This window comes from Streptomyces griseoruber, from assembly GCF_001514205.1.
In the GTDB taxonomy this organism is placed as follows: Bacteria; Actinomycetota; Actinomycetes; order Streptomycetales; family Streptomycetaceae; genus Streptomyces; species Streptomyces griseoruber.
The window spans coordinates 1-57,434 of the sequence record NZ_KQ948776.1 but is presented as its reverse complement, the minus strand read 5'-3'; the positions used below and the strand labels follow the sequence as shown (position 1 = coordinate 57,434).

Below are 57,434 nucleotides of genomic sequence, written 5' to 3'. Positions count from 1 at the left end.
GCGGACACTGCCCCGGGCACCCGCTCCGGCGTGATCGTCGTACAGGAGTCCACGGGCCGGCGGGTCACCGTCCCGCTGCTGGTGCGGGTCGGCGGTCCGAGGCTGCCCGCGCTGACCGTCGAGCACGTGGCCGTGCGTGGCGACCGGATCACGTACGAGCTGGTCAACCGGGGGACGACGGATCTCGTGCCCCGGCTCGCGGTGCGCGCGGACGGTGTCCTCGGGACCGTACTGGACCGCGCCCCGCGCACGCTGCCCGTCCGGCTGCCGCCGGGCCGCCGGCTGCGGCTCGACGAGCCGTGGCCCGACCGCCCGGCGCTGGACGCGGTGACCGTGCGCCTGACGGTCACCGCCCCCGGCGCCGCCCGCGCCACCGGCCGTACCCGGGCGCGGTTCGTGCCGTGGGGTGCGGCGGGGGCCGGGGCGGGCGCGCTGTGCGTCGGCGCGGGGGTCCTGGCGGTCGTACGACGTCGTGGGCGCGAGGCCGGTGGCGCGGCCGGAGCGAGGGGAGCGGGTACATGAACGGCAGACTGCGGACCGGCGCGCCGGTGCTTCTCGCCCTCCTCCTGTTCCTGGCGTCACCGCTCGCCCCCACGGGCACGGCGTCGGCGGCCGGGAAACCCGCCGTCACCCTCTCCAGCGCCCAGGCCGGGACCGGCGCCTCGGTCACCGTCAGCGGCAGCGGCTGGCGGCCGCGCACCCTGCTGATGCTGCTGATCTGCGGTCGGGCCAGCCCGGCCCGGGGCCTGACCGGTGGCACCAACTCCTGCGCCAACGCCGACGGCAGGGCCGTCACCACCGACGCCGAGGGACGGTTCACCCGCGCGCTCCCGGTGGCCGAGCCACCCGATCCCTGCCCCTGTGTGGTGCACGTGGCCACCGCGACCGGTGCGAAGGCACAGGCCGACGTGGTCTTCCGGGTGGCCGGGCACCCCGTCGAACCGCTGCCCGCCGCGTCCTCGTCCGGCGGACGGCTCGCCGTGCTCACCGACACCCGGCTGGACGGCTCCGGCGGGTTGCTCACCTGGTTCGGCGCGCCGCCCGCCCGCACCCTCGTCCTCACCGTCGGCAACCTCGGCACCACGACCGTGAAGGACCCGGTGTTCCAGGTCGGCACCGCGCACGGGGTGTTCGCCCCGCAGTGGGACGAGCGGCAGTGGCGCGGCACGATCCCGCCCGGCGGGAAGGCACGGGTGAGGCTGCCCGTCGAACTCTCCGCCGGCGCCCACGGCGACTACACCGTCTCCCTGAAGTACGGCGGCAAGGTCCTCGCGGAGCAGCCCTGGGGCGTGGGCCGCCCCTGGGGCGTGACCCTGTTCTGGATCCTGCTCTGCCTGGTGGTGCCGGCCGCGGTGTTCCGGATCGGCATGGCGGTGGTGGACCGGGTACGGCCGCGGACCCGCCGGGGCCGCCGGACGCGTCGTGGGCACGGACCCGATCGGTACGGACCCGACGGGCACGACGGCCGGGACCCCTCACCGGTCCCCGCCAGTACCTCCGCGATCCTGCCGTGGTTCACCCCGGACACCGCTCCGGCCACGGCGGACCGGCTCTCCGCACCGCACGACGACCGTCCGACGAGTCCTCGACTCCCGGCAGGAAGGGAACCAAGTGAGTGAGAGAGCCGTACCACCCCCGCGCGGGGCCGGGCGCAGGAGCGCGGCCGCGGCGGGCGCCGCCGTCCTGCTGGCCGGGGCCGCCGCGCTGCTGGGCGTGACCGCCGGGCAGGCCCAGGCCGCCGAGGTCTCCTACGCCACCCACTGCGTGCCGCCCTCGGGCGTGGGGCTGCCCGAGATCGACGGCACCACCAAGGCCGACATCAGCGCACCGGCCACGGCGAAGGTCGGCGACACCGTCGACATCGTCTGGAAGTTCACCCAGGCCGCGTCGAAGAACCCCGACCTCATCGATCTGCCGGCGAACTCGGTCCAGCCGTCCGGCACGTTGAAGGCGGCCGGCGCGCAGAGCGCGGACATCGCGATGACGGGCCCGCGCGAGAACCCGGCGATCCCCAAGGGCGGCGCCATGGTGCTGTCCGACATGAAGGGGACGCTGAAACTGACGGCGGCCGGCCAGGTGACGCTGACACCGAACGCGTACGTCGTCAACGCGCTCGGGACGAACACCACCTGCACGCCGTCCGAGACCGTCCAGCCGGCCGCGACGATCACGGTGACGGCGGGGGAGGGCAGTTCGAGCGCGTCGCCCGATCCGTCGGGGAGCGCGAGCGCGAGCCCGTCCTCGTCCTCGTCGGCCAGCGCGTCCGCCAGTACGTCCGCGTCCCCGAGCGCGTCCGCGAGCGCCACCGGTGACGACGGCCGGACCGACTTCACCGGCAAGGTCGTGGACATCCCCTACACCTGCGACTCCCCGCTCGGGGTGAAGAAGGCCACCTCGCCGATCCAGATCAACGCCAAGAAGGACGGCGGGAGTTACGACCTCACCGTGCAGTTCAAGAAGTCGGTGATGGACAGCCCGATCGACATCCCGGCCGGCAAGGTGAAACCGACCATGCGGGTCGTGCTGGGCGGCTCGGACTCCGGCTCGGTGACGGTGGAGGGCCCGCTGAACGCCGAGGCGATCCCCCAGGGCGACCCGATCGCGATCCCGGACCTCACCGGCACCTACAAGCCGGGCGCGACCGGCGAGTCCACGCTCTCCCCGGGCGTCCTCACCATCGAGGCCATGGGCACGACCACCACCTGCACCCCCGACAGCACCGCCGTCTCCCTCACCCTGACCACGGAGGAGCAGGCGAGCGGAGCGTCCGGCGGCTCGTCCTCGTCGAGTACGTCGACCAGCGGCGGCCTGGCGGAAACGGGCGCCGACGACCACGCCTCCCTCAAGGCCCTGGGCCTGGTGGCCGGCACCGCGGTCCTCCTGGGCGCAGCGGTCTTCACCTTCATGCCGGGACGCAGACACCTGAGGTGACCGGGCGGGCGGCCGCACACGCAGGAGGGCCACCGCGCCGCACAGCACGGTGGCCCTCTTCCGGGCGACGATCAGTGAACGTCCCCCATGAGTTCCCTGACCCTCTTCCGGTACATCCACACGGCTCCACCGGCGATCACGGCGAGCACCGCCTGCAACGCGACGATCCCCGTCCTGTTCAGGTCGACCCCGGCGATGGACAGCAGCCCGGTGGTCGCGTCACCCGCGGTGACCGCGAGGAACCAGACACCCATCATCTGCGAGGCGTACTTCGCGGGCGCCATCTTCGTGGTGACCGACAGACCCACCGGGGACAGCGTCAGCTCACCGACGGTCTGGACGAAGTAGATGCCGACCAGCCACATCGCGGCCGCCTTGTGACCGCCGTCGGCGATCGCCAGCGGGGCGAGGAACAGGAAGAAGGACGCGCCGATCAGCACGAGACCCATCGCGAACTTCACCGCGGTGCTCGGCTCCTTGCCGCGCCGCGCCAGCGCCAGCCAGGCCCAGGCGAAGACCGGCGCCAGCGCCATGATCATGACCGGGTTGACCGACTGGTACCAGGAGACCGGGAACTCCCAGCCGAAGATCGTGTTGTCGGCGGAGGAGTCCGCGAACAGGGACACGGTCGAACCGCCCTGGTCGTAGATCATCCAGAACACGGCCGCGGCCACGAAGAACCAGATGTACGCCGACATCTTCGACTGCTCGGCGCGGTCGAGGTCCTTGTCCCGCTTGATGCGGCCGATGACCACGACGGGGATGACCAGACCGGCGATGGTGATCGGGACCAGCAGCCAGTTCAGGGTGTAGTGGCCGGAGACGACCACGACCGTGTAGAAGACGGCGGCGACGGCGGCCCACAGACCGGCCTTGCGCAGGGTGGCGGACTTCTCGGCGGCGCTCATCGGGGTGGGCACGACGTCCGAGCGGGAGTTCAGGTGACGGCTGCCGAGCAGGAACTGGGCGAGGCCGAGGGCCATGCCGAGCGCGGCGAGGGCGAAGCCCAGGTGCCAGTTGACGTTCTCGCCGACGGTGCCGATGACCAGCGGGGCGGCGAAGGCGCCGAGGTTGATGCCGATGTAGAAGACGGTGAAGCCGCCGTCGCGGCGCGGGTCGTCCGGGCCGTCGTAGAGGTGGCCGACCATGGTGGAGATGTTGGCCTTCAGCAGACCGGAGCCGATGGCGACCAGACCGAGGCCGGCGTAGAAGGTGCCGGAGTTCGGCAGGGCCAGGGTGAGGTGGCCGAGCATGATGATCGCGCCGGCGACGGCGACGGTCCTGCGGGGGCCGAGGACACGGTCCGCGAACCAGCCGCCGGGAAGGGCGAGCAGGTACACGAGCGACAGGTACACCGAGTAGATCGCGGTCGCGGTGGCCGCGCTCAGGTGCAGGCCGCCCGGGGCCACCAGGTACAGCGGGAGCAGGGCCTTCATGCCGTAGTAGGAGAAACGCTCCCACATCTCGGTCATGAAGAGGGTGGCCAGTCCGCGGGGGTGGCCGAAGAAGGTCTTCCCGGAGCCGGGGGTGTCCGGACGGACCGAGTCCTTCGTCAGGCTGGACGCCATGGTCGTTCCTTGCTGGTCGGGACGCGCTGCTTCAGCGGGCTTGCCTGAGCGGTCACGCGCCCGGTGGGGGGCGGCCGGCACCGGTGGGTCGGTCCGTCCGCCCCACGCCCTCGGGGGAGTCCGCCCCGGGTCGCGGAGCGGTGGACGGCGACCACCGGGATCCACGCCTCTACGCGCGTTGCGCGAGCAGGGGCCCGGCCGGAGGTCATTCCTTTCAAGGCCGGCGGGGGCGTGCCCCGCACCGGCCCGCACACAAAAGAGACCTTCGGCGTCAAGTACGCGAAAGGTCCCTGCGGTGCTACAGGCGTTGATTCACCATACGTCAGGAGAGTGTCGGAAATGAATAGGTTTGAGACACGGATCACAGGTGATCAAGGAACCGCAGCGGGCTTTCGAAGGTCTGTACTATCCTGCCACCCGTCGACCGTAGGTACGTACCAAGATCGCCCCCGGCGTGGCGAGCCGATTGTCCGGCATGTCCCTGGGTAAGAAACAGCCGCGCCGATCACACTTCGACCCGTGCCCCCCGCGGTCTACCATCAGCTCATGACCCGTGTACTGCTCGCCGAGGACGACGCGTCCATCTCGGAGCCGCTGGCCCGCGCACTGCGCCGGGAAGGGTACGAGGTCGAGGTGCGTGAGGACGGACCGACCGCGCTCGACGCCGGGATGCAGGGCGGCGTCGACCTGGTCGTGCTGGACCTCGGCCTGCCCGGTATGGACGGCCTCGAGGTCGCCCGCCGGCTGCGCTCCGAGGGCCACGCCGTACCGATCCTCATCCTGACCGCGCGCGCCGACGAGGTGGACACCGTCGTCGGCCTCGACGCGGGCGCGGACGACTACGTCACCAAGCCCTTCCGTCTCGCCGAACTCCTCGCCCGTGTACGGGCCCTGCTGCGGCGCGGCGCCGCGGAGCCCGCGCAGCCGCCCGCCACCCACGGGGTGCGCATCGACGTCGAGTCGCACCGCGCCTGGATGGGCGAGGAGGAACTCCAGCTCACGGCCAAGGAGTTCGACCTGCTGCGGGTCCTCGTGCGGGACGCGGGCCGGGTCGTCACCCGCGACCAGCTGATGCGCGAGGTCTGGGACACCACCTGGTGGTCCTCCACCAAGACCCTCGACATGCACATCTCCTGGCTGCGCAAGAAGCTCGGCGACGACGCTGCGAACCCCCGCTACATCGCCACCGTGCGCGGTGTGGGCTTCCGCTTCGAGAAGAGCTGAGCACTGACCGGCCCGGGCTCCCGTTGGATATGAGGACATGCGCCGCCGACTGATCCAGTCCACCCTCGCCGTCGTGCTCGTGGTGATCGCCGTCTTCGGCGTGTCCCTCGTCATCGTCGAGAGCCGCACGATCAGCAACAGCGCCCAGGAGCGGGTGGATTCCGAGGCGGTGCGGCTGGTCGGCATCGTGGACAGCCGGCTGCTCGGCTCCGAGGACGTCACCGCGGAGATCCTGCGCGACCAGGTCACCCAGGACCGCTACGCCGTGATCCGCATCCCGGGGCGGGAGCCGATCGCGGTCGGCAGCAAGCCCGGCGGTGACGTCATCCACGCCGAGGAGCGCGGCGAGGGCGGCGAGACCGTCCGGGTCGAGGAGCCCCGCTCCACGATCACCCGCGAGGTCGGCCGCACCCTGCTGATCATCGGCCTGGTCGCGCTGCTCGCGGTCGTCGCGGCGGTGCTGCTGGCCATCCGCCAGGCGAACAAACTGGCCTCCCCCCTCACCGACCTCGCGGAGACCGCCGAACGCCTCGGCTCGGGCGACCCCCGCCCCCGCCACAAGCGCTACGGCGTCCCGGAACTCGACCGGGTGGCCGACGTCCTGGACTCCTCCGCGGAACGCATCGCCCGGATGCTCACCGCCGAGCGCCGCCTGGCCGCCGACGCCTCCCACCAGCTGCGCACCCCCCTCACGGCGCTGTCGATGCGCCTGGAGGAGATCACCCTCACCGACGACCCCGACACGGTGAAGGAGGAGGCGACGATCGCCCTGACCCAGGTCGAACGCCTGACGGACGTCGTACAGCGCCTCCTGACCAACGCCCGCGACCCCCGCACCGGTTCCGCCGTCTCCTTCGACCTCGACGAGGTCATCCAGCAGCAGCTCGCCGAGTGGCGCCCCGCCTACCGCAGCGTCGGCCGCGCCATCGTCAGCTCCGGCAAGCGCCACCTGCGGCCGGTGGGCACCCCGGGCGCGGTCGCCCAGGTCCTCGCCGCCCTGATCGAGAACTCCCTGATGCACGGGGGCGGCACGGTCGCCCTGCGCACCCGCGTCACCGGCAACCAGGCGGTCATCGAGGTCACCGACGAGGGCCCCGGCGTCCCCGCCGACCTCGGCGCCCGCATCTTCGAACGCACCATCAGCGGCCGCAACTCCACGGGCATCGGCCTGGCGGTGGCCCGGGACCTCGCCGAGGCCGACGGCGGCCGCCTGGAGATGCTCCAGGCCCAGCCCCCGGTCTTCGGCCTCTTCCTCTCCCGCACGGCGCCCCAGAAGCGGACGTCGCACGACGAGGAACCGATGGTCAGGTAGGCCCCGGTACGGCGGGCCTCAGCCGACCCGCTGGCGGGCCTTCGCCTTGCGGGTCTGCTCCCCGATCAGGGACTCCTCCGTCAGGAAGGACTCGGCGCCGGCCACGGCCTCCTTCGCCGGCAGGGCGCGGAACACCCACGTCCGGTACGACCAGAACCGGAACAGCGTCGCGACCCCGATGCCGAGGAACTTGAAGACGTTGCTCTGCAGCGGGCTGTCCCAGCCGAACCCGTAGGTCGCCGCGAACAACAGGCCGTTCTCGATCACCAGCCCGACCGCGCTGAACAGCAGGAACAGCGTCAGTTCCTTCGTACGGCCGCTCTTGTCGCGGTCACGGTAGGTGAAGTACCGGAACCCGATGTAGTTGAAGACGATCGACACGACGGTCGCGATGACGCTCGCGCGCACCACCGGCAGGTCCGTGAGCTGGCGGACGAGATTGAACACGCCGAGGTTGACCAGCAGCCCCGCACCGCCCACAGCCCCGAACTTGACCAGCTCACGGCCTACGCGCCGGAGCCGTCCTTGCCCCGAGGAACCATGCGCCATGGTCGTACAGGCCCCCGTCCGGGTCTCGGTTGTGTCAACCCAGCCATGCTAACCACCACTCTTGTCGGTTTCCTGTGCTCCGCCCCACGGGTCGGAAACAGGTCGGGAAGAACGCGGTAAACAGCCGGTATGAGCCGGGGAGAAGACCGGGGGGAGCCCCGCCCGCCCGCCTCCGGCGGGCGCGGGCTCCGCCCCAGGTGACGCGGCCGATACCCTGGGGGCGTGACGTTCCCGGTAGTCGGCATGGTCGGCGGAGGCCAGCTCGCTCGTATGACACACGAGGCGGGCATTCCGTTGGGCATCAGGTTCAAGCTCCTCAGTGACACCCCCCAGGATTCCGCGGCGCAGGTCGTGAGCGATGTCGTCATCGGCGACTACCGCGATCTCGACACGCTGCGTGACTTCGCGCGCGGGTGCGATGTGATCACCTTCGATCACGAACACGTCCCCACCGAGCACCTCAGGGCGCTGGAGGCGGACGGCATCCCCGTCCGCCCCGGCCCCGACGCGCTGGTGCACGCCCAGGACAAGGGCGTGATGCGCGCGAAGCTCGACGCGATCGGCGTGCCCTGCCCGCGGCACCGCATCGTGACCGACCCACAGGACGTGGTCAGGTTCGCGGCCGAGGGCGACGGCTTCCCCGTCGTGCTCAAGACGGTCCGCGGCGGCTACGACGGCAAGGGCGTGTGGGTCGTCGAGACCGCCGAGGAGGCGGCCGACCCGTTCCGCGCCGGCGTCCCCGTCCTCGCCGAGGAGAAGGTCGACTACGTCCGCGAACTCGCGGCCAACGTCGTGCGCTCCCCGCACGGCCAGGCCGTCGCGTACCCGGTCGTGGAGTCCCAGCAGGTCGGCGGCGTCTGCGACACCGTGATCGCGCCCGCCCCCGACCTGAACCCCGCCCTCGCCCTCCAGGCGGAGGAGATGGCCCTGCGCATCGCGGGGGAACTGGGCGTGGTCGGCCACCTCGCGGTCGAGCTGTTCCAGACCCGCGACGGACGCATCCTCGTCAACGAACTCGCGATGCGCCCGCACAACTCCGGCCACTGGACCCAGGACGGCGCGATCACCTCGCAGTTCGCCAACCACGTCCGCGCCGTCCTCGACCTCCCCCTCGGCGACCCGCGCCCGCGCGCGCCCTGGACGGTCATGGTCAACGTCCTCGGCGGCGACTTCCCCGACATGTACTCCGCGTACCTGCACTGCATGGCCCGCGACCCCCAGCTCAAGATCCACATGTACGGCAAGGACGTGAAGCCGGGCCGCAAGGTCGGCCACGTCAACACCTACGGCGACGACCTCGACGACGTGCTCGAGCGCGCCCGTCACGCAGCCGGCTACCTGAGAGGCACGATCACCGAATGAGCCCCGTTGTTGGCATCGTGATGGGTTCGGACAGCGACTGGCCCGTCATGGAGGCCGCCGCCCAGGCCCTGGACGAGTTCGAGATCGACTACGAGGTCGACGTCGTCTCCGCGCACCGCATGCCCCGCGAGATGATCGCGTACGGCGAGCAGGCCGCCGACCGCGGACTGAAGGTGATCATCGCCGGGGCCGGCGGCGCTGCCCACCTGCCCGGCATGCTCGCCTCCGTGACCCCGCTCCCGGTGATCGGCGTGCCCGTCCCGCTGAAGTACCTGGACGGCATGGACAGCCTGATGTCCATCGTGCAGATGCCGGCCGGCGTCCCCGTCGCCACGGTCTCCGTCGGCGGCGCCCGCAACGCCGGACTGCTCGCCGCCCGGATCCTCGCCACCCACGACGAGGACCTCCTCGCCCGGATGCGCGACTTCCAGCAGGAACTCAACGACCAGGCCACCGAGAAGGGCAAGCGGCTGCGCGCCAAGGTCGAGGGCGCGGGCGCCGGCTTCGGCTTCGGGAAGTGACGGCCTTGAGCTCACTCGAGGCAGCCCGGGAACTCCTCGCCGCCTTCCCGGTCGTCGACGGCCACAACGACCTGCCCTGGGCCCTGCGCGAGCAGGTCCGCTACGACCTCGACGCCCGCGACCTCGCCGTCTCCCAGGCCGCCCATCTGCACACCGACCTCCCGCGGCTGCGCGAGGGCGGGGTCGGCGCGCAGTTCTGGTCGGTGTACGTCCGCGCGGACCTGCCCGACCCCGTCCCGGCGACCCTGGAGCAGATCGACTGCGTACGGCAGCTCATCGACCGGTACCCGGCCGATCTGCGCGCCGCGCTCACCGCCGCCGACATGGAGGCGGCGCGCGCCGAGGGCCGTATCGCCTCCCTGATGGGCGCCGAGGGCGGCCACTCCATCGCCAACTCGCTGGGCACCCTGCGCGGCCTGTACGCGCTCGGCGTGCGCTATCTGACCCTCACCCACAACGACAACGTGGACTGGGCCGACTCCGCGACCGACGAGCCGAGGGCGGGCGGCCTCACGGCGTTCGGCCGCGAGGTGGTGCGCGAGATGAACCGGCTCGGCATGCTCGTCGACCTCTCGCACGTGGCCGCCACCACCATGCGCGACGCGCTCGACGCCAGCTCCGCGCCGGTGGTCTTCTCGCACTCCTCGGCGCGCGCGGTCTGCGACCACCCCCGCAACATCCCCGACGACGTCCTCGAACGCCTGCCCGCCAACGGCGGCGTCGCCATGGTGACGTTCGTACCGAAGTTCGTGCTCCAGGCGGCCGTCGAATGGACCGCTGCGGCGAGCGAGAACCTGCGCGCCCACGGCTTCCACGACCTGGCCACCACCCCCGAGGCGATGAAGGTCCACCAGGCCTTCCAGGAGGCGCACCCCCGCCCGGTCCCCACGGCAGCGACCGTGGCCGACCACCTCGACCACATGCGCGCGGTGGCCGGCATCGACCATCTGGGCATCGGCGGCGACTACGACGGCACGGCCTTCACCCCCGACGGCCTGAACGACGTCTCCGGCTACCCCAACCTCATCGCGGAACTCCTCGACCGCGGCTGGTCGAAGGCCGACCTCGCCAAGCTGACCTGGCAGAACGCCGTACGGGTGCTGGGCGCGGCGGAGGACGTCTCCCGCGAGCTGCGCGCCACCCGGGCCCCGTCCCACGCGACGATCGAGTCCCTCGACGGCTGAGCCGAACCCCGGTGGGCGGGCCGTACCCCCGAACGCCCCGCCCACCAGGAAGCCTCCCCGCCCCCGTGCGACGGTGGCCGTACCGCCGAGCGACGTACGGAGACCGTCATGGCCGACCTCCAGGACGAACTGCACGACCCGCCCGAGGTCCATGAACCACCGGTTCCCCGCACGGGCCCGTACGTCCCCCGCGGCGGGCCCGACCCGCAGCCGCAGCCGTCCGCGCACGCGGAGCCGGACCCGGGCGCCGGTCGCGCCGACCCCCTGGAGCGGGCGTACGCCCTGCTCGGCCGGTGCCCCGTCGCCGACGGTTACAGCGGACTGCCCCGGGCGCTGCGGGAGCTGCCCTGGTACGACCTCCAGCTCGGCGAGAGCGCCGTCGACACCGATGTGCCCCGGCTGCGGCGCGGCCGGGTCGGCGCCCTGTTCTGCGCCCTGCACCTGCCCGAGGGCCTCGCGTCCGACCGGGCCCTCGGCGCCACCCTGGAGCAGCTCGACCTCGCCCGCGCGGTGGTCGCCGCCCACCCCGAGGGGCTCCGGCTCGCCCGGACCGCCGGAGAGGTCCTCGACGCCCGCAACTGCGGCCGGGTGGCCGTCGTCCTCGGCCCGGCGACCGCGGCGGCCCTCGACGGCTCCCTCGCCGTCCTGCGCGTCCTGCACTCCCTCGGACTGCGCGTCCTCACCCTCGCCGGCACCTCGTGGGCGAGCGAGGCGGGGCTGACCCGGTTCGGCGAGGAGGCCGTACGGGAGATGAACCGGCTCGGTGTCCTCGCCGACCTCTCCGGCGCCTCCGACGCCACCATCGGCCGCGCCCTCGCCCTCTCCCGCACCCCGGTGCTGGCCACCCGCTCCGCCGCCCGCGCCCTGCGCCCGCACCCCGACAACCTCCCCGACGGCCTGCTCGCCGAACTGGGCGCGGCGGGGGGCGTGTGCATGGTGCCGCTGGCCGCCGAGCAGACCGGGCCGGCCCTGCGGGACGTCGCGGACCACCTCGACCACGTGCGCGCCGTCGCGGGCCCCGGGAGCGTGGCCCTGTCGGGCACGTACGACTCAGGCGCCGCCCACCCGCAGGGGCTCGCCGACGCCTCCGGCTACCCCCACCTCATCGCGGAACTCCTCGACCGCGGCTGGCCGGAGCCCGACCTGGCCCTACTGACCTGGGGAAACGTCCAGCGCGCCCTGCGCACCGCCGACTTCACCGCCCGCGCGGCCCAGGAACGCAAGGGTCCCTAGGAATGCTCGATCCGGCAGAGGCAGAAGGGATGGCCCGCCGGATCGGCGTACACCTGGAACTCCTTCTCCTCCCGGTCCTCCAGGTCCAGCGGACGCGCCCCCAGCGCCAGCACCCGTTCGTGCGCCGCGTCGACCTCCGCCCAGGTGGCGCCGGCGTCGAGGTCGAGGTGGAACTGCTGGGGGTTGCGGTCGGGGCGCGGCCACTCGGGCGGGGTGTACCCCTCCACCTCCTGGAACGCGAGCCGGGGACCGCCGGGGACCTGGAGGACGTACCAGTCCTCCTCGCCCTCCTCGGCCCAGGGCGTGCCGCCCAGGAGCCCCGCGTAGAACTCGGCGAGGGCGCGCGGGTCGGGACAGTCCAGCACGACGGAACGCAGACGCACGACGGATGCCATGGGGGACAGGTGCCCGCACGGCCGCCCCGCCTAACTCACAGGAGATCGACAGGTGGACGTACGGGGAGTTCGCACAGCGGACGGCACCCGGGTACGGCAGAATGCACGCAGACGCCGGTTCGGCCGACTGAGCCTCGGCCGAACCGGCGTCACCCTGCGTTCAGGCCGGCCCGCTCACGCCGTGGGGCGGCCCATCGCCCGGTAGGTCCAGCCCGCCGTGCGCCACGCCACCGGGTCGAGCGCGTTGCGCCCGTCGAGGATCAGCCGGGCCGCCGCGACCTCCCCGAGCGCCGCCGGGTCCAGCTCCCGGAACTCACGCCATTCCGTCAGGTGGAGGACGACGTCGGCGCCCCGTACGGCCTCCAGCGCCGAGTCGGCGTACCCCAGCGTCGGGAAGACCCTCCGGGCGTTCTCCATGCCCTTGGGGTCGTAGACGGTCACCTGGGCGCCCTGGAGGTGGATCTGCCCGGCCACGTTGAGCGCGGGCGAGTCCCGGACGTCGTCCGAGTCGGGCTTGAAGGTGGCGCCGAGCACGGCGACCCGCCGGCCCAGGAAGGGTCCGCCGCCCAGGGCCTCCCGGGTCAGCTCCACCATCTGCCCGCGCTGGCGCATGTTGATGGAGTCGATCTCCCGCAGGAAGGTCAGCGCCTGGTCGGCGCCCAGCTCACCGGCGCGGGCCATGAAGGCCCGGATGTCCTTGGGCAGACAGCCGCCGCCGAAGCCGATCCCGGCCCGCAGGAACTTCTTGCCGATACGGTCGTCGTGCCCGATGGCCTCCGCCAGCTTGGCGACATCGCCGCCCGCGGCCTCGCACACCTCCGCCATCGCGTTGATGAAGGAGATCTTCGTCGCGAGGAACGAGTTCGCGGAGGTCTTCACCAGCTCGGCGGTCGGGAAGTCGGTGACGACGAACGGCGAGCCCTCCTTCACCGGGGTGGCGTACACCTTCCGCAGCAGCTTCTCGGCCCGCTCGCTGCGCACGCCGACGACGATCCGGTCGGGGTGCAGGGTGTCCTCGACGGCGAGGCCCTCCCGCAGGAACTCCGGGTTCCAGGCCAGCTCGGCGTCCGCGCCGGCGGGCGCCAGCTCGGCGATGGTGCGGGCGAGACGCTCGGCGGAGCCGACCGGCACCGTCGACTTGCCGACGACCAGGGCGGGCCGGGACAGGTGCGGGGCCAGGGAGCCGATCGCGGATTCGACGTACGACATGTCGCAGGCGTACTCGCCGTGCTTCTGCGGGGTGTTCACGCAGACGAAGTGCACATCGCCGAAGGCGCCGACCTCGGCCCAGTCCATGGTGAAGCGCAGCCGGCCGGTGGAGCCCTCGATACCGGCGACGTGGCGGCGCAGCAGCTCCTCGAGCCCCGGCTCGTACATCGGGCTCTCGCCGCGCTCCAGCTTCTCGATCTTCTCCTTGACCACGTCCAGGGCGAGCACCTCGAAGCCCAGCTCGGCCATGGCGGCGGCATGAGTGGCCCCGAGATAGCCGGTGCCGATCACGGTGATCTTGAGGCTCATGGATGCTCCAGGAAAGTAAGCCGGGGGTGCGCGCCCGAGCATATCCGGGCGGGTCGGAGCCCCTCACCGGGCGCTTTCCCCCCAAGGCTTCCCCCTGTTGTCCAGCTCACGTGTCAGACGCGCGGCCGGGCCTCTAAAATTTGAGTTACTTAACGGTAATTAGCGTCGGTAACGCTAGCGTCTTTGGAGCGTGAGCAACCTTGGCCGGATCGGCTGACTTCGACCTGTACCGCCTGTCCGAGGAGCACGACATGCTCCGGGACACCATCCGCGCGCTGGCCGAGGCGAAGATCGCGCCGTACGCCGCGGCGGTGGACGAGGAGGCCCGGTTCCCGCAGGAGGCGCTGGACGCGCTCGTCGCGAGCGACCTGCACGCGGTGCACGTCCCCGAGTCCTACGGCGGCGCGGGCGCCGACGCCCTGGCGACCGTGATCGTCATCGAGGAGGTGGCCCGCGCCTGCGTGTCCTCCTCGCTCATCCCGGCCGTCAACAAGCTGGGCTCGCTGCCGGTGATCCTCTCCGGCTCCGAGGACCTGAAGAAGAAGTACCTGACGCCGCTCGCCAAGGGCGACGCGATGTTCTCGTACTGCCTCTCCGAGCCGGACGCGGGCTCGGACGCGGCCGGCATGAAGACCAGGGCGGTCCGTGACGGCGACCACTGGATCCTCAACGGCGTGAAGCGCTGGATCACCAACGCGGGCGTCAGCGAGTACTACACGGTGATGGCGGTCACCGACCCCACCAAGCGCTCCAAGGGCATCTCGGCCTTCGTCGTCGAGAAGTCGGACCCGGGCGTCTCCTTCGGCGCCCCGGAGAAGAAGCTGGGCATCAAGGGCTCCCCGACCCGCGAGGTCTACTTCGACAACGTCCGCATCCCCGCCGACCGCATGATCGGCGAGGAGGGCACCGGCTTCGCGACGGCGATGGCGACCCTCGACCACACCCGCATCACCATCGCCGCCCAGGCCCTCGGGGTCGCCCAGGGCGCCTTCGACTACGCCAAGGGCTATGTCCAGGAGCGCAAGCAGTTCGGCAAGCCGATCGCCGACTTCCAGGGCATCCAGTTCATGCTCGCCGACATGGCCATGAAGATCGAGGCCGCCCGCCAGCTGACCTACGCGGCCGCCGCCAAGTCCGAGCGCGGCGACCGCGACCTCACCTTCCAGGGCGCCGCCGCCAAGTGCTTCGCCTCGGACGTCGCCATGGAGGTCACCACGGACGCGGTCCAGCTGCTGGGCGGGTACGGCTACACCCGCGACTACCCGGTCGAGCGCATGATGCGCGACGCCAAGATCACGCAGATTTATGAAGGCACGAACCAAGTGCAGCGGATCGTGATGGCGAGGAACCTGCCTTAGCAGGGTTTTTGCAGGTCAGAAGCTGTTTCGAAGGTCCGGAGGGACGCCCTCGGCTTTCTGCCCGTTGCGGCCCGATCAGGACCGTTCCTGGGCGTCATGCTGGGGGAATCCTGGGTGGATGCCGGGCTGAAAACGGCCACTGACCTGCACAAACAACACAGCCCCCGGCGTACTGCCGGGGGCTGTTGTCGTACGTGGATCAGGCGACCTCTGTCGCCTCCGTGGGGTCGTCCGCGCCGGGCGTCAGCATGGTTGCGATGGCTGCACGGCCGCGCTGCTCGGCCCCTTCGAAGATGTAGTGGTAGTGCTCCCTGAGCACGTCAGTACTGCTGTGGCCCATCCAGTCGGCCACGTCGTTCTCGGGGACTCCGGCGTACAGCAGCCGCGATCCGTAGTAGTGCCGGAGTGAGTGGGCCTTGCAGTACTTCACCTGTCCCTTGCCCAGAGCCTCCATCCAGATCTTCGGGTAGAAGTACGACGCGTAGAGGTAGCCAGTCCGCGTCACGTTGGGGAAGAGGAGCCGCTCCGGCCCCCATACGCCGTGGTTCTTGATGTGCCGCCGTAGCTCGAAGGCGACGTTCGGCGGGAGGGGGACGGTACGCCCTGGCTCGCCTTCGTCACGAGCCTTGATGTGCCGACGCTGGATCGCGCTGTTCTTCCCCGACTCGGTGTCTCCGTCCTCCGCAATCTGGAAGTCGACGCGAAGCGTCTCGGCCTTGAAGTCGATCTGATCGCGGGACACCGCCATGGCCTCACCCAGCCGCAGGCCGCACCCGGCCATGAGCCACAGCATCGCGCGGTATCGCGGAGGAGCGGCATCGAGCATCGCCAGGACTTCCCGCGTCGTGAGTCGCCGCGCGGTGCTCTTGTGCTCCCGGATCTCCTTGGCGCGGCTGCCCGCGCCCTTGACCTTCTTGCACGGGTTCCGGCCGATGATCTCGTTGACGACAGCCCAGTCCATCATCCCGGAGAAGAACGAGAACCGCTGACGCCGTGTGCGAGCGGAGAGCTTCCGGTCCTGTTCCATCCACAAGAGCCACTGCTCAACGTCAGCGACCTTCAGGGAGACGATGGAACGCGCCTTGAAGAACGGCTCAAGAGTCGTCTTCTGGATGGACCGGTACTGCTTCTTGGTGCTGTTCTCCAGCTTCCTTTGATTCGTCCACTGCTCCCACACGGCCGTCACAGGCTGCTTGCCCAACCGGTCGTCCAGGTAGGTCCCGGCGTCGAGTTCCTGTTCCTTGCGCTTGCGCTGGTCGTCGGCTCGCCTCTTGGTCTCGAAGGTCTTCTGCCGCTGCTTGCCGTCTGGGTCGTACCAGTACGTCGTCCACTTCTTCGGGTCGTCCTTCGAACGTGCAACCCAAGCTCTAGCCACGGAAGTGCTGGCCTTTCCGTCCAAGGGGAGTGCTCGCCGATGCGCCGGGAGCACCTAACTTCAGACTGAGCTTGTCCACCCTGTGTTGTCAACTCTAGGTGGAACACCCGGGGTGGTGTACTCTGAGGGTGTGCGAGCAGATGAGAGCGGCTTCGAGATCGAGCAGCAGCAAGGGGGGTGGACGATTCGGATGTGGTGGCCCACAGGGCCCGTGACTGGCGGGCCTCAACGCATCACCATCGAGTCGGCCGCCGACGCACCCGCGCGCGACGTGGCGCGGGGCATCTCCACGACTGTGCTGCGCAGGCTGGATCTCGCGGCGGCCCTGAACCTGGCCAAGATGGCACCGGAGGCTCAGAGCACCCTGGAGACCGCAGCCAAGAAGCTCACCGAGTCGGGTGAGGCGGCTGGGCTGCTGTTGGCCAGTGAAGGCGTCTCGGAGAGGTACTTGGCCATGCTCGCGTCTACATACAAGGCGATGGCGGACACAGGGGCGGTGGCCCCAGTGCGAAAATTGGCAGTCATGATCGGCCGTCAGCCGGAGACCATTAAGGACCACTTGAAGAAAGCTCGGCGCGAAGGCTACCTCAGCACTGTGGCAGGGAAGGCTGGAGGAGACCTGACCGAGAAGACATTGAGGGTCTTGGAATCCATGGGGAGCGGAGAGGACTAAAGGCTGTCCCGCAATGATCAAGAAGCCCCTGCTCGCGGACACACGAGCTGTGAGAGGAGATCATGCGCCACACCGAGCCGGCACGAGGTTCGTTCGCTGAGCCCGGGAAAACCGTTGGACCCGCTGACGGGGGCGCGTCATAGGGTTCGGGGCGCGGAGAAGCAGTCGGTCGGCGAGGGAATGGTGGATGGCGGGACTGTACGAGATCTGGCAGCGGGCGGAGGTGTCGCGCAGGCTCGACGTGTTGTCGGGTTTCATCGCAATGTGCGTGGCGAGGGACGACGACGCGCGACGTCGTCTCACCCAGCTGGTTGCCGGGGCGGACGCGGCCCTCTCCTCCTCGCCCCCGGATTTGGGGGTCGCCTCGGAGTACCTGGAGGAACTCGTCTGGTGGGCTGACACGGAGTGGGCCGATCACCCCTATCGTCCCGTGGAAGCCCGGCCTGACGAGGCCGACCGGCAGACGCGTGACTACGCCAAGGATCTCCGGCACGCCGCACTCTCGGCCGGCGTCCGGGACGAGATGGGCGGCATCGAACTCAGTCTCGAAGTGCGGTTCCTGGCCTTGTGCCGCCAGCCGGGGTTGGGCTGTCGGATCCGACAGGACATCTTCTACGTCGCCGGGCGTGCCGCGATGGCCCTCGACCTCGGGCACTTGGAAGCGGCAGAGCGGGAGATCCGGCGCATGGAACAGGTGGGTTCCGTGGAGCCACGGGAGAGCCGCTGCGGCTGAAGCGCGGCCTTCCGAGGTCCACAGGTGTGGAACGATCTCTTCACGTGGCTGGTGTGATCACGGCGTCGGAACCGCATTGGATAGCCCTGTTCAGCGGGCTGCAACCGCGCGACTTCCGCAGGCTGATCGCTACGTTGCGCCGAGAAGGTGCTGAGCTGACTCGCCGAGGGCGTCCCTGGTCACTGTCGCTGGAAGACCGGGTGCTGCTGGTCACCGCGTACTGGCGGACCAACCTGACACTGCGCCAGCTTGCCCCGCTGTTCGGCATGTCCAAGTCAGCTGCCGACCGCATCGTCGACCACGTGGGGCCGTTGCTGGCGTTCAAGCAGAGGCAGCGCTTCCGTGCCGGCACCGTGCTCATCGTCGACGGCACGCTCGTGCCCACCCGCGACCACAGCGTCGCTGAGCAGTCCAAGAACTACAGGTACTCCACCAGCCACCAAGTGGTCATCGACGCAGACACACGGATGGTCGTTGTGGTCGGACGGCCGGTGCCTGGGAACCGCAACGACCGCAAGGCGTGGGCGGAATCCGGTGCTAAGGCAGCCGTGGGGAAGACCACCACGATCGCCGACGGCGGCTACGGGGGCACCGGGCTGGTCATCCCGCATCGCCGTCCCGCGGGCGGCGAACTGTTCGGCTGGAAGCAGGAGCACAACCGCTCTCACAAGCAGGTCAGAGCACGCGTCGAGCACGTCTTCGCTCGGTTGAAGACCTGGAAAATCCTTCGCGACTGCCGCCTGAAGGGCGACGGCGTCCACCACGCCATGCTCGGCATAGCCAGGCTGCACAATCTCGCCCTCATTGGAGGAGCTGGCTTCGTCTCACGGTGAAAGTGTTCTGCCCGTCCAGCGTCGCGACGCTGTCCGGCGAGGTGGAGACCGTCACGATCTCGTCGCCGACTGCACCCACGCCGACACCCTGGACCACACACGCCACCGTGACCTCGACTGGGTAGGTCGAGGCAGGGGTCAGCTCACCAAGCTGGGCAAAGATCGCACACTTGTCGATCAAGGACCAGCAGTGTCCCGTTGCATCGATGAACCGGACCTCCACGATGCCGGGGAACGGTTCATCGTCCACCCAGCGAACCGCTTCGCAGCGCAACTCAGGCACTCGGCCCCCATTCCAGAGCCGGGCCACCGCGGCAACGCCCGTCAGTATGCCCGAGAGGCCGACATCACTTACGGGACAGCCTTTAGGTCAGTTGGGGACCGTGCGCGGAGAGGTCAATGGGGAGCTGTCGCGTGTCGTTGGGATGCCCGTAACGCTTGTGCAGCCGCATCGCCTCGACGGTCTCCAGCGCCTTGGCCGGATTTCCGGATCGATTGGCCGCGCGAACCCGCTTGCGGAGCGTTGCGCATTGGACGCACGACGCCGGGTCCACCTGACCTGTCCGGGGTGCAAGCAGGTTCAGCAGGTCCTGAACGGACACGGAGTTCTCCCAAGCGATCAGCGGACTTCAGACACGCCTTACTTGCCTTCTGAATCAGTTCCATGCGGATCTCGACCAGGGTTTCGTGAGCGGGAATTTCCAGCCCGTGATCGGTGGGCGTCTCGCCTTGAACCAGGAGGGCGCCTCGGTCTGTCGCGTAGATGGTCGGACAGTCCTTGATGTCGCACGTGCTGACCAGCTTGGTGACCTTCATGGTCTGGGTTCCCCTCTCCCATGCCGCTGCCAGTGCCCCGCATCTGGGCTGGCTCCCGAGGGTGAGGCGCACCGGTCAAGCGATCACGGTTGACGGAACAGGAAACCGCGTAACCTGCCCGGAGCCTGCCACTCCTCGGACCGGTCGGAGGAGATGCCATCAGTGCCGCCCCTACCTGGGCAGACTCTTGACGATCATGGGGAAATGCTGGGCAGGTCCCTCTGAGAGGGTTGTTCGTGCAGGTCAGAGCCGTATGACCTGTAAAGTACCCCGATCTACGAGGGCACGAACCAGGTCCAGCGCATGGTGATGGCCCGCAACCTGCCGTAACCCCCCACACGAACGGCCCCGGCCCCCGGCAGCACGCCGGGGGCCGCACCCGTTCCGGGGAACTCCGGCGAGGAGACGGACGCGTCCGGGGAGGTGCGGGGCGCCGCCCCCGCGGGCGCGCGCACGCGGACTCCCGGCCGCGCGGAGGCCCTGTGATGTCAGTGCTGTCGGTCGCGCGGAGGCCGTGTGCCCGGCCGCTCCGGGGTCCCTCGGCCCGCATGCGCGGCGCGCGGGCCGGTTCCGCCTTGTGGAGCGGCGTGCGTCCCGGGCTGTGGCGGACCGGTCGGTCGTGACGCGCGTGTGTGACGTGGCCTGGCGTCCGTCATGACACCCGTGTGCGTGACCCCGCGGACGTCGGGCGGGGGCTCAGTCCTCGTAGCCCTCGGCCAGTCGTCGCTCCCGCAGTTCGCGGATGGCGCGGCGGCGGGCCAGGCGGTGGGTGCGGCGGATCTGGGCCTCCTGGAGGCGGCGGCGGTCGCGGTCGGTCTCCGGGAGGACCGGCGGGACCACCCGCGGCTTGCCGTCGGCGTCCACCGCGGCGAACACCAGATACGCCGAGCCGACCTGGGTGGGCGGCGCCGACTCGTTCCAGCGTTCGGCCAGCACCCGGACGCCGACCTCCATCGAGGTCCGGCCGGTCCAGTTCACCTGCGCCTTGACATGGACCAGGTCGCCGACCCGGACCGGCTCCAGGAACGCCATCTCGTCCATGGACGCGGTCACGGCGGGTCCGCCGGAGTGCCGGCCGGCCACGGCGCCCGCCGCGTCGTCGACGAGCTTCATGATCACACCGCCGTGCACCGTCCCCAGGAGGTTGGTGTCGTTGTGGGTCATGATGTGGCTGAGCGTGGTGCGCGACGCGGACGTGGGCTTGCCCGGGATGTCCGGGAGGTCCGAGTCCACTGCGGTGACCTGGTCTGTCATGGCCTCCACCTTATGCCGAGGGGGACAAGCCGGGACTTTGTGTCAGCTTGGCAACAGCGCAGCGCTGATTTTCCGACGACCCTTGTAAGGGACACAGCCCCAGCCTGCACACTGTTCGGCATGAACGATTGGCCCGAGGGATGGTCCGGCAACGACCGAGGCTCCCGGTACGGAAACGGCAGCGCGGGCGCGCAGCCCGAGAGCGCGCGTGTCATGCGGCAGGTCCGGCGCGGCCCCGCGGCCCCGCCGCAGGGCGCCGGTGTCCCCCAGCAGCCGTCGTACGTCAGCGGACAGGGACACGGCGACTACACCAACGCCCAGCAGTCCGGGTACGACAGCGGCTACAGCTCGGGCCAGGTCTACGGCGCACCGGGCGGCCCCGGCCAGCCCGGCGGCCCGGGCGGCGGGTACCCGCAGGGCGCCCGCCCCGCGCCGGACTGGCGCCGCCGGATCAAGTGGACCGCGATCACCGTCGCGGTCGTCGTGGTGGTGACCTCGGTCTCCACCTACTTCTGGGCCGACTCCAAGCTGCGCCGCGAGGTCGATCTGTCGAAGGTCATCGACCGGCCCGACGCCGGCGACGGCACCAACTACCTCATCGTCGGCTCCGACAGCCGTGAGGGCCTGACCGCCGAGGACAAGAAGGAGCTGCACACCGGCTCCGCCGAGGGCAAGCGCACCGACTCGATGATGATCCTGCACGTCGGGTCCAGCGGCGACACCCTGATCTCGCTGCCCCGTGACTCGGACGTGGAGATCCCCACGTACGTGGGCTCGGAGTCCGGCAAGACCTTCAAGGGCACCGGCCGGCACACCAAGCTCAACGCCGCCTACGCCGAGGACGGCCCGACGCTGCTCGTGCGCACCGTCGAGTACAACACCGGCCTGCACATCGACCACTACGTCGAGATCGGCTTCGCGGGCTTCGCGAACATCGTGGACGCGGTCGGCGGCGTCGAGATCACCATCGACCAGGCGTTCAAGGACAAGTACTCGGGCGCCGACTTCAAGGCGGGCAAGCAGACGCTGAACGGCGAGGAGGCGCTCGCCTTCGTCCGTACCCGGCACGCCTTCGCCGCCTCCGACCTCCAGCGCACCAAGAACCAGCAGAAGTTCCTCGCCGCCCTGGCCCACCAGGTGGCCACCCCGTCGACGATCCTCAACCCCTTCAAGTTCTACCCGGTGATGGGCGCGGGCCTGGACTCCCTGATCGTCGACAAGGACATGGGGCTGTACGACCTCGGGTCCATGTTCTTCGCCATGAAGGGCGTCAACGGCGGCGACGGCGTGTCCATGAACATGCCGATCTCCGGCTCCTCCGGCGGCAACCTGGTCTGGGACAAGACCAAGGTCAAGCAGCTGGTGAACGAACTGAACAACGACGAGAAGGTCACGGTGACCAGTGACTGACCAGGGTGGGCACAGACCGGCCTCCGGCCGTCCCTTCGACGCCGTCCTGTGCGACATCGACAACGTGGTGCGCCACTTCGACTCCGCCCATCTGGAGGCCCTGGAGCGCGCCGCCGGGCTCGCGGAGGGCACCACCAAGAAGGTGGCGTTCGCCCCGGAGGTCGACGGGCCGCTGCTGCTCGGGCAGATCACCGAACAGGAGTGGGTCGCCGCCATCGCCGAGGGCCTGGCCGCCCTGGTGGAGGACGAGGAGACCGCCTGGTCGCTCGGCACCGCGCTGCTGGAGTCGCCCTTCCACGCCGACGACGAGGTGGTCGCCCTGCTGCGCCGGGCCCGCACCCGGGTGCCGCTGGTCCTGGTCAGCAACGCCACGACCGGCCTGGAGGCCGACCTCGCCGCGATGGGCCTGACCGACCTCGCCGACGACGTCGTCAGCAGCGCCCGCGTCGGTCTCGTCAAGCCCGATCCGCGGATCCTGGAACTCGGGGCCGCGCGGGCCGGCGTACGGCCCGAGCGGTGTCTGTTCGTGGACGACACCCCGGAGAACGTCCAGGCGGCCGCCGCGCTCGGCATGCGGGCCGTCCACTACCGGGAACCGGCCGACCTGGAGCGGGAGCTGGCACCGCTGTTCGGCTGAGCCCGGACCGGGACCAGGGGCACCCTTCCGGGTGCCCCTGACCGTGTTCCGACGGGGGTCGGCCGGACCTCACATCCGGGCGCCCGCCATCGTCCGACAGGACTCGGCGCAGCGGCGACACGCCTGCGCGCAGCGCATCATCTGCGGATCGTCCGGCATGGACATACACGCCTCGGCGCACATGTCACAGGCCTTGGCGCACATCGCGCACATCTCGGCCGACATGGGCGAGCGCCGCATCATCATGTCGGCGCACATCCGGGTCATCTCGGAGCAGTCCATCAGCGCGCGCATGATCTGCATCTGGGCCTGGCCGCCCATCTGCATGCAGGAGCTCATGGTCTCCTCGCAGACGGTGTGGCAGGCCATGCAGGCCTGGACGCAGTCCTGCATCTCCTTGCTCATGGCCGTCATGGACGACTGCTGCTGGGTCATGGCTCCTCCTGGAGGGCTGAGGGGCCCGGGGCGGGCCCCGTGCACTACCGTCCTACGCCCCCTCGGCCCCAGCCGCCATCCGGGCTACGCCCCTAGGTGCATCCTCAGGTGCACCCCACCTCGTTCCCCCGCACCACCTCCGGCTCCGGGGCCGCCGGTTCCGGGCCCCGTACCCGGCGCACCTCCCGGAAGTCCGTGCCCGCGACGACCTTCAGGGTCGGGCCGAGGCCGGGGGCGGCCCGTAGTTCGCTGCCGGGCAGGGCGGCGGCCAGGGAGCGGGCCGAGCGGTCCCAGCGGGGGTCGTGGACGACGACCGTGCGCCGTACGCCCCGGGTGGGGGAGTCGACCGGGCGGTGGGTGGTGCGGAAGCCGGCCGCCGCGAGGGCGTCGTCCACCCGCCGGCCCAGGCCCTCGGTCGCCGTGCCGTTCTCCACCTGGACCAGGATCCGCTGCGGCGCCACCTCCACCCGCGGGGCCTGCGGGGTCGGGCTCGGCTTCGGCCGCGGCGGCGCGGAGTCCAGCGGCTTGTCCTCGCGCAGCGCCCGGAAGACCCGCTCGGACTTCACCGGGTCCCACTTCAGGGTCGAGCCGATGCCCGGCACCACGTACCCGAGCCGGCCGATCGGCACCGTGGTGAACTCGGAGGAGGCGGGCGAGAAGGTGCGCATCGCCCGGCCGAGGTCGAGGAGTTCGTCCGTGCCGAAGCCGCGGTCCGCCCGGACCGACCCCAGCACCGCCCGGGTCACGTCCCGGAACCTCAGCGGGTTGAGCAGGATCCCCGAGGACGTCGCCCGGTCCACCAGCGAGGCCAGGAACCGCTGCTGACGCTTCATCCGGCCGAGGTCCGAGGAGGCGTCCGCGTGCCGGGCACGGACGTACTGCAACGCCGTCCCGCCCTTCAGCGTGTGCTCGCCCGGAGCGAGATCGAGACCCGTGTACGGGTCCTGCAGCGGGCGCGCGGTGCAGATCTTCACCCCGCCCAGCACGTCCACCGTCTTCATGAAGCTGGTGAAGTCGACCTCCAGATAGTGGTCGATCTTCACATGGGTCATGTTCTCCACCGTGCGCACGGTCAGCTGCGGTCCGCCCTCCGCGTACGCCGCGTTCAGCTTGATCGGGTGCCCCCGGTGCTCCCGCCCGCCGACCTGGTCGGTGTGCGGGGGCGTCTCGGCGTACGAGTCGCGCGGCAGGCTCACCACGCTGGCCCGCTCCCGGTCCTCCGAGATGTGCACGATCATGATCGTGTCGGTGCAGTGACAGGGTGCCCCGCCGAGCCGGAACCGCCGCCGCTCGGTCTCCGTGACCTTGTCCCGGCCGTCGGTGCCGACCAGCAGCACATTCATCCCGTGCCCGGCCCGCGGCCGGTTCTTCATGTCCTTGAAGGGATCGACCCGGGCGATGTCCGCGTCGAGGCCGGCGACCAGGGAGTGCCCGATCCCGGCGGAGGCCAGGACGACGACCGAGAGCGTGGTCGCCGCCCGCATGGCCCAGCGCGGACGCCTGCGCCGTACGGGGCGGACCGGGGGGCGCGGTGGACGGCGCCGGGTCCGGGGCGGTGTGGTGGGCATACGGGACACCTCCGGGCGACGGCGAGCGGCGGGGAGAGGGGCGGGGGAAGCCGTGAGTACCGTAGGCCCGTACGATCTGTCGCCCGGTGCAGCGCACCCGGCGGCGCGCACCGGTGTCCCCCGTTCGCGGTAACGTGAGCGTCCTATGAACGCCAAGCCCGACGTGCAGCTCCCCGCCGTGTCCGTCATCATGCCCGTCCTCAACGAGGAGCGGCATCTGCGCGGAGCCGTCCAAGCGATCCTCGCGCAGGAGTACGCCGGCGAGATGGAGGTCGTGATCGCCATCGGTCCGTCCACGGACCGCACGGACGAGATCGCGGCCGAGCTCGTGGCAGAAGACCCGCGCGTGCACACCGTCCCGAACCCCACGGGCCGTACGCCCGCCGCCCTCAACGCCGCGATCAAGGCCTCCCGTCATCCGATCGTGGTCCGCGTCGACGGGCACGGCATGCTCTCCCCGAACTACATCGCCACCGCCGTACGGCTCCTCGAGGAGACCGGCGCGCAGAACGTCGGCGGCATCATGCACGCCGAGGGCGAGAACGACTGGGAGCACGCCGTCGCCGCCGCCATGACCTCGAAGATCGGCGTCGGCAACGCCGCCTTCCACACCGGCGGCCAGGCCGCCCCCGCCGAGACGGTGTACCTCGGGGTGTTCCGCCGCGCGGCACTCGAACAGCAGGGCGGCTACAACGAGGAGTTCATCCGCGCCCAGGACTGGGAGCTGAACTTCCGCATCCGCGAGGCCGGCGGGCTGATCTGGTTCTCGCCGGAGCTGAGGGTGTCGTACCGCCCGCGGCCCTCGGTGAAGGCGCTCGCCAAGCAGTACAAGGACTACGGCCGGTGGCGGCACGTCGTCGCCCGCTACCACGAGGGCTCCATCAACCTGCGCTACCTCGCCCCGCCCACCGCAGTGTGCGCGATAGCCGCCGGCCTGGTCGTGGGCGCCGTGCTCACCCCGCTCGGGTTCCTGATCCCCGGCGGCTATCTCGCGGCGATCGCCGCCGGGTCGGTGCCGGCCGGCCGGGGGCTGCCGCTGAAGGCACGGCTCCAGATCCCCGTCGCCCTCGCCACCATGCACATGTCGTGGGGGTTCGGCTTCCTGACCAGCCCCAGGTCGCTGGCCAGGAAGGTCATCGCCTCGCGCCGCCCGGCGGTCCTCAGCGGCTCGTCGAGCTGAGCACCACCGGACGCACTCCCCAAGACCCGGACTACCAGGTGTAGTTCGGGTCCACGTGCATGCACTGCGAGTCGTCCGCGCCGTTCATCGCCTGGGCCGACTCGGGCGTCTTGTCGTCGTCCTCCTTCGCGGACGCCGTGTACTTCGTCCCCGACCGCCAGTCGCCGCCCACGTAGAGCGTGACGCCGGAGACATCGGTGGACTTCTTCACCTGGCTCGTCGGGACGCCGAGGACCTTCGCCACCCGCAGCGCGTCGGCCTGGAGGTCGGCGCTCGGGTAGCGGATCACCGTGGTCTCCTCGGAGGTGGCCGCGGAGGTGTCCGCGACGGCCTCGTCGAAGCCCTTGGCCTTCAGCACGTCGGTCACCGCGCTCGCGCGGCCGACGACCGGGGCGAGCGTGCCCGTACGGGTGCTGTTGTGGACCTGCACCGCGATCCTGTCGTCCGCCGCGGCCGTGTCGGTGACCGTCGGGGAGGGACTGGCCGTGGTCTTCTTCTCGTCCTTGCCGTCGAGGGCGATGTCCTCGCGCACCAGCCGGAACAGCTTGGCGGCGTCCTCGGTGGGCACCACCCGGCCGGTCTGGACCGTGTCGTACGCGTTGGGCATCGTGGTCATCGTGATGCGCTCGGTGGGCACCTTCTGCAACTCGGTGGCCAGGTCGTACATCTTGGTGATGGAGTCGAGGCCGTCGTCGACGGTGATCGCCTCCGTGGCGGCCTCGGCGAGCTTGCGCAGCTTGTTGGGGTTGGTCAGCTTGGCGTTGGCGCGCAGCTCACGGACCATCGAGTTCATGTACATGTGCTGCGCCTTGGCGCGGGCGAGGTCGGTGTCGTCCTCGAAGCCGTAGCGCGTGCGCAGCCACTGCAGGGCCTGCTTGCCCTTGATGGAGTGGGTGCCCTTCTCCAGCTTCAGGCCGGAGCCCTTGCCGGCGCTGGTGTGCGAGTAGACGTTGGCGTCCACGCACACCGGGACGCCGCCGATGGCGTCCGCCATCGACACCACACCCGAGAAGTCGATCATCATGAAGTGGTCGATGTGGATGTCGGTGAGCTTCTCCCAGGTGGCCACCGTGCAGCCCGGGCCGCCGCGGCCCAGCGACTCGTTGGTCATCGACCGGGTGCTCGCCGCATAGGTCTTCTTGGTGTCCGGGTCCGTGCACTTGGGGATGTCGACGAGTGTGTCGCGGGGCATGCTCACCACCGACATGTTGCTGCGGTCCGCCGAGACGTGCAGCAGCATCTGGACGTCCGCGAGCGGGAGACCCCCGTAGGTGTCCTTCGCGCCGCCCAGCTTCTGGTTCTCCGCGGTGTCCCGCGCGTCGGAGCCGATCAGCAGGATGTTCAGCGCGGTCTGGCCGGCCGCGTTGGCCTGCGTCTTGGCCGCGCGGTCCTTGGCGTCGCCCAGGTTGAGGTCGTCGCTCTTGATGTTGGCGTTCAGGTGCTCGTAGTAGAGGTAGCCGGCACCCGCGCCGCCGAGTATGACCAGCGTCAGGACTGTCGCCGACCAGCGCAGCACCCGCCGTCTGCGGCGCCCCCTGCCCGTGCCGTTGCCGTCGCCTCTGGCCCCGCCCTCGTCGTCGGACGCGTCCTTGTCCACCGGGGTCAGGGACATCGTGTCCTCGACCGCGGGAACCTCACCCCGCACCCCGCTTGTCGTCCCCAATTCCCGCCCCTCCCGGCCGTGCGCCTGACACGGGCCCGTCCCGCGTCAAGTCAGACGCACGACGGGCCCGTAGGGTTACCTACTTCGCGCACTGGACCTTGTCCGCCGTGGACTTCTGGACCGAGTCCGGCACCTTCGTGGCTGCCGTGAGCGAAACGCCCGCGCCCTTGAAGTCCTTGCCCAGCGTCAGCGTCATCGTCGGCAGCCCCTGGGCGTTGGTGACGCTCTTCCCCGGCTTCAGCGCGGTGCCCGGCAGCCCCATGATGTCGGCCAGCCTGCGGGCCTGATCGGCCTGGTCGGGGTCGTACTCGAGCGTCGTGTTGCTCAGTTCCTCCGGCGCGTTGCCCGCGTTCTCGGACTTCGTCACACCCTCATCATTCTGCAGCCAGTTAAGAGTCTCCTGTGCGCTGCCGGCCGGGGCTCCGCCGTTCATGACCTGCACCCGGACCTCGGAGGCGGCGGACTTGGTGCCCTTGAGCCGGGCGGCGGCCTCGGCGGCGGCCGCGCTCTTGGACTCCTTGGCCTTCTGCTTCACCTCGGTGAAGGAGACATCGTCCTTGATCATCTGGAAGACGGTGGGGGCCGTGGAGGTGTTGACGACGACCGTCGCCTTGACCTTCTCCGCCGGGTTGTCGAGCACCGGCACGGTGGTGAAGGTCAGGTTCTTCACGTTGAGCTTGCCGAGCTCCAGGCCCAGGTCCTTCAGCTTGGTGATGCTGTCGAGCTTGGAGTCGACGGTCAGCGCCTTCGTGCCCGCCTCCGCCAGCTTGATCATCTTGGTGGGGCTGGTGAGGGTGTCGTTCGACTTCAGCTTGCGCATCAGCGAGCCGAGGAACTGCTGCTGGATCTCGATCCGGCTCAGGTCGCCGCCGAAGCCCACCGAGTGCCGGGTCCGCACGAAGGCCAGCGCCTGCTCGCCCTCGATGGTGTGCGTGCCCTTGGACAGCTTCAGATGCGAGTCCTGGTCGTCGATGTCCTTCGCCAGACACACCTCGACGCCGCCGACCGCCGTGGTCAGCGTCTTGACGGCGTTGAAGTCGGCGACCATGAAGTTGTCCGCCTGGATCCCGGTCAGCTCGGTGACCGTGCGCACGGTGCAGCTCGGCGTGCGCTCCTCCTGGCCGAGGCTCGTGTTGAAGCGGACGCCGTCCTCGCCGCGGATGACCTTCTTGGTGCCGTCCTCCATCGTGGTCGGGCAGTCCGGGACGTCCACGATCAGGTCGCGCGGGATGCTCAGCGCGGTCGCGTTCGTACGGTCCTTGGAGACGTGCAGCAGGATCGTGGTGTCCGCGTGGCCGACGCTGTCGGTGTCGCCGTAGCCCTTGTTGCCGGAGCCGGTGCGCTTGTCGGTGCCGATCAGCAGGATGTTGATCGCCTTGTCCTTGCTGAAGCCACCGGTGCTCGCGCCGTCGTCGGAGACGGCGGTGATGTTGTCGTTGAGGTGCTCGAGATACAGGTAGGCCGCGGCGGCCGTGCCCACCAGCACGAAGGCCATGACGCCGCCGGTCCACAACAGGACCTTCTTCGCCTTCGACTTCTTCTTCACCGGCCGGCGCCCGCGCCGGTTCGGCGGCTCCTCCGGCACCCCGCGCCTGCGGCGCGGCCCGGGAACCCGCTCCGGAGCCTCCTCCGGCGACTCCCGCTCCGGCGCCGCCGTGCGGCCGCGCGCCCCGCCGGACGCACCGGCCGGGGCCGCCGCGCGGGAGGCCGCTCTGCGCGGCCCGGGGACCGCCGACTGCGGTGCGGAAGGGCTCAGTCGCAGTTCGTATTCGCCGGTGTCCGGATTGAGCACCCACTGGTCTGCGGGATCGATGTTGTCCGCCCGCCCACGGCCTTGCGCGTCCACGGTCTGTCGAATCCTCCGTCGGGGCCACGCGGCGCCTTTCCCCCTCCAGGCGCTCGGGTCGTCTCGGTCACTCAGTCACAAGTCGGTCACATCAGTGCACGACCCCAGGACAGACCAAGCGGCCGGGTGCACCGGATCGCTCACACTATCCGCCCGGTTCGACATGGAGCGACGGCCGTGACACATTCCACGTCCCTACAACCGGGCAATCCGCCCCAATTCCCTGGAGAGACTTCCTTCGGGGGCCTCGACTTGGCAAGCGCTTTACCCGCAGCCGCCCTCGGCGGCGGTGCTGCCGCGGAACGTAGGGGCCGGTGGGGAGGGGGAAGGGCCCTTCAGGCCGTACGGACCGTGTTCACCCGACTCCGCTCTCCCTGAATTCATGGGAAGTTTCTTAGAAACCACGACCGGCCCGTCGGTGCGCAGTTGTTCGAAGAGTTTCTCCGCCTCCGGCTCGACCAGTTGGTCGCGATTGGCGTTGTAGACGTACGACTCCCGTGGAACGGTCAGGAATTGCACATGTTCGGTGGGAATGTCGCCCAGACCGCGCACCAGTTCATAGAGCCCACGCAGACTCGCCAGGTCCGGGTCGGTGGTGAGCGCGGACGTGGCCGCGTCCAGCAGCGGATACAGCTTCACCGGATTCAGCAGGACGTCATCGCTCCGCACCTTGTTGACGAGCGCCGCCAGGAACCGCTGCTGCCGGTCCATCCGCTCGGTGTCGCTGCCGTCCCCGAGGGACTTGCGGGCCCGGACGTACCCCAGCGCCTGCTCCCCGTCGAGCGTCACCTCCCCGGCGGGCAGCCGCAGCCCGGCGGCCTTGTCGGCGATGGGCTCGGCGACACAGACCTTCACCCCGTCCACCGCGTCGACCATGTCCTTGAACCCGCTGAAGTCGACGACGACGTGATGGTCGATCCGCACCCCGGTCAGCTTCTCCACGGTCCGCACGGCGCAGGCGGACCCCCCGGTCTCGAAGGCGTGATTGAACATCGCGAACATCGGCCGGGTCCGCGACCCGTCCGCCCGCCGGCAGGCCGGCATGTCCACCATCAGATCCCGGGGGACGGACACCGCGGTCGCACGGTGCCGCCCGCCCGACAGATGCAGCAGGATCGTGGTGTCCGACCGCTCGGTGCCGGAGTCCTTCCCGTACCGCCCGTTGCCGTCCCCGGCCCGCGAGTCCGACCCGATCAGCAGCACGTTCTGCGCGTCCTTGACGAGGGCGGTGGGCCGCTCCTTCGCATACCGGGCGAGTTCGGCCGCGGCGGCCTCGTCGGGCGTGATGTTCCCGTCGAGCTGTGTGTACAGCACCCACCCGACCCCGCCACTGCCCACCACCAGTACGGCGAGCACCCCCACCGCGTACCCCACCCACCGCCGACGCGTGCCACGCATGTCCGTCTCACCCCCTCCCGCGTCCGACCGGTCCGTACGAGAGCGCAGTGCCGCTCCTGCGACTCCTGCGACTCCTGCGACTCCTACGACTCCTACGACGATGACGCGACCGGGGCGGGGGTGCGGGCCGGGGTGGGCCGAACGGGTGAGGGGCGGGTCCGCCTCTCTCAGCCCGTCCGGCGCTTGAGGACGAGGCCGTTCAGGCCGGCCGGCGGTCCAGGGGGCGGAGCCGCTGGTACGGGAGGCGACCCCGCCCTCGCCTACCGAGCAGTCGCCGTCACCCGTTCGCTCTCGATCCGCTGAGCCACCGTCTCCTCCCCGGCCCGCTCCAGGTTCCGGCACAGCACCACGGACCCCCCGCTGGCCAACGGCGCGTACAGCCCCGCCGCGAGCCCCTCCCAGGTGTCGTACGGCAGCCCCGACAGCAACCGCGACCCGGGCCCCGTCAGCCCCAGCCCCGCCGCCCCGTCCCGCGCCCGCTCCACGATCTCCGCCCCGCTGTACTCCGCCCCGGCCACCACCAGCCCCGCCGCCTCGGGATCGACGGGCGCGTACGCCACGAACCGGTCCCCGTACGTCGGCACCTCCACGGCGTAGTCGGCGTACCCCTGCGGCGGCCCCGGCACGAACCGCCGCCCGAGCGGCGCGAGCGAGAGCGCGTACCGCTCCCCGCCGCAGGCGAGCCCCGCCTCGAACCGCCCCGGTCCGGCCACCACGAAGTCCGCCCGCGCCGGATCCCCGTCCACGTCCGCGATCACGCCCACCGACGCACACGCCAGCAGCCACACCGCCGTCTGCCAGTGCGCGGGCAGCAGCAGCGCGACCCGGTCACCGGGCTCGGCGGACATCCCGTCCTGGAGGAGGTTGGAGGTCTTGGCCACCCAGTTGGCGAAGGTGGCCACGGACAATTCGACCCGCTCGCCCGTGGCGTCGTCGTAGAAGGTCACGAGGGGACGCGCGGGATCCGCGGCGAGCGCGGAACGCAGCAGGTCGGCAGGGGTGCGATCGGTGACGTTCACCCGCGCAAGCGTACGCGCCGCCCCGGCGCCGCACGTGCCGCCGTGCCACCGGTTCGGCCGAACGCCCGGCGCCAGGGCGCCACCGGTTCGGCGGAACGCTCCCGATGGCCCGTCATATCCCCGATGGACAGATATGTATGACTCTGCCCAGGATCGTTCGCATGCGTGGATTGCTAGCTACTTCGATCGGTGTCACCTGTGCGGCCGCCCTCGCCCTGCCACTGACGTCGCCCGCCACGGCGGCGGCAGTGCGACCGGCGCCGACCGCGGAGGCCGGCACCGAGGCCGCCAGGGCGGCCGCCCTTCCCGGCAGCACCCAGTCACTGCCCCTCACCCCCCTCACCCGTGACCGCGCCCTAGGCTCCGCCGACCGCGGCACGCGGCGCACGGACGTCCACCGCTTCTCCCTCCTGGGTGTCGTCTGGGACGACCCGGACGCCGCACTGCACGGCCGTGTCCAGGTCCGCACCCGCCCGGCCGGCGGCGACGCCTGGTCCGGCTGGCAGGACGTGGAGACCCACAACGCCGACCACGGCGCCGACCCGGGCACCGCCGAACGCACCTCGGGCCATGTCCGCGGTGCCACCGCCCCCCTGTGGGTCGGCGACTCCGACGGCGTCGAGGTCCGCGTCCACCCCGACGCCTCCCTCCCCGCCGGCCTGCGCCTGGAACTGGTCGACCCCGGGGCCGCCGCCCCCGTGCACGTCCCGGTGGCACCGCGCAGCCGAGCCCTGCCGGCCACGGCCACCGCGGCGCTGTCCAAGGCCGAGCGGTCGGCCTCCGCGGCCAACGCGCCCCTCGCCCGTCTGGGCGCCACGAAGATCCCGGCCCTGAACCGCGAACAGACGCAACGCGAACTCGGCACGAAGAAGGCAGGGAAGCACCGGGCGGCCCCCTACATCGGCCCCCGTCCGAGCATCGTCACCCGCCGGGGCTGGGGTGCGGACGAGAGCATGCGGGAGGCGGGCTTCCGCTACACCACCACGGTGAAGGCCGCCTTCGTCCACCACACGGCCACCGGCAACAACTACACCTGCGCACAGGCCCCGTCCGTCATCCGCGGCATCTACCGCTACCACGTCAGGAGCATGGGCTGGCGGGACATCGGCTACAACTTCCTCATCGACAAGTGCGGAACCATCTACGAGGGACGCGCCGGCGGTGTCGCGAAGGCCGTCATGGGCGCCCACACCCTCGGGTTCAACACCAACAGCATGGGCGTGGCCGTCCTCGGCACGTTCACCTCCGCCAAGCCGAACTCGGCCACCGTCAAGGCCATCGCCCGTCTGACGGCATGGAAACTCGGTCTCTTCGGGGCGAATCCGAAAGGAAAGACCTACCTGAAGTCCGGAGGTGGGAATCTGTACGCCAAGGGAAAGAACGTACGACTGAATGTGATCTCCGGTCACCGTGACGGGTTCGCCACGGAATGCCCGGGCAAGCAGCTCTACGGCAAGCTCGGCACGGCCCGCTCGACCGCGGCGACCTACCAGGGCCGCTGAGGGCGGATCACGGCCGGGTGTTCCGGGGGTCAGGGGAGGCCCCCGGAACCGAACGCGCCGGCCCGCACCGCACCGCACCGGAACCACACCCGAACGGCCGGAGAACACATCCAGGTGGGGGCATCTTTCATCAGCCGTCGGGGGGACAGTCCGCTCGGGACTGGGACGGAACACCGCACGGCCTGGAAAGCGCCACACAACGGTCTGCATACACTGGCCGGTCGAATGACAGTTCGGCCGGTCCCGGCAGGAAGCAGAGACGAAGGTGACAGAAGCGATCCTCCTGGTCGGCGGCAAGGGCACCCGGCTGCGCCCGCTCACGGTGCACACGCCCAAGCCCATGGTCAGGGCGGCGGGGGTGCCTTTCCTCACGCACCAGTTGGCGCGGGCGAAGGCGGCGGGGGTGGACCACATCGTCCTCGCGACGAGCTATCTCGCGGAGGTCTTCGAACCGTACTTCGGCGACGGCTCGTCCCTGGGCCTGCACATCGAGTACGTGACGGAGGAGGAACCCCTCGGCACGGGCGGCGCGATCCGCAACGTGGCGTCCCGCCTGCACTCGGCCCCCGACGACCCGGTGCTGGTCTTCAACGGCGACATCCTCACGGGCCTGGACATCAGAAGACTGGTGACCACGCACCGGGAGACGGCGGCGGACGTGTCGCTGCACCTCACGAAGGTGACGGACCCCCGGGCCTACGGTCTGGTCCCCACGGACGGGACGGGCCGGGTCCTCGCGTTCCTGGAGAAGCCCGAGACCCCCGAGGAGATCGTCACCGACCAGATCAACGCGGGCGCGTACGTCTTCCGCCGCTCGGTCATCGACACGATCCCGCAGGGCCGCCCGGTCTCGGTGGAACGCGAGACGTTCCCCGGCCTGCTGGCGGCCGGGGCGCACCTCCAGGGCATGGTGGACTCCACCTACTGGCTCGACCTGGGCACCCCCGCGGCCTTCGTACGGGGCTCCGCGGACCTCGTCCTCGGCCGCGCCCCGTCCCCCGCCGTGCCCGGCCGCTGCGGCGACCGGCTGATCCTGCCCACGGCCCGTGTCGCGGCGGACGCCAAACTCACCGGCGGCACGGTGGTCGGCGAGGGCGCCTTCGTGGCGGAGGGCGCGCGGGTCTTCGGCTCCACGATCCTCCCCGGCGCCGTCATCGAACCCGGCGCCGTCATCACCGACTCCCTCATCGGCACCCGGGCCCGCGTGGGCGAACGCTCCGTCCTCACCGGCACGGTCATCGGCGACGGCGCGATCATCGGCCCCGACAACGAACTCCGCGAGGGTGCCCGCGTCTGGTGCGACGCCCGGATCCCGGCAGGAGCGGTCCGCTTCTCCTCGGACCAGTAACGCACCACCCGCCGGAGGGCTCCACATCTCGACACGGCTCGACATCTCGACACCGGGCGCGGCAATTCCCGCCCGTCCGGCGTTCGAGGACGAGGCCCGTTCAGTGCCGACGGGGGTCCGGGGGCATTCCCCTGGCGGGGCCGAAGGGGCGGAGCCCCTTCACAGCACCCCGATGTCCCCCCGCCGCATCCGCGGAGCCCTCCGCTCCGGCACCCGCCCGCTCAGCAGGATCAGCCGAGCGGCCCGGTGCCGCTGCCCCGCATAGGGCTCCAGCAACTCCAGCATCGCCGCATCGTCCGCCTCCCGGTCCCCGGCCAACGCCCACCCCACGATCCCCGGCAGATGAAGATCCCCCACCGTCACCGCGTCCGCCGCCCCATGACTGCGCTGCACGGTCTCCGCCGAGGTCCACGGCCCGATCCCCGCCACCACCTCCAGCCGAGCCCGCGCCTCCTCCGGAGACATCCCCACCGCCTCCTCCATCCGCCGCGCCACCCGCACCGCCCGCAGAATCGTCGACGCCCGCTTGTTGTCGACCCCCGCCCGATGCCACTCCCACGACGGGATCAACGCCCACGTCCGCGGCTGAGGCATCACCCACAGCCGTCCGCCCGCCGCCGGCCCCGGCGCCGGCTGCCCGAACTTCCGCACCAGCAACCGCCACGCCCGGTACGCCTCGTCGGTCGTGACCTTCTGCTCGAGAACCGACGGGATCAACGACTCCAGCACCAGCCCGGTCCGCGTCAACCGCAGCCCCGGCCGCCGGTGCCACGCCCTCGCCACCACCCGGTGCCTCGGCACGAACACCTCCGGCTCATCGCCGGCGCCCAGCAGCTCGGGCAACCCCTCCAGCAGCCACTCCGCCCCCGGCCCCCACGCCTCTCCCCGTACGGCACCGCCGCCGGGCGCCACCGACACCCGCAGCGTCCCCGCCCCGGCGGGCGTCAGACTGGCCCGCCACACCGAACCGTCCGGCATCGCCCGGAACGTCGGATCCCCGGGCCCCCGCCGCAACGGCCCCAGCACCAGCCCCAGATCGACCGGCCCCCGCGGCACCCACTCCCGCACCCGCCCCGGCGCGCCGGCGTCCCGCGCCACCGCCCGCGCGGGCACGGGAACATGCCCGCCGCGCACGGTCGTACGCGTGGACCTCGGTGCGAAACGTCCTGCCACGATGCCAGTCCCGAATCCAGAGAGCCGATGGAAGCCTTACCCGCTCACCGCGTCTCACCTCACCTCGATGAACCCCTCCACCTCCCGTGCGCCCCGCTCCCGAGGCTCCTCGGCCGCGTGCCCGACGGCCACCGCCCCCATCGGATCCCACCCCTGCGGCAGTCCGAGCACCTCCCGCACCACGTCCCGGCAGAACATCGTCGACGACACCCACGCCGACCCCAGCCGCTCCCCGGCCAGCGCGACCAGGAAGTTCTGCACCCCGGCGCCGGTCGCGACGACGAACATCTCCCGCTCGGCCCCGTCCCGCCGCGCGTCGCCGTAGGTGTGGGAGCCGTCCATCACCAGGCACGGGACCACCAGATACGGCGCGTTCCGCAGGACGTCCCCGCGCCGCACCCGCCGGGCGATCGACTCCTCGGACTTCCCGTCCCGCCGCAGATCCGCGATCCACGCGTCCCGCATCGCGTCCAGCAGCCGGACCCGCGACTCCGCCGACTCCAGCAGCACGAACCGCCACGGCGTCGTGTGATGCGGTGCCGGCGCCGTGACCGCCGCGGCGACCGCCCGCCGTACGGCACCGGGATCCACCGGCTCGTCGGTGAAGGCGCGCACGGTCCGCCGCTGTGTCACCGCCAGCCGCACCGCCTCCGAGGTCCCCAGCCGGAACATGTCGTCCCGCGCCCCGCGCACCAGGGCCGAAGCACCCTGCCCCGAGCCGTCGCAGGCGTCGGGGCCGTCGGAGCCGTCCGCCACGACATGCGCCAGGCCCCGCGCCACGGCCACGGGCAGCCCGGCCGCCTTCCCCTTCACCAGATCGCCGGCCGCGGCCAGCTCGTCCGCCGTCGCGACGACCGTCGCGCTCAGCGGATTGCCGTACGCGTCCGTGCCCCCGCGCAGGTCGTCCAGCACCCGCACCCCGGCGGCGCCGATCGCCACGTCCGTGAGCCCCGCCCGCCAGGGACGCCCGAAGGTGTCGGTGACGACGACCCCGACCTCGACGCCGAGCGCGTCCCGCAGCCCGTCCCGGATCGCCCGCGCGGACGCGTCCGGGTCCTCGGGCAGCAACAGCACCGTCCCGGACGGGGTGTTGGAGGCGTCGACACCCGCCGCCGCCATGATCAGCCCCTGCCGGTTCTCGACGATCCGCAGCGCCCCGCGCCGCGCCACGACCCGTACGGTCTCGGCGTCGATCGCGGCCTCCCGGTCGTCCGCCCGGACGATCCGCCCCTCCGCCTTGGACACGATCTTCGACGTCACCAGCAGCACGTCCCCGTCGGCGAGCCCGGGCTCGGCGGCGGCGATCAGCTTGGCGATGTCGTCCCCCTCCTGCACCTCGGGCAGACCGGGAACGGCCCACACGCGGTACCCCTGCTCACCGCTCACGCCGTCCGCACCTCCTCCGCCAGCTCCAGCGCCTCCCGGGCCATCCGCGCGGTCGCGTCGAGATCGCTCATCATCAGAGGGACGGCCTTGCAGCGGATGCCGGCCGCCTCGATCCGCTCCACCGATCCCGCGTCCACGGTGTCCACGAGCCAGCCGTCCAGCAGCCCCGAGCCGTAGTGCTCGGCGACCGCGGCGGCCGTCGACTCCACACCGACCGCGGCGAGCACCTTGTCGGCCATGCCCCGCACGGGCGCGTCCCCGACGATGGGGGACAGGCCCACCACCGGGACCCCGGCCTCGGCGATCGCCTCACGGATGCCGGGCACGGCGAGGATGGTGCCGACGGAGACGACCGGGTTCGACGGCGGGAACAGGACGACGTCCGCCGCCGCGATCGCCTCCAGCACCCCCGGCGCCGGCTTCGCCTGCTCCGCGCCGACCGGCACGACCGCCTGGGCCGGCACCGACGCCCGCAGCCGCACCCAGTACTCCTGGAAGTGCACGGCCCTGCGCTCGCCGTCGATCTCGACGGCGACATGCGTCTCGACCCGGTCGTCCGTCATCGGGATCAGCCGCACCCCGGGCTTCCACCGGTCGCACAGCGCCTCGGTCACCGCGCTCAGCGGGTACCCGGCGCCGATCATCTGCGTCCGCACGATGTGCGTGGCGAAGTCCCGGTCGCCCAGCCCGAACCACTCCGGCCCGACGCCGTACGCCGCGAGCTCCTCCTTCAGCCGGAAGGTCTCGTCGGCCCGGCCCCAGCCCTGCTCCTCGTCGATGCCGCCGCCGAGCGTGTACATCACGGTGTCGAGGTCCGGGCAGACCTTCAGCCCGAAGAGATGGATGTCGTCGCCGGTGTTGCCGATGACGGTGACGTCCGCGTCCGGCACGGCCCGCTTCAGACCGCGCAGGAACCGGGCACCGCCGATGCCGCCTGCCAGAACCACAATGCGCATGGGAGCCAGTCTCGCAGGCCCCGCCGACAGTCCGCCGGGTGGTTGTGGACAACCCCCCGCCTGTGGACAACCCGACCACCCGTACGAGCCCCGCCCGCCCCGGAGCGGCCCCGCGCGCCCTACGCGCCCTACGCGCCGACGGCGTCCACCGTGTCGTACGTCTCGCGCGCCGTGCACGCCGTGTGGTGCATGGGCATCTCGGTGAGCCCGGGGAAGTACACATGGAGGCTCACCGCCGGCTCCAGCGCGTCGTTGACCACCTCGTGCACGTACCCCGGCGCGAACACCCGCTGCGCGCCCGCCCCCAGCACCCGCTTGCCCCGCTCCGTGCGCTCGGTCAGCTCGCCGTCCAGGACGGTCAGCACACCGGAGGAGCGGCCGTGGTCGTGCAGCCCGCTGCCCTGACCGGGCACCCAGGACAGCAGCCACACCTCGTAGCCCGGGCCGGTGCTCAGCCGGTGGTACCAGCGGCTCGCCGCGTCGTAGTGGACGAGGTGCTCCCACGCGGCGCGGTCGGCGGCGAGGGAGCGGGCCAGGCCGACGAACTCGGCGACGGTGGCCGGGTGCTCGCGGGGGGCCTGGAGGAGGTGGGGGACTTCGAGGATGTCGCCGGCGATCTGGAGGTCGCTGTCGCTGTTCATGGGGTGGGGTGGTTCCTCGGCGGAAGAGTGGGGGGCGGCTGGGAGTCGCGTACCGTCCACCCGGATCACGGGTGGATCAGGGGTGCCCTGGTGCGGGCCGAAGGGAAACAGCGGCCGGGTCGTAGTGGACCCGGAAGGGGCAGCCGGAGCGCGTTGGGCTCAACAGCTGGAACAGCAACAACAGCTACAGCGAGCACGAGCAGCACCGTGGGACCCGGCGGAGCGGGTCGAGGTGAGTGCCGAGTTCGCGAGCATGCCCACAAGGACATCGGTTCACACCTGCCGGTGTCAACTCGACGCCCGGTATGTGGGACACGGTTCACCTCATCCGGTGCATCCGAGAGGTGAAAGGTTTGTGCACATGTCCCCCGGGACACACGAGGCACAAGCCGGACGCGGAGGCCGTTGTGACGCAACGGGATCGAACTTACGGGCGTCCTTCCCCGTGGAAGCACTGTGCGGGGTTCGCGCCCTCCAGGGCCTCATCTGCATGTCAAGGTTTATGGCGATTTGAACACTTACCGCACGGCCTTGGTTCCGCAGAGTGAATAAGGGGCTCAATAGCAGATCTCGGCTTGACTCGCCCGGAGCAGCACACTTGTAATTTCACTCGTGTCGTTCAGCCGACATCGGTAATGGGCCAAGGCACCGACATCGGTAAACGGCCAGGTACACGGGGACGCGAAAGACAGAGCGAGGGGCGCACATGACCGAGCTGGTGCAGCAACTGCTGGTCGACGACGCGGGTGAGGAACTCGGCTGGCAGGAGCGCGCACTGTGCGCCCAGACCGATCCCGAGTCCTTCTTTCCCGAGAAGGGCGGATCGACCCGCGAGGCCAAGAAGGTCTGTCTCGCCTGCGAGGTCCGCTCCGAATGCCTCGAGTACGCCCTCGCCAACGACGAACGCTTCGGCATCTGGGGCGGTCTGTCCGAGCGCGAGCGCCGCAGGCTGAAGAAGGCCGCCGTCTGACGGACGGGCCCCGCCCGGACCCGAGCCGCCCCCCCGGGGCGCAGGCCGCCCGGCACGGGCGGACGCGGCGGTGAACGGCCCGTCGCAGGTGGGTTGTCCACAGGCTGCGGGCCGCCGTCGTGCCCAGCCGATAGTGTGGTCGCTCGTCCGAGACACCCCGCCGCCCTCACGCGGCGCAGGCGTCCACCACGTCCACCGAACCGGGGCCCGTACCTCGATGTCCGTGCACAGCCACACGGCAGGCCACCAAGGCGGCGCTGCCACACCTGAGTTTCCGCGTCATGTCGTCACCGCGGTCCTCGTCTCCCACGACGGTGCCCGCTGGCTGCCCGACGCGCTCGCCGGGCTGCTCGGCCAGGAGCGCCCCGTCCAGTCCGTCATGGCCGCCGACACCGGCAGCTCGGACGACTCCGCCCGCCTGGTCACCGAGGCCCTCGGCGACGACCGCGTCCTGCACCTCGCCCGGCGCACCGGCTTCGGCCAGGCCGTCGAGGAGGCCAACCGCACCGCCCCGGTCCTCACCCCCGAGGAACTGCCGTACCTGAAGCGGCCCAGCGGCTGGGACCCCGTCACGCGTACGTGGCGCGACGACGCCTACGACCTGCCGGAGCTCCCGCACGGCGAACCGGTCCAGTGGCTGTGGCTGCTGCACGACGACTGCGCCCCCGAACCCGACGCCCTCGCCGAACTCCTGCGCGTCGTGGACAACGAACTCGAACTGGGCCGCGACGACGTGGCCGTCGTCGGCCCCAAGCTCCGCGGCTGGTACGACCGCCGCCAGCTCCTCGAGGTCGGCGTCACCATCGCCTCCTCCGGCCGCCGCTGGACCGGCCTGGACCGCCGCGAACAGGACCAGGGCCAGCACGACCACGTCCGGCCCGTGCTGTCCGTGTCCACCGCCGGCATGCTGATCCGCCGCGACGTCTTCGAGGAACTCGGCGGCTTCGACCGCCGGCTGCCCCTGATGCGCGACGACGTCGACCTGTGCTGGCGCGCCACCGCCGCCGGCCACCGCGTCCTCGTCGCCCCCGACGCCGTCGTACGCCACGCCGAGGCCGCCTCCCGCGAGCGCCGCGCCGTCGACTGCGCGGGCCGCACCACCTCCTCCCCGCACAAGGTCGACAAGGCCGGCGCCGTCTACACCCTCCTCGTCAACAGCCGTACGGCACTGCTGCCCTGGATCCTGCTGCGCCTGGTCCTCGGCACCCTGCTGCGTACGGTCGCCTACCTCGTCGGCAAGGTCCCGGGACAGGCTCTCGACGAGATCCGCGGTCTGCTCGGCACCCTGCTGCGGCCCGAGCGGATCATCGCCGGACGCCGCAGGCGCGGCGCACCCCGGATCGACAAGGGCGAACTGCGGCCCCTGTTCCCGCCGCCCGGCGCGACCGTACGGGCCACCGTCGAGCAGGTCGCCGGCGACCTCTTCGGTTCCTCCGACACCGAGACCGCCGGCGGCGCCGGACGGCACGGCGGCGGACTGGAGTCCGGCCCCGGCGGCGACGACGCCGACTTCCTGGAGATCGAGCAGTTCGCCCGCCTCAAGCGCATCGCCCGCAAACCCGGCCCGGTGCTCTTCCTGGTCCTGCTGCTGGTCTCCCTCGTCGCCTGCCGCAACCTCCTCGGCGGCGGCGCCCTCGCGGGCGGCGCCCTGCTGCCCGCCCCGGCCGACGCCTCCGAACTCTGGTCGCGCTACCTCGACGCCTGGCACCCGGTCGGCGCGGGCGGCACCCCGTCCGCCCCGCCCTACCTCGCGATCGTCGCGACCCTCGCCACCCTGCTGTTCGGCTCCACCGGCCTCGCCCTGACCCTGCTGCTCGTCTGCTCGGTACCGCTGGCCGGCTTCACCGCCTACTTCGCCTCCCGCCCCCTCGTCGCCTCCCGCCTCCTGCGCGCGTGGGCCGCCGTCGTCTACGCCTTCCTGCCCGCCGCCACCGGCGCCCTCGCCGGCGGCCGCGTCGGCACCGCCGTCCTGGCCGTCCTGCTGCCCCTCATCGCCCGCGCGGCGGCCGCCGCGAGCGGACTGACGTACACCTCCGGCGCCCGCGGCAGCTGGCGCGCCACCTGGGCGTACGCACTGCTGCTGACGATCACCACCGCGTTCACACCGATCGTCTGGCCCCTCGCACTGGTCCTCGGCCTCGCCGTGCTGGCCGTGCGCCGCACCGACATCACCGCCTACGGCCTGCGCTTCCTGGCCCAGCTCGGCACCCCCCTGCTGCTCCTGGCGCCCTGGTCGCTGTCGCTGCTCCCGTTCGGCTTCTTCACCCAGGCCGGACTCGACTACGCCCCGTCCACCGCCTCCGCGCTCGACCTGCTCGCCGCCAGCCCCGGCGGACCCGGCACGGTCGACGGACTGATGCTCATCGGCATCGTCCTGGCCGCACTCGCCGCCCTGCTGCGCGGCGAGCGTCAGTCCGGCATCTGGACGGCCTGGGCGGTCGCCCTGGTGGCGCTGGTCTTCGCGGTCCTGTCCAACAGCTCCACCTGGGCCGGACCCGCCACCCTCGTCTACGGCCTCGCGCTCCTGGCCGCCGCCGTCCTCGGCGCCGACGGCGCACGCACGCGGGTCGCCGAACAGAGCTTCGGCTGGCGCCAGCCCGTCGCCGCCCTCATCGCCTTCGCCTCCGCCGCGGGCCCGCTGCTGCTCGCCGCCGGCTGGATGATCGGCGGCGCCGACGGCCCCGTGGAGCGCCGCGACCCCGTCCAGGTCCCCGCGTTCGTCGCCGAGGAGGCCGGCAACCGCGACCAGGCCCGCACCCTCGTCCTCGACAGCGACTCCGCCGCCCACGTCGACTACATGCTGGTCCGCGGCTCCGGCGCCCGCCTCGGCGACGCCGAACTCGCCGCGGCCGACGGTGAGAACCCGCAGCTCGACAAGGTCGTCGCCAACCTGGTCGCCGGCTCCGGCGCCGACCAGGCCGACCAGCTCGGCAAGTTCGCCGTCGGATACGTCCTCGTCCACAAGGGCGCCCCCCGCGAGGTCACCCGTGTCCTGGACGCCACCCCCGGCCTGAAGCGGCTCAGCCAGCAGGACGGCAGCGCCCTGTGGCGGGTCGGCCAGGAGGTCTCCCGCGCGGCGGTCGTCACCGAGTCGGGCAAGGGCACGGCGACCCCGGTCGCCGCGGGCCCGGTCGACATCCACACCACGATCCCGTCGGGCTCCGAGGGCCGGATCCTGCGCCTGGCCGACGCCGCCGCCGACGGCTGGACCGCCACCCTGGACGGCAGGCCGCTCACCCGCACCACCGTCGACGGCTGGGCCCAGGGCTTCGAACTCCCCGCCTCCGGCGGCAGGCTCGACGTCACCTACGACGACCCGTTCACCCACACCGCCTGGCTGTGGACGCAGGGCTTCCTGGCCCTCGTCCTGATCGTCCTCGCCCTGCCCGGCCGCCGCCGCGACGTCGACGACGACCTCCCCGAGGAGGAACTCGCCGAGGACCGGCCCGCCGAGGGCGAGGGCCGCCGCGCCCGCCGGCTGCGCGCCCAGGCCGAGGAGGCGGAGGAACCCGCCCTCCAGGACGACGACTTCCCGTCCGCTGCGGACGACTTCCCCTCTCCCTCTCCGCAGGAGACCCCGCAGGACACGCCGGACCAGACCCCGGTCGTCCTCCCGCAGCAGCAGACGTACGGCGACTGGGACCAGCCGAGCTACGCGGGCGCCGAGTACGGCGGCTACCAGGGCGAGCAGTACCAGGGCGCCCAGCAGTACCCGGCGGGCGGCTACGACCAGCAGTCCTACGACCCCTACCAGGCCGGCCAGTACGACCCCTACGCCTACGACGGCCAGGGCGGGCAGACGCCGTACGAGCAGACGTACGGCTACGACCAGGGCTACGGCAACCAGGGCTACGACCCCGCCTACGACCCGGCGCAGCAGCACGACCACGGCACCGGCAGCGAGCGTCCCGACGGGAGCCAGCAGTGAACCGCACCACCCTGTCCCTGATCGCCGCCACGGCCGCGCTCGCCGCCGTCACCGGGTTCGCCACGCTCAACGAGCCCAAGGGCGCCGGCCCGGACGACTCCGCCAAGGCGGCCGCCGTACTGCCCGTGGAGCGCACCAGCCTGCTCTGCCCGGCGCCCAGCACCTCCGACATCGCCCAGACGTCGTACACGTCGTTCACCCCCGTCACCAAGGGCACGGGCGGTGACGGCACGGCCGAACTCGCCGCCGCCACGGTGGAGTCGGCGGACCCGGCCGGCGACAAGACGAGCGGCAAGGGCGACGGCAAGTCCGGCGACACGGCCGGCGACACGTCCGGCGACACGTCGGACAAGGACAAGAAGACGGACAAGGGCGACAAGAAGTCCGAGAAGCCCGTCGTCACCCCCAAGGAGCCCGGCACCCCCGCCACCGGCGACACCGACGGCGGGGAGTCGCCCGCGCTCGTGGGCACCGCCGAGGGGAAGTTCGCGCCCGGCTGGACGGTCCAGGAGACCACCGAGGTCGCCGCCGGCTCCGGCCGCGGCCTGCAGGGCGTCACCTGCACCCCCGCGGACACGGAGTTCTGGTTCCCCGGCGCCAGCACGGCGGCCGACCGCACGGACTACGTCCACCTCACCAACCCGGACGACTCCGCCGCCGTCGCCGACATCGAGCTCTACGGCAAGGACGGCGCCCTGCAGACCACGGTGGGGGAGGGCATCACGGTTCCCCCGCACTCCAGCGAGCCGATCCTGCTGTCCACGCTCACCGACGACAAGGAGGACGACCTCACCGTCCACGTCAACGTCCGCAGCGGCCGCGTGGGCGCCGCGGTGCAGGCCCTGGACGACAAGCTCGGCGGCGACTGGCTGGCCGCCGCCACCGACCCGGCGGCCGGCCTGGTCATCCCCGGCATCCCCAAGGACGCCACCGCGGTCCGGCTGATCGCCTACGCGCCGGGTGACGCCGACGCCGACCTGAAGGTCCAACTGGCCTCCCCGAGCGGTCTGATCACCCCGGCCGGGCACGAGACCGTGCACGTCAAGGGAGGCATGACGACCGCCGTCGACCTCGGCGACGTCACACGCGGCGAGGCGGGCTCGATCGTCCTGACGCCCACCGACCGGTCGGTGCCGGTCGTCGCGGCCGTACGGGTGCTGCGCGGCAAGGGGGCCAACCAGGAGTCGGCGTTCATCCCCGCGTCCGCTCCGGTCGGCACGCGCGCGTCCGCCGCCGACAACACCGCCAAGGGCTCCACCCTCTCCCTGACCGCCCCCAAGGGCACCGCCAAGGTGAAGGTCACCGCGTCCGCGGGCAGCGAGGGAGGAACGGCCGCCTCCAAGACGTACACGATCAGGTCCGGTACGACCCAGGACGTCGAACTCCCCGTCCCCTCGGGCCTGAAGGGCACCTTCGCCCTGACCGTGGAACCCCTCACCGACACCCCCGTCTACGCGGCCCGCACCCTCGCGGCGACCGAGGAGGGCGTCCCGGGCTTCACCATCCAGACCCTGCCGGACGACCGGGGCACGGTCGAGGTCCCCCGGGCGGACGAGAACATGGCGGTGCTGCAGAAGTGACCCGACCGGGTCGGAGACAACCCGACCGGTCATAGCGCGAGACGGTGGTGGTCAGTCCTCGTCGCCGTAGCGCGGATCCACCGTCTCGGGGGTCAGCCCCAGCAGCTCCGCCACCTGTTCCACGACCACCTCGTGCACCAGCGCGGCCCGTTCGTCGCGCCCCTTGGTGCGGATCTCGACCGGGCGCCGGTAGACGACCACCCGCGCCCGCCGTCCCTCGCGCGCGGGAGCCGTCCCGCCGAGGGGCACCGCCTCGTCGTTCCACGGCTCGCCGGCCGCGGCCGGGCGCGGCACCTCGAGCACCATGAAGTCGATCTCGGCGAGCTGCGGCCAGCGCCGCTCCAGCCGTTCCACGGAGTCCTGCACCAGATCGGCGAACGCGTCGGCGCGGCTCGCGGCCAACGGCACCTGAGGGGGCGCGATCGGTCCCCGCATGCCACGGCCGTGGCGATCACGGCGGCGGGGTCCGGGGCCTGCGGCACGGGGCGGTACGGGGCTGTCCATCACTACTGAAGGGTAGACCCCGCCGCGACCCGCCGTCCGGCCCCACGCGGCATCCCGGACGCGTCCGGCCGGGCCCGCGCCCTCTGTCGCAGGATGACCATTCCGGCCAAGGTTGGGCTCGATTCCGTATCTCTCCGAGACCGGTGAACTCATGGCAATTGATGCTGTTTGTACTACCCGGTGACTGCGAGGCTTCGTCTTCTTCTCGCTAATGACTGGTGTTCGCGCAGGTCAGCGGGGTATGACTGGAGAGGCCCGTGGGGCGTTTCACAACACGACACGGTGGAGTGACCTGGTGGAGAGTCGTCGCGGCCCGCTCAAGAGTGCGGTACCGTCCAACGTCGTGAGCCCTGTACGTCGCTGTTCGCGAACCGCCTGCGGTCGACCCGCCGTCGCGACGCTGACGTACGTCTACGCCGACTCGACCGCGGTCCTCGGCCCGCTCGCCACCTACGCCGAACCCCACTGCTACGACCTGTGCGCCGAGCACTCCGAGCGCCTCACCGCCCCGCGCGGCTGGGAGGTCGTCCGGCTGCTCGACGGCTCGGCTCCCGCACGGCCCACTGGTGACGACCTGGAAGCGCTTGCCAACGCCGTCCGCGAGGCGGCCCGCCCGCAGGAACGCGCGGCACAGGCCGGTGGCGGCGGACGTGGCGCGGACCCGATGGAGGTCGCCCGCCGCGGCCACCTGCGCGTCCTGCGCTCACCGGACAACTGAACCCCCGTAAGCCCCCCTTCGCCCGGCAGCTTCTGACGCCCCGTCGATGCCCGCCGGTCGCGAACACGGTCCCGCGATCCGGCCGACACTCGCGAAACCGCTTTCCGCATGACGGGTGACTGTCCTCCCGGGGTGTCCCGGGTTGGTGCGCAAGGTTACTTCTGCGGGGCCACCGCGCGGACGCACCGCAGCCGCCGAACCGTTCCGGGTAGTTTGTGGCGACTGAACAGGACTTTCAGGAAGGGTGGCCCGTGGCTGCTGATCTGTCGCAGATCGTGAAGGCGTACGACGTCCGCGGGGTGGTCCCGGACCAGTGGGACGAGTCCCTCGCCGAACTCTTCGGAGCGGCCTTCGCCCGGGTGACCGACGCCGAGGCGATCGTCGTCGGCCACGACATGCGCCCCTCCTCACCCGGCCTGAGCGGCGCCTTCGCGCGCGGGGCGGCGGCACTCGGCGTCGACGTCACCCAGATCGGCCTGTGCTCCACGGACCAGCTCTACTACGCCTCCGGCGCCCTGAACCTGCCCGGCGCCATGTTCACCGCCTCGCACAACCCCGCCCGGTACAACGGCATCAAGCTCTGCCGCGCCGGCGCCGCCCCCGTCGGCCAGGACACCGGACTGGCGGACATCCGCGCCCTGGTGGAGCGCTGGACGGACACCGGCGCGCCCGAGGCCGCCGCCGTGCCGGGAACCCTCACCCGGACCGACACGTTGAAGGACTACGCGGCGCACCTGCGCTCACTCGTCGACCTGACCTCCATCCGCCCCCTGAAGGTCGTGGTCGACGCGGGCAACGGCATGGGCGGCCACACCGTCCCCACCGTGTTCGACGGCCTGCCCCTGACCGTCGTCCCCCTGTACTTCGACCTCGACGGCACCTTCCCCAACCACGAGGCCAACCCCCTCGACCCGGCGAACCTCGTGGACCTGCAACAGCGCGTCCGCGCGGAGTCCGCCGACCTCGGCCTCGCCTTCGACGGCGACGCCGACCGCTGCTTCGTCGTCGACGAGCACGGCGACCCGGTCTCCCCGTCCGCGATCACGGCCCTGGTCGCCGCCCGCGAACTCGCCCGCAACGGCGGCCGGGGCACGGTCATCCACAACCTGATCACCTCCCGGACCGTCCCCGAGGTGGTCGAGGAGAACGGCGGCAGCCCCGTCCGCACCCGCGTCGGCCACTCCTTCATCAAGGCCGAGATGGCCCGCCACGGAGCGATCTTCGGCGGAGAGCACTCCGCCCACTACTACTTCAAGGACTTCTGGAACGCCGACACCGGCATGCTGGCCGCCCTCCACGTCCTGGCGGCCCTCGGTGGCCAGAAGACCCCCCTGTCCTCCCTCGTGGCCGCGTACGACCGCTACACCGGCTCCGGCGAGATCAACTCCACGGTCGCCGACCAGGCCGACCGCATCGCCGCGATCAAGGCCGCCTACACCGGCGTTCCCGACGTCACCCTCGACGAACTCGACGGCCTCACCGTCTCCACCCCCGACTGGTGGTTCAACGTCCGCCCCTCCAACACCGAACCCCTCCTGCGCCTCAACGCCGAGGCCCGCGACGAACCCACCATGACCAAGATCAGGGACGAGGCCCTGGCGATCATCCGCGCATAAGGACGCCCCGCGGGGCTCGCGGGCCGAGCGGCGCGCGGCCCCGCCCGGGGTGCCCGGGGACACCGCCCCAGGGGACGGCGGCGAAGCCCCCGGCGAGCGGGACGGGCAAGGGCGGCGGGGCGACACCACCCACCACCCCACCCCCACCGGCGGTACGCTGACCAGGCACATCCAGCCACCCCCGCACGCACCCGAAGGGACACCTCATGCCGCTCGAAGCCGGCCTCCTGGAGATCCTCGCCTGCCCGGCCTGCCACGCCCCCCTCAAGGAGCAGGACGCGGAGCTGATCTGCACCGGCCAGGACTGCGGTCTGGCGTACCCGGTCCGCGACGGCATCCCCGTCCTCCTCGTCGACGAGGCCCGCCGCCCCGCGTAACACGAGGCCGTGCCACCCCGCGCGACCACGCCCCGCGACGCCGGCCCACCCGCGCCGCCCGGCCCGGGCCGCCGGCACCGCCGCACCCGGCACCACGGCCCCAACCGGCACCACCGCGTATCCAGACCCCCCGGCACCCCGACGATCCCCCGGCGATCGGAGACCCCCGCCATGCTCGACGACTCACTGCTCGACACGCCGGAGGCCCTCGCCGAGGCCGACCGCCGAGCCCTCCTGCGCGGCGCGGCCGAAGCCGGCGCCCGGGTCCGCACCGCCGCCCGCCACGCCGCCGAAGCCGGGGTGAACGACCTCAAGCCCGACGGCCGCCCCCGCGCGATCCTCATCGCGGGCCCCGGCGCCGCCGCCACCTGCGTCGCCGACCTCCTCGGCACCCTGGCCGGCGCCGCCTGCCCCGTCGTCCGCCTCGCCCCCAGCGGCGTCGCCCCCGCCGCCGGCGCCCTGCGCTGGGAACTCCCCGGCTGGGCCGGCTCCGTCGACCTCCTCCTCATCGCCACCCCCGACGGCACCGAACCCGGCCTCGCCCTCCTCGCCGAGCAGGCCTACCGCCGAGGCTGCACCGTCGTCGCCGTGGCCCCCGCCCGCACCCCCCTGACCGACGCCGCCGACGCCGCGCACGGCCTCTTCGTACCGATGGCGACCGCCCCGTACGAACACGACGAACAGCCCCCCGCCGCAGCCTCCGCCCCCGGCGTCCTGTGGGCCCTGCTCACCCCCCTCCTCGCGCTCCTCGACCGCATCGCACTCCTCTCCGCCCCCGCCGACGCCCTCGAGAAGGTCGCCGACCGCCTCGACCAGGTCGCCGAACGCTGCGGCCCCGCCATCGCCACCTACAGCAACCCGGCGAAGACCCTGGCCGCCGAACTCGCCGACGCCCTCCCCGTGATCTGGACCGAAGGCGCCTCCGCGGGCCCCGCCGGCCGCCGCTTCGCCTCCGCCCTCGCCGAACTCGCCGGCCGCCCCGCCCTCGTCGCCGAGCTCCCCGAGGCGCTCGCCGAACACAGCGCCCTCCTCGCCGGCCCCCTCGCCGCCAGCGCCGACCCCGACGACTTCTTCCGTGACCGCGTCGAGGAAGCCCCCGCCCTGCACGCGCGCGTGGTACTCCTGCGCGACCGCCCCCTCGGCGGCCTCACCGCCGCCCCCTCCGCCCGCGACCTGGCCCTCAGCCACGACACCCCGATCAGCGAGCTCGAACCCGACCCCGGCGACGAACTCGTCACCCTCGCCGAACTGATCGCCACCACGGATTTCGCCGCCGTTTACCTGGCGCTCGCCTCCCAGGCCTGATCTGAGGCCCACACGCGCGTGCCGCGCGGGCCCCACCACAGCACGACCAGACAAGCAGCGCCGGACAGACAGGCAGAGAACCCGATGGACCGCCTCGACAACACCATCCGCCCCTACGCCTGGGGTTCCCCCACCGCCATCCCGCACCTCCTCGGCACCGAGCCGACCGGCGAACCCCAGGCGGAGATGTGGATGGGCGCCCACCCCGGCGCCCCCTCCCGCACCGAACGCGGCACCCTCGTCGAGGTGATCGACACCGACCCGCAGCGCGAACTCGGCGACCGCGCGGTGGCCCGGTTCGGCCCCCGTCTGCCCTTCCTCCTCAAGCTCCTCGCCGCCGGCGCCCCCCTCTCCCTCCAGGTCCACCCCGACCTCGCCCAGGCCAAGGAGGGCTACGACGACGAGGAGCGCCGCGGCATCCCCGTGGACGCCCCCCACCGCAACTACAAGGACGCCAACCACAAGCCCGAACTGATCTGCGCCCTCACCGAGTTCGACGGCCTGTGCGGCTTCCGGCACCCCCTCCGGGCAGCCGCCCTCCTCGACGGCCTCGGCGTCGACTCCCTCAAGCCGTACGTCGACCTCCTGCACGCCCACCCCGAAGAGGCGGCCCTGCGCGAGGTCCTCACCGCGGTCCTCACCGCCGACCCCGACGACATGGCCCACACGGTCACGGCCGCCGCAGCCGCCTGCGACCGCCTCGGCGGCGACTACGCCCCCTACGCCGGCATCGCCCACCACTACCCCGGCGACCCCGGCGTCATCGCCGCCATGCTCCTCAACCACGTCCGGCTCCAGCCCGGCGAGGCCCTCTTCCTCGGCGCCGGCATCCCCCACGCCTACCTCAGCGGCCTCGGCGTCGAGATCATGGCCAACTCCGACAACGTCCTGCGCTGCGGCCTCACCCCCAAACACGTCGACGTCCCCGAACTCCTGCGCATCGTCCGCTTCGAACCCGGCGACCCCGGCGTCCTGCGCCCCGAGGCCTCCCCCGACGGCGAAGAGGTCTACGAGACCCCCATCGACGAGTTCCGCCTCTCCCGGTACGTCCTCCCCGAGGGCTCCGACCCCCACGACCTGACCCGCGAGACCCCGCAGATCCTCCTCTGCACCGCCGGAACGGTACGCACCGGAGAACACGAACTCGCCCCCGGCCAGGCGGTCTTCGTCCCCGCCGGCGAGAAGGCCGAGGTGTCCGGAGCCGGAACCCTCTTCCGCGCCACGGTGATTGTCTGACCGGGCTGGTGGACACCTGACGAACCGCCGCCGGACAGGGCTGCAACAATGACCCACCGGCAAAGGCCGGGCAAAGAGACCCCGGACGGCGAACAGGACGTACGAGACACGTACGCGAGGCGAAGGGACAACGCGAACACATGAGCGCGTCAGGCGGCACCAGGGCGATCGTGGCGGCACTCGGCGCCAACCTCGCCATCGCGGCATCCAAATTCGTGGCGTTCGCCTTCAGCGGCTCCTCGTCGATGCTCGCCGAAGGCGTCCACTCGCTCGCCGACTCCGGCAACCAGGCACTCCTCCTCATCGGCGGCAAGAAGGCCCAGCGCGAAGCCACCCCCCAGCACCCCTTCGGCTACGGCCGCGAGCGCTACATCTACGCCTTCCTCGTCTCCATCGTCCTCTTCTCCGTCGGCGGCATGTTCGCCATCTACGAGGGCTACGAGAAGATCCAGCACCCCCACGAGATCGAGCACTGGTACTGGCCGGTCGGCGTCCTCGTCTTCGCGATAATCGCCGAGGGCTTCTCCTTCCGCACCGCCATCAAGGAGTCCAACGAACTCCGCGGCTCCCTGTCCTGGTCGCAGTTCATCCGCCGCGCCAAGGCCCCCGAACTGCCCGTCGTCCTCCTGGAGGACTTCGGCGCCCTCATCGGCCTGATCCTCGCCCTCGGCGGCGTCGGCCTCGCCCTCCTCACCGGCGACGGCGTCTGGGACGGCATCGGCACCGTCTGCATCGGTGTCCTCCTCGTCCTCATCGCCCTCGTCCTCGCCGCCGAGACCAAGTCCCTCCTCCTCGGCGAGTCCGCCGGCCTCGAAGACGTCAAGAAGATCGAGACCGCCATCGTCGACGGCCACACCGTCACCGGCATCATCCACATGCGCACCCTCCACCTCGGCCCCGAGGAACTCCTCGTCGCCGCCAAGATCGCCGTCCGGCACGACGACACCGCGGCCCAGATCGCCACCGCCATCGACGCCGCCGAGGCCCGCATCCGCGAAGCCGTCCCCATCGCCCGCGTCATCTACCTCGAACCCGACATCTACAGCGAGGCCGAAGCCGCCAAGGGCGCCGACCCCGAGGCCACCCCCGGCGGCCCCGACCGGCACCCCGCCGACCACTGACCACCCCCGACACCTCCCCGACAGGGCCCGCCGCACCACCGGCGGGCCCTGCGGCCTTCCCCCTCACCGACCCGGAACGGCGCGATCTGTTCGCAGACGGACTGGGGCCGCCCGCCACCTCCGGTGTAGCTTGGAACGGAGCCAGACGTCGCTGCTGATGGCGGTCGGGCGGTCCCGCAGCGGACCGACCGAGGGAGAGAGGGCCTCCGACGGACTGCGCTGCGCGCACGCGGGCATGCCTGTGTCCCCTTCAGGGCACCCCTGTGTCCGCCGCCGCGCAGACCAGCCCTGTCCACACCTCGAACCAACCACCGAGGAGCAGCTCACCATGACGACTGTCGACAACCGACAGGACTTCAAGGTCGCCGACCTCTCCCTGGCCGCCTTCGGCCGCAAGGAGATCACCCTCGCCGAGCACGAGATGCCCGGCCTCATGGCCATCCGCAAGGAGTACGCCGAGGCCCAGCCCCTCGCCGGCGCCCGCGTCACCGGCTCCCTGCACATGACCGTGCAGACCGCCGTCCTCATCGAGACCCTGGTCGCCCTCGGCGCCCAGGTCCGCTGGGCCTCCTGCAACATCTTCTCCACCCAGGACCACGCCGCCGCCGCCATCGCCGTCGGCCCCCACGGCACCGTGGACAACCCCCAGGGCGTCCCCGTCTTCGCCTGGAAGGGCGAGACCCTGGAGGAGTACTGGTGGTGCACCGAGCAGGCCCTGACCTGGCCGGACAGCCCCACCGGCGGCCCGAACATGATCCTCGACGACGGCGGTGACGCCACCCTCCTCGTCCACAAGGGCGTCGAGTACGAGAAGGACGGCAAGGTCCCCTCCGTCGACACCGCCGAGAACGACGAGCACCGCGTCATCCTCGAGCTCCTCAACCGCACCATCACCGACGGCTCCCAGAAGTGGACCCAGCTCGCCTCGGAGATCCGCGGCGTCACCGAGGAGACCACCACCGGCGTCCACCGCCTCTACGAGATGCAGCGCGACGGCGCCCTCCTCTTCCCGGCGATCAACGTCAACGACGCCGTCACCAAGTCGAAGTTCGACAACAAGTACGGCTGCCGCCACTCCCTCATCGACGGCATCAACCGCGCCACCGACGTCCTCATCGGCGGCAAGACCGCCGTCGTCTTCGGCTACGGCGACGTCGGCAAGGGCTGCGCCGAGTCCCTACGCGGCCAGGGCGCCCGCGTCATCGTCACCGAGATCGACCCCATCTGCGCCCTCCAGGCCGCGATGGACGGCTACCAGGTCACGACCCTCGACGAGGTCGTCGACAAGGCCGACATCTTCATCACCACGACCGGCAACAAGGACATCATCATGGCCGCCGACATGGCCAAGATGAAGCACCAGGCCATCGTCGGCAACATCGGCCACTTCGACAACGAGATCGACATGGCCGGCCTCGCCAAGGTCCCCGGCATCGTCAAGGACGAGGTCAAGCCGCAGGTCCACACCTGGACCTTCCCCGACGGCAAGGTCCTCATCGTCCTGTCCGAGGGCCGCCTGCTGAACCTGGGCAACGCCACCGGCCACCCCTCGTTCGTGATGTCCAACTCCTTCGCGGACCAGACCCTGGCCCAGATCGAGCTGTTCACCAAGCCCGACGAGTACCCGGTCGGCGTCTACACGCTGCCCAAGCACCTCGACGAGAAGGTCGCCCGCCTCCACCTCGACTCCCTCGGCGTCAAGCTGACGACCCTCCGCCCGGAGCAGGCCGCCTACATCGGCGTCCAGGTCGACGGCCCGTACAAGTCGGACCACTACCGCTACTGATCCGGCAGCGGGCTCCCGGCCCGCAGCCGCACCAGCGAGCAGCAGTACCTCAGAGACAGGCCCCCGCACCCCCGTGTCGGGGGCCTGCCCCTTCGGCCCCTCGGCCGGACCGCCGCGGCGCCCCGACCAACCCGTCACCCCCCAGGACCCCCATGCCCCGCGGCCGCTATGCACTCCACGATCCCCACGATCACACCCCCCTCGCGCACGAACACTTCCACTGCGCCCCCGGCCCCTCCGGCTGGCGCTACGTCTCCCAGCTGACCACCCCCACCGGCGAACACACCGGCTCCGTCGACCTCACCCTCGACGACCTCGGCCGCCCCCTCCGCCTGGAACTCCACGCGAGCAGCTGGCAGGTCCGCGGCGCCGCCCTGGACGGCGTCACCTGGGTCCGCACCGACCCCACCGGCACCCACGCCACCGAAGGCAACACCCCCGCCCACGCCTTCACCGGCACCTCACCCGCGTTCCTCGTCGCCACCACCCGCCTCCTGCGCCTCACCCCCTCCACCGCGGCCACCCGCGTACGCCTCGTCGCCTTCACCGACCCGGTCCTCGCTCCCCGCACGGTCGACCAGTCCTGGGCCCTCGTGAACAGCGAAACACACGCCACTGACAACGCCCCCCTGACCGTGGACGAATACCAGGTCACAGCCCTGGACACAGGCGAACAGCACACCGTGCACATCGCCGGCGACGTCGTTCTCGCAGCCCCCGGCATCGAACTCGAGGACCTCGAATCACCCCCCTCGACGTTCACCTGAACCCGACGCCCAAGCCCCTACGCAGGCGGCACGAACCCGGTACCCCGCCCCTCACCCCGACCGCTCTCCGCACCCTCCACCACCACGGACGGCCCATCCGCCCCCGACGCGTTCCCCGGCACGGCGGAACCGCTCGGAGACGAGGGCCCATGAGCCGCAGCCGACCCGTACGACGGGGGTCCGTACGGCGACCGGGCACCGGACGGCGGAGCAGGGCTGAAGCCCCCACCCACACCCGCCCCACCCGCGACAAGACCACCCCCGACCGGACCACCCCCGAACATCCGCCGCGCCTCCCGGACCTGCCGCTCCTGCACCACCGCCGCCAGATACGCGGCCGGTGGCACGCCCGGCGGCACCGGCACCCCGGTCCGCTCGGCCAGCTCACCCGCCAGCCGCCCCGCCATCGCCCAGCCCACCTGCGGATCCAACTGGTTCATGCGCCCCAGGTACTGGCGGATCGCCAACCACAACCCGTCCGGCACCGCCGAAAGATCAAGCTCCTGGAACCGTCCGGCCAGCCACGGCGGAGGAAGCGGCACGAAACCACCCCGAGCCGCCGGCACCCGCTCGCGCACGACCAGAGTCCCGGCGAACACATCACCGAGCCGCCGCCCCCGCGCCGACACCAGCGACGCCACACACGCCACCACGCCGAACGTCAGCAGAATCTCCACCAGCCCGAGCGCACCCCGCACCAGCGCATGCCGGAACCGGATCGGCCCACCGTCGTCCCGCACCACACGCAACCCGCACGCCGTCTTCCCCAGCGACCGCCCATGACTGAGCGTCTCCACCGCGATCGGGCCGCCCACCAGAACCAGCAGGAACGTGGCGATCGACACCGCCGTCTGTGCCGCGTCGTCCCACGAGGCCGTGGACAGCACCAGAACGACACTCACGACCACATAGACGACCAGGACCACGACCAGGTCCAGCAACAGGGCCAGCGCCCTGCTGGGCAGCCTGGCGGGCTGCAGCTCCAACGCCACCGCCTCACCCGTCACCAGCTCACTCACGCCCGCCGCCCCTTCCCGACCTGCCCCTGGAACAGCCAGTCTGCCAAGCTGAGCGCACATCGCGCCGCAGTACGACAACCTGACACACACCACCGGCAGCCGACGCACAGCCGAGGAGCAGGCACACCGATGGACCTCGACGTCTTCGTCTCCGCCCACCGGGCCGAATGGGACCGCCTCGACGCCCTCCTACGGCGACGCCGCCGCCTCACCGGCACCGAGACGGACGAACTCGTCACCCTCTACCAGCGCACCGCCACCCACCTCTCCCTGATCCAGTCCATAGCCCCCGACCCCCAGCTGACCGGCCGGCTCACCCAACTCGTGGCACGCGCGCGTAGCGCCGTCGTCGGAACCCGCCGAGCCTCCTGGCGCGATGTCACCCGCTTCCTCACCGAGGGCTTCCCCGCCGCTGTCTACCGCTCGCGCCATTGGTGGATCCCCACCGCCCTCCTCTCCACCGCCGTCGCCGCCCTCCTGGGCTGGTGGATCGGCACCCATCCGGAAGTGCAGGCCTCCATAGCGGCCCCCGACGAACTGCGCGAGCTCACCCGACCCGGCGGCCAGTACGAGACCTACTACTCCAGCCACCCGGCCGCCTCGTTCGCCGCCCAGGTGTGGACGAACAACGCCCAGGCCGCCGCGATGTGCCTGGTCCTGGGCGTCTTCCTGGGACTTCCGGTGCTCTGGATCCTCTTCCAGAACATGCTCAACCTCGGCATCGGCGTCGGCCTCATGTCCTCGGCAGGCCGGCTCGACACGTTCCTCGGCCTGGTGCTCCCGCACGGCCTCCTCGAACTGACAGCGGTCTTCGTCGCCGCCGGCACCGGCCTCCGCCTCGGCTGGACCGTCATCGACCCCGGCCCGCGCTCCCGGCGCACGGCACTCGCCGAAGAAGGCAGAGCCGCGATCGCCATGGCGATCGGCCTCGCCCTGGTCCTCTTCGTCTCGGGCGCCATCGAAGGCTTCGTCACCCCTTCGGACCTGCCCACCTGGGCCCGCATCACCATCGGCGTCGCCGCCGAGCTGGCCTTCCTCGGGTACGTCTATGTCCTCGGCGGCAGAGCGGCCCGCACCGGTGACACGGGCGACGTCGAGGCAGCCGAGCGCAGCGCGACCGTGCCGACAGCCGCCTGATGTGCGAACCGCCCCGCTGAACTGCTAGTGTCCTCCTCGTTCCCGCAAAAGCCGTTGACACGGAGAGCGCGGGGAGGTAGATTAGAACAGTTGCCTGGAACTGGATGTGATCCGGTCGGCAGCAGCGAAAATCTATCGGCGACTCGGAACATTGATTCCGCAGAAGCCCCCCGATGAATCGGAAAACCACCGCCGGTCGGACCGGCCCGGAACTTCTGATAAAGTCGGAACCGCCGGAAAGGAAACCGCGAAACAAAAGCGGGAACCTGGAAAGCACCGAGGAAATCGGATCGAGAAAAGATCTGATAGAGTCGGAAACGCAAGACCGAAGGGAAGCCCGGAGGAAAACCTGAGAGATTCTCTCGGGCA

51 protein-coding genes (1 of these 51 running past the window's edge) are annotated in these 57,434 nt (G+C 71.4%); 30 read left to right on the top strand and 21 right to left on the bottom strand.

Annotated features, from left to right (window positions below; all coding sequences use genetic code 11):
• From AQJ64_RS30690 to AQJ64_RS30680, 3 genes are all read left to right on the top strand, one after another.
• Positions 1-522 carry the 3' portion of a COG1470 family protein gene (locus tag AQJ64_RS30690; protein ID WP_055637028.1) on the top strand. The gene continues 318 nt to the left of window position 1, outside the view, so only the last 522 of its 840 coding nucleotides appear in the window; its start codon lies beyond the left edge, outside the window; it ends in the stop codon at positions 520-522.
• On the top strand, positions 519-1,619 hold the full coding sequence (locus AQJ64_RS30685) for a hypothetical protein (protein WP_055637029.1): 1,101 nt from the start codon (positions 519-521) through the stop codon (positions 1,617-1,619). Before AQJ64_RS30690 ends, AQJ64_RS30685 begins: the two co-directional genes overlap by 4 nt.
• Before the next feature lie 64 nt (positions 1,620-1,683).
• Positions 1,684-2,931, top strand: a complete 1,248-nt coding sequence (locus AQJ64_RS30680; protein ID WP_055637036.1) for a hypothetical protein — start codon at positions 1,684-1,686, stop codon at positions 2,929-2,931.
• 71 nt (positions 2,932-3,002) lie between these two features.
• On the opposite strand, the gene AQJ64_RS30675 is transcribed toward AQJ64_RS30680, so the two are convergent.
• Complete coding sequence (locus AQJ64_RS30675) at positions 3,003-4,499, bottom strand: oligopeptide:H+ symporter (RefSeq protein ID WP_055637030.1); 1,497 nt, start codon at positions 4,497-4,499, stop codon at positions 3,003-3,005.
• 546 nt (positions 4,500-5,045) lie between these two features.
• Between AQJ64_RS30675 and AQJ64_RS30670 the strand changes: the two genes are divergently transcribed.
• Positions 5,046-5,723, top strand: a complete 678-nt coding sequence (locus AQJ64_RS30670) for a response regulator transcription factor (RefSeq protein WP_055637037.1) — start codon at positions 5,046-5,048, stop codon at positions 5,721-5,723.
• Between the two features lie 37 nt (positions 5,724-5,760).
• Positions 5,761-7,035 carry an ATP-binding protein gene (locus AQJ64_RS30665; protein WP_055637031.1) on the top strand — a complete coding sequence of 425 codons (1,275 nt, stop codon included), beginning with the start codon at positions 5,761-5,763 and terminating at the stop codon, positions 7,033-7,035.
• A gap of 18 nt (positions 7,036-7,053) precedes the next feature.
• Here AQJ64_RS30665 and AQJ64_RS30660 read toward each other — a convergent pair whose 3' ends face one another.
• Positions 7,054-7,584, bottom strand: a complete 531-nt coding sequence (locus AQJ64_RS30660) for a GtrA family protein (RefSeq protein ID WP_055637032.1) — start codon at positions 7,582-7,584, stop codon at positions 7,054-7,056.
• 222 nt (positions 7,585-7,806) lie between these two features.
• On the opposite strand from AQJ64_RS30660, the gene AQJ64_RS30655 reads away from it, so the two are divergent.
• The 4 genes from AQJ64_RS30655 to AQJ64_RS30640 all read left to right on the top strand — a co-directional run bounded on the left by AQJ64_RS30655 (position 7,807) and on the right by AQJ64_RS30640 (position 11,884).
• Positions 7,807-8,946 (top strand): 5-(carboxyamino)imidazole ribonucleotide synthase, encoded by a 1,140-nt coding sequence (locus AQJ64_RS30655; protein WP_055637033.1) that lies wholly within the window; start codon positions 7,807-7,809, stop codon positions 8,944-8,946.
• Complete coding sequence (gene purE / locus AQJ64_RS30650) at positions 8,943-9,467, top strand: 5-(carboxyamino)imidazole ribonucleotide mutase (RefSeq protein WP_079062043.1); 525 nt, start codon at positions 8,943-8,945, stop codon at positions 9,465-9,467. Before AQJ64_RS30655 ends, purE begins: the two co-directional genes overlap by 4 nt.
• Entirely contained in the window at positions 9,464-10,651 is a 1,188-nt protein-coding gene (locus tag AQJ64_RS30645; protein WP_055637035.1) for a dipeptidase, read from the top strand. The genes purE and AQJ64_RS30645 overlap by 4 nt, the downstream gene beginning before the upstream one ends.
• Positions 10,652-10,759: 108 nt before the next feature.
• Entirely contained in the window at positions 10,760-11,884 is a 1,125-nt protein-coding gene (locus AQJ64_RS30640; RefSeq protein WP_055634395.1) for a dipeptidase, read from the top strand.
• Here AQJ64_RS30640 and AQJ64_RS30635 read toward each other — a convergent pair.
• Both AQJ64_RS30635 and AQJ64_RS30630 read right to left on the bottom strand, forming a co-directional pair.
• Positions 11,881-12,279: a VOC family protein gene (locus AQJ64_RS30635; RefSeq protein ID WP_055634396.1), complete on the bottom strand. Its 399-nt coding sequence runs from the start codon at positions 12,277-12,279 to the stop codon at positions 11,881-11,883. The two genes, AQJ64_RS30640 and AQJ64_RS30635, sit on opposite strands and share 4 nt — an antisense overlap.
• 174 nt (positions 12,280-12,453) lie before the next feature.
• The gene (locus AQJ64_RS30630; RefSeq protein ID WP_055634397.1) at positions 12,454-13,797 is read right to left on the bottom strand and encodes a UDP-glucose dehydrogenase family protein; all 1,344 of its coding nucleotides are present in this window, start codon (positions 13,795-13,797) and stop codon (positions 12,454-12,456) included.
• A gap of 200 nt (positions 13,798-13,997) precedes the next feature.
• On the opposite strand from AQJ64_RS30630, the gene AQJ64_RS30625 reads away from it, so the two are divergent.
• On the top strand, positions 13,998-15,155 hold the full coding sequence (locus tag AQJ64_RS30625) for an acyl-CoA dehydrogenase (protein WP_055634398.1): 1,158 nt from the start codon (positions 13,998-14,000) through the stop codon (positions 15,153-15,155).
• A 199-nt stretch (positions 15,156-15,354) separates the two neighbouring features.
• Here the strand turns inward: AQJ64_RS30625 and AQJ64_RS30620 are convergent, their stop codons facing one another.
• Entirely contained in the window at positions 15,355-16,530 is a 1,176-nt protein-coding gene (locus AQJ64_RS30620; protein ID WP_055634399.1) for a tyrosine-type recombinase/integrase, read from the bottom strand.
• A 130-nt stretch (positions 16,531-16,660) separates the two neighbouring features.
• Between AQJ64_RS30620 and AQJ64_RS30615 the strand changes: the two genes are divergently transcribed.
• From AQJ64_RS30615 to AQJ64_RS30605, 3 genes are all read left to right on the top strand, one after another.
• On the top strand, positions 16,661-17,203 hold the full coding sequence (locus AQJ64_RS30615; protein ID WP_079062066.1) for a hypothetical protein: 543 nt from the start codon (positions 16,661-16,663) through the stop codon (positions 17,201-17,203).
• Between the two features lie 187 nt (positions 17,204-17,390).
• On the top strand, positions 17,391-17,936 hold the full coding sequence (locus AQJ64_RS30610) for a hypothetical protein (RefSeq protein ID WP_055634401.1): 546 nt from the start codon (positions 17,391-17,393) through the stop codon (positions 17,934-17,936).
• A 44-nt stretch (positions 17,937-17,980) separates the two neighbouring features.
• Complete coding sequence (locus AQJ64_RS30605; protein WP_055634402.1) at positions 17,981-18,769, top strand: IS5/IS1182 family transposase; 789 nt, start codon at positions 17,981-17,983, stop codon at positions 18,767-18,769.
• On the opposite strand, the gene AQJ64_RS30600 is transcribed toward AQJ64_RS30605, so the two are convergent.
• From AQJ64_RS30600 to AQJ64_RS30590, 4 genes are all read right to left on the bottom strand, one after another.
• Positions 18,738-19,052, bottom strand: a complete 315-nt coding sequence (locus tag AQJ64_RS30600; RefSeq protein ID WP_055634403.1) for a hypothetical protein — start codon at positions 19,050-19,052, stop codon at positions 18,738-18,740. The two genes, AQJ64_RS30605 and AQJ64_RS30600, sit on opposite strands and share 32 nt — an antisense overlap.
• Positions 19,053-19,134: 82 nt before the next feature.
• Positions 19,135-19,371 (bottom strand): hypothetical protein, encoded by a 237-nt coding sequence (locus AQJ64_RS49810; protein ID WP_162252504.1) that lies wholly within the window; start codon positions 19,369-19,371, stop codon positions 19,135-19,137.
• A gap of 489 nt (positions 19,372-19,860) precedes the next feature.
• The gene (locus AQJ64_RS30595; RefSeq protein ID WP_055634404.1) at positions 19,861-20,040 is read right to left on the bottom strand and encodes a hypothetical protein; all 180 of its coding nucleotides are present in this window, start codon (positions 20,038-20,040) and stop codon (positions 19,861-19,863) included.
• A 241-nt stretch (positions 20,041-20,281) separates the two neighbouring features.
• On the bottom strand, positions 20,282-20,839 hold the full coding sequence (locus tag AQJ64_RS30590; RefSeq protein WP_055634405.1) for an acyl-CoA thioesterase: 558 nt from the start codon (positions 20,837-20,839) through the stop codon (positions 20,282-20,284).
• Between the two features lie 120 nt (positions 20,840-20,959).
• Between AQJ64_RS30590 and AQJ64_RS30585 the strand changes: the two genes are divergently transcribed.
• Positions 20,960-22,249: an LCP family protein gene (locus AQJ64_RS30585; protein WP_055634406.1), complete on the top strand. Its 1,290-nt coding sequence runs from the start codon at positions 20,960-20,962 to the stop codon at positions 22,247-22,249.
• Positions 22,242-22,886, top strand: a complete 645-nt coding sequence (locus AQJ64_RS30580; protein WP_055634407.1) for an HAD family hydrolase — start codon at positions 22,242-22,244, stop codon at positions 22,884-22,886. Before AQJ64_RS30585 ends, AQJ64_RS30580 begins: the two co-directional genes overlap by 8 nt.
• A 69-nt stretch (positions 22,887-22,955) precedes the next feature.
• Here AQJ64_RS30580 and AQJ64_RS30575 read toward each other — a convergent pair whose 3' ends face one another.
• A complete protein-coding gene (locus AQJ64_RS30575) occupies positions 22,956-23,321 on the bottom strand; it encodes a four-helix bundle copper-binding protein (RefSeq protein ID WP_055634408.1) in 366 nt (121 codons plus the stop codon).
• Between the two features lie 104 nt (positions 23,322-23,425).
• Positions 23,426-24,889, bottom strand: coding sequence for an LCP family protein (locus AQJ64_RS30570; RefSeq protein ID WP_079062041.1), 1,464 nt, complete (start codon positions 24,887-24,889; stop codon positions 23,426-23,428).
• 145 nt (positions 24,890-25,034) lie between these two features.
• Between AQJ64_RS30570 and AQJ64_RS30565 the strand changes: the two genes are divergently transcribed.
• Positions 25,035-26,069, top strand: a complete 1,035-nt coding sequence (locus tag AQJ64_RS30565; RefSeq protein ID WP_055634410.1) for a glycosyltransferase family 2 protein — start codon at positions 25,035-25,037, stop codon at positions 26,067-26,069.
• Between the two features lie 31 nt (positions 26,070-26,100).
• Here the strand turns inward: AQJ64_RS30565 and AQJ64_RS30560 are convergent, their stop codons facing one another.
• The 4 genes from AQJ64_RS30560 to AQJ64_RS30545 form a co-directional block, all read right to left on the bottom strand.
• Positions 26,101-27,681: an LCP family protein gene (locus AQJ64_RS30560; protein ID WP_055634413.1), complete on the bottom strand. Its 1,581-nt coding sequence runs from the start codon at positions 27,679-27,681 to the stop codon at positions 26,101-26,103.
• Between the two features lie 130 nt (positions 27,682-27,811).
• Positions 27,812-29,578, bottom strand: coding sequence for an LCP family protein (locus AQJ64_RS30555; protein WP_055634411.1), 1,767 nt, complete (start codon positions 29,576-29,578; stop codon positions 27,812-27,814).
• Positions 29,579-29,842: 264 nt separating this feature from the next.
• Positions 29,843-30,976, bottom strand: a complete 1,134-nt coding sequence (locus tag AQJ64_RS30550; RefSeq protein ID WP_059203180.1) for an LCP family protein — start codon at positions 30,974-30,976, stop codon at positions 29,843-29,845.
• A gap of 260 nt (positions 30,977-31,236) precedes the next feature.
• Entirely contained in the window at positions 31,237-31,995 is a 759-nt protein-coding gene (locus AQJ64_RS30545; protein ID WP_059203179.1) for a TIGR03089 family protein, read from the bottom strand.
• Between the two features lie 161 nt (positions 31,996-32,156).
• Here AQJ64_RS30545 and AQJ64_RS30540 point away from each other — a divergent pair, with 161 nt between their 5' ends.
• Complete coding sequence (locus AQJ64_RS30540) at positions 32,157-33,497, top strand: peptidoglycan recognition protein family protein (RefSeq protein WP_079062040.1); 1,341 nt, start codon at positions 32,157-32,159, stop codon at positions 33,495-33,497.
• 265 nt (positions 33,498-33,762) lie between these two features.
• On the top strand, positions 33,763-34,845 hold the full coding sequence (gene manB, locus AQJ64_RS30535) for a mannose-1-phosphate guanylyltransferase (protein ID WP_055638725.1): 1,083 nt from the start codon (positions 33,763-33,765) through the stop codon (positions 34,843-34,845).
• 159 nt (positions 34,846-35,004) lie between these two features.
• Here the strand turns inward: manB and AQJ64_RS30530 are convergent, their stop codons facing one another.
• The 4 genes from AQJ64_RS30530 to AQJ64_RS30515 form a co-directional block, all read right to left on the bottom strand.
• A complete protein-coding gene (locus AQJ64_RS30530; RefSeq protein WP_063808096.1) occupies positions 35,005-36,018 on the bottom strand; it encodes a DNA-3-methyladenine glycosylase family protein in 1,014 nt (337 codons plus the stop codon).
• A 54-nt stretch (positions 36,019-36,072) separates the two neighbouring features.
• On the bottom strand, positions 36,073-37,404 hold the full coding sequence (locus AQJ64_RS30525) for a coenzyme F420-0:L-glutamate ligase (protein WP_055636763.1): 1,332 nt from the start codon (positions 37,402-37,404) through the stop codon (positions 36,073-36,075).
• Positions 37,401-38,360, bottom strand: a complete 960-nt coding sequence (cofD, locus tag AQJ64_RS30520) for a 2-phospho-L-lactate transferase (protein ID WP_059203177.1) — start codon at positions 38,358-38,360, stop codon at positions 37,401-37,403. Before cofD ends, AQJ64_RS30525 begins: the two co-directional genes overlap by 4 nt.
• 128 nt (positions 38,361-38,488) lie before the next feature.
• On the bottom strand, positions 38,489-39,001 hold the full coding sequence (locus AQJ64_RS30515; protein ID WP_055635408.1) for a cysteine dioxygenase: 513 nt from the start codon (positions 38,999-39,001) through the stop codon (positions 38,489-38,491).
• Between the two features lie 706 nt (positions 39,002-39,707).
• Here AQJ64_RS30515 and AQJ64_RS30510 point away from each other — a divergent pair.
• The 3 genes from AQJ64_RS30510 (at position 39,708) to AQJ64_RS30500 (ending at position 45,479) form a co-directional block, all read left to right on the top strand.
• Positions 39,708-39,971: a WhiB family transcriptional regulator gene (locus tag AQJ64_RS30510; RefSeq protein ID WP_030792866.1), complete on the top strand. Its 264-nt coding sequence runs from the start codon at positions 39,708-39,710 to the stop codon at positions 39,969-39,971.
• 217 nt (positions 39,972-40,188) lie between these two features.
• The gene (locus tag AQJ64_RS30505; protein ID WP_055635407.1) at positions 40,189-43,899 is read left to right on the top strand and encodes a glycosyltransferase family 2 protein; all 3,711 of its coding nucleotides are present in this window, start codon (positions 40,189-40,191) and stop codon (positions 43,897-43,899) included.
• Positions 43,896-45,479, top strand: coding sequence for a DUF5719 family protein (locus tag AQJ64_RS30500; RefSeq protein ID WP_055635406.1), 1,584 nt, complete (start codon positions 43,896-43,898; stop codon positions 45,477-45,479). The genes AQJ64_RS30505 and AQJ64_RS30500 overlap by 4 nt, the downstream gene beginning before the upstream one ends.
• Positions 45,480-45,530: 51 nt before the next feature.
• Here AQJ64_RS30500 and AQJ64_RS30495 read toward each other — a convergent pair whose 3' ends face one another.
• Positions 45,531-45,983, bottom strand: coding sequence for a metallopeptidase family protein (locus AQJ64_RS30495; RefSeq protein ID WP_079062039.1), 453 nt, complete (start codon positions 45,981-45,983; stop codon positions 45,531-45,533).
• Between the two features lie 295 nt (positions 45,984-46,278).
• On the opposite strand from AQJ64_RS30495, the gene AQJ64_RS30490 reads away from it, so the two are divergent.
• The 8 genes from AQJ64_RS30490 to AQJ64_RS30460 all read left to right on the top strand — a co-directional run bounded on the left by AQJ64_RS30490 (position 46,279) and on the right by AQJ64_RS30460 (position 54,909).
• The gene (locus AQJ64_RS30490) at positions 46,279-46,701 is read left to right on the top strand and encodes a DUF3499 domain-containing protein (RefSeq protein ID WP_055635404.1); all 423 of its coding nucleotides are present in this window, start codon (positions 46,279-46,281) and stop codon (positions 46,699-46,701) included.
• A 251-nt stretch (positions 46,702-46,952) separates the two neighbouring features.
• The gene (locus tag AQJ64_RS30485) at positions 46,953-48,317 is read left to right on the top strand and encodes a phosphomannomutase/phosphoglucomutase (protein WP_059203176.1); all 1,365 of its coding nucleotides are present in this window, start codon (positions 46,953-46,955) and stop codon (positions 48,315-48,317) included.
• A gap of 206 nt (positions 48,318-48,523) precedes the next feature.
• Positions 48,524-48,694, top strand: a complete 171-nt coding sequence (locus AQJ64_RS46640; protein WP_020940431.1) for a Trm112 family protein — start codon at positions 48,524-48,526, stop codon at positions 48,692-48,694.
• 171 nt (positions 48,695-48,865) lie between these two features.
• On the top strand, positions 48,866-49,999 hold the full coding sequence (locus AQJ64_RS30480) for an SIS domain-containing protein (RefSeq protein WP_059203175.1): 1,134 nt from the start codon (positions 48,866-48,868) through the stop codon (positions 49,997-49,999).
• Between the two features lie 84 nt (positions 50,000-50,083).
• Positions 50,084-51,235, top strand: coding sequence for a mannose-6-phosphate isomerase, class I (gene manA, locus AQJ64_RS30475; protein ID WP_059203174.1), 1,152 nt, complete (start codon positions 50,084-50,086; stop codon positions 51,233-51,235).
• Positions 51,236-51,375: 140 nt separating this feature from the next.
• A complete protein-coding gene (locus tag AQJ64_RS30470; RefSeq protein WP_055638646.1) occupies positions 51,376-52,356 on the top strand; it encodes a cation diffusion facilitator family transporter in 981 nt (326 codons plus the stop codon).
• Positions 52,357-52,684: 328 nt separating this feature from the next.
• Positions 52,685-54,142 (top strand): adenosylhomocysteinase, encoded by a 1,458-nt coding sequence (gene ahcY / locus AQJ64_RS30465; RefSeq protein ID WP_055638645.1) that lies wholly within the window; start codon positions 52,685-52,687, stop codon positions 54,140-54,142.
• Between the two features lie 152 nt (positions 54,143-54,294).
• On the top strand, positions 54,295-54,909 hold the full coding sequence (locus AQJ64_RS30460) for a hypothetical protein (protein ID WP_059203173.1): 615 nt from the start codon (positions 54,295-54,297) through the stop codon (positions 54,907-54,909).
• A 17-nt stretch (positions 54,910-54,926) separates the two neighbouring features.
• Here the strand turns inward: AQJ64_RS30460 and AQJ64_RS30455 are convergent, their stop codons facing one another.
• Complete coding sequence (locus AQJ64_RS30455; RefSeq protein ID WP_059203172.1) at positions 54,927-55,928, bottom strand: RDD family protein; 1,002 nt, start codon at positions 55,926-55,928, stop codon at positions 54,927-54,929.
• A gap of 129 nt (positions 55,929-56,057) precedes the next feature.
• On the opposite strand from AQJ64_RS30455, the gene AQJ64_RS30450 reads away from it, so the two are divergent.
• Positions 56,058-57,065: a stage II sporulation protein M gene (locus AQJ64_RS30450; RefSeq protein ID WP_059203171.1), complete on the top strand. Its 1,008-nt coding sequence runs from the start codon at positions 56,058-56,060 to the stop codon at positions 57,063-57,065.
• The last annotated feature ends 369 nt before the right edge of the window (positions 57,066-57,434 follow it).

Bases quoted from the DNA above. Each gene is read 5' to 3' on its own strand.
- AQJ64_RS30685 (WP_055637029.1), top strand. From the start codon at position 519: ATGAACGGCAGACTGCGGACCGGCGCGCCGGTGCTTCTCGCCCTCCTC.
- AQJ64_RS30675 (WP_055637030.1), bottom strand. From the start codon at position 4,499: ATGGCGTCCAGCCTGACGAAGGACTCGGTCCGTCCGGACACCCCCGGC.
- AQJ64_RS30670 (WP_055637037.1), top strand. From the start codon at position 5,046: ATGACCCGTGTACTGCTCGCCGAGGACGACGCGTCCATCTCGGAGCCG.
- AQJ64_RS30665 (WP_055637031.1), top strand. From the start codon at position 5,761: ATGCGCCGCCGACTGATCCAGTCCACCCTCGCCGTCGTGCTCGTGGTG.
- AQJ64_RS30660 (WP_055637032.1), bottom strand. From the start codon at position 7,584: ATGGCGCATGGTTCCTCGGGGCAAGGACGGCTCCGGCGCGTAGGCCGT.
- purE (WP_079062043.1), top strand. From the start codon at position 8,943: ATGAGCCCCGTTGTTGGCATCGTGATGGGTTCGGACAGCGACTGGCCC.
- AQJ64_RS30640 (WP_055634395.1), top strand. From the start codon at position 10,760: ATGGCCGACCTCCAGGACGAACTGCACGACCCGCCCGAGGTCCATGAA.
- AQJ64_RS30635 (WP_055634396.1), bottom strand. From the start codon at position 12,279: ATGGCATCCGTCGTGCGTCTGCGTTCCGTCGTGCTGGACTGTCCCGAC.
- AQJ64_RS30630 (WP_055634397.1), bottom strand. From the start codon at position 13,797: ATGAGCCTCAAGATCACCGTGATCGGCACCGGCTATCTCGGGGCCACT.
- AQJ64_RS30610 (WP_055634401.1), top strand. From the start codon at position 17,391: ATGGCGGGACTGTACGAGATCTGGCAGCGGGCGGAGGTGTCGCGCAGG.
- AQJ64_RS30590 (WP_055634405.1), bottom strand. From the start codon at position 20,839: ATGACAGACCAGGTCACCGCAGTGGACTCGGACCTCCCGGACATCCCG.
- AQJ64_RS30585 (WP_055634406.1), top strand. From the start codon at position 20,960: ATGAACGATTGGCCCGAGGGATGGTCCGGCAACGACCGAGGCTCCCGG.
- AQJ64_RS30575 (WP_055634408.1), bottom strand. From the start codon at position 23,321: ATGACCCAGCAGCAGTCGTCCATGACGGCCATGAGCAAGGAGATGCAG.
- AQJ64_RS30570 (WP_079062041.1), bottom strand. From the start codon at position 24,889: ATGCCCACCACACCGCCCCGGACCCGGCGCCGTCCACCGCGCCCCCCG.
- AQJ64_RS30565 (WP_055634410.1), top strand. From the start codon at position 25,035: ATGAACGCCAAGCCCGACGTGCAGCTCCCCGCCGTGTCCGTCATCATG.
- AQJ64_RS30560 (WP_055634413.1), bottom strand. From the start codon at position 27,681: ATGTCCCTGACCCCGGTGGACAAGGACGCGTCCGACGACGAGGGCGGG.
- AQJ64_RS30550 (WP_059203180.1), bottom strand. From the start codon at position 30,976: ATGCGTGGCACGCGTCGGCGGTGGGTGGGGTACGCGGTGGGGGTGCTC.
- AQJ64_RS30540 (WP_079062040.1), top strand. From the start codon at position 32,157: ATGCGTGGATTGCTAGCTACTTCGATCGGTGTCACCTGTGCGGCCGCC.
- cofD (WP_059203177.1), bottom strand. From the start codon at position 38,360: ATGCGCATTGTGGTTCTGGCAGGCGGCATCGGCGGTGCCCGGTTCCTG.
- AQJ64_RS30515 (WP_055635408.1), bottom strand. From the start codon at position 39,001: ATGAACAGCGACAGCGACCTCCAGATCGCCGGCGACATCCTCGAAGTC.
- AQJ64_RS30510 (WP_030792866.1), top strand. From the start codon at position 39,708: ATGACCGAGCTGGTGCAGCAACTGCTGGTCGACGACGCGGGTGAGGAA.
- AQJ64_RS30505 (WP_055635407.1), top strand. From the start codon at position 40,189: ATGTCCGTGCACAGCCACACGGCAGGCCACCAAGGCGGCGCTGCCACA.
- AQJ64_RS30495 (WP_079062039.1), bottom strand. From the start codon at position 45,983: ATGGACAGCCCCGTACCGCCCCGTGCCGCAGGCCCCGGACCCCGCCGC.
- AQJ64_RS46640 (WP_020940431.1), top strand. From the start codon at position 48,524: ATGCCGCTCGAAGCCGGCCTCCTGGAGATCCTCGCCTGCCCGGCCTGC.
- AQJ64_RS30480 (WP_059203175.1), top strand. From the start codon at position 48,866: ATGCTCGACGACTCACTGCTCGACACGCCGGAGGCCCTCGCCGAGGCC.
- manA (WP_059203174.1), top strand. From the start codon at position 50,084: ATGGACCGCCTCGACAACACCATCCGCCCCTACGCCTGGGGTTCCCCC.
- AQJ64_RS30470 (WP_055638646.1), top strand. From the start codon at position 51,376: ATGAGCGCGTCAGGCGGCACCAGGGCGATCGTGGCGGCACTCGGCGCC.
- ahcY (WP_055638645.1), top strand. From the start codon at position 52,685: ATGACGACTGTCGACAACCGACAGGACTTCAAGGTCGCCGACCTCTCC.
- AQJ64_RS30460 (WP_059203173.1), top strand. From the start codon at position 54,295: ATGCCCCGCGGCCGCTATGCACTCCACGATCCCCACGATCACACCCCC.
- AQJ64_RS30450 (WP_059203171.1), top strand. From the start codon at position 56,058: ATGGACCTCGACGTCTTCGTCTCCGCCCACCGGGCCGAATGGGACCGC.